Origin of the sequence: Pseudoflavonifractor gallinarum, assembly GCF_014982855.1 — a bacterium.
GTDB classification, from domain to species: Bacteria; Bacillota; Clostridia; order Oscillospirales; family Oscillospiraceae; genus Pseudoflavonifractor_A; species Pseudoflavonifractor_A gallinarum.
Genome location: NZ_JADCKF010000002.1, coordinates 172,808 through 229,533, shown reverse-complemented (window position 1 = coordinate 229,533; position 56,726 = coordinate 172,808). Strand labels below are relative to the sequence as shown.

Sequence of the window (56,726 nt, the reverse complement as noted above, 5' to 3'; positions counted from 1 at the left end):
GAGGCGCCCAGGGCGAAGGTAGCCAGGATGGAGCCAACGTAGGACTCATAGAGGTCGGCGCCCATGCCGGCCACGTCGCCCACGTTGTCGCCCACGTTGTCGGCGATGGTGGCGGGGTTGCGGGGGTCATCCTCGGGGATGCCGGCCTCTACCTTGCCCACCAGGTCGGCGCCCACGTCGGCGGCCTTGGTGAAGATGCCGCCGCCCACACGGGCGAACAGAGCCATGAAGGAGGCGCCCATGCCGAACATAACCATGGTCTGGGCGATCTTGGTGGCGTCATAGCCGGCCACATACTTCAGGATGTGGAACCAGACGGACACGTCCAGCAGGCCCAGGCCCACCACGGTGAAGCCCATGACCGCGCCGGAGGAGAAGGCCACGTTCAAGCCGCGGTTGAGGCTCTCGTGCGCGGCGTGGGCGGTGCGGGCATTGGAAGAGGTGGCGATCTTCATGCCGATGAAGCCGGCCAGGGCGGAGTAGATGCCGCCGGTCAGGAAAGCAAAGGGAATAAACCAGTTGTCCAGCTGATTGGTGGCCACCAGGATCAGCAGGATCACGAAGACCACGGCAAAGATCCTTGCCACGGTGGAATACTGGCGCTTCAGATACGCGTTGGCACCCTGACGGATGGAAGAGGCGATCTTCTGCATCAGTTCGGTGCCCTCGGAGAACTTGAGCACCTTGCGGCTCTGGACCACGGCGAAGAGCAGCGCGATCACCGCGCCCACCAGCCCGATCCAGAAGAGGTTCTGTGCGTTCATTTTCCCAACTCCTTTAATCATGTGGAAACCACGCTAAGGGGCGGCTTCCTTCTCTCTTTGATGCCTTAATCTTAGCGCAAATCCACTGCATTTTGCAAGCTCTTCCTGTTCCATAATTGTACTGACAATATCATTTTTACTCTTTACACAATTTATATGATTTTATCCTTTTCTTTTCATCCATTATTACCAAATCAAACCCATTAAAAAGCGCCCTCTGTCCGCAGACAGAGAGCGCTTTTACCGCCGGCTTAAATGACCCACTCGCTGTGGATCAGCCCCACCAGATACCACTGCTCCTCATAGGCGGAAAACACCAGCTTAAGGGAGCACCAGTCGAACTGCTCCTTCTCCGGCCGCAGGCCGGGAAAGTAGCACTCCACAAAGCGGTCCTCCGGGAAGATCTCCCGGACATTCTCCAGGGCGTTGCCACTGGCCAGCACCTGGTCCACCGCCTGCTCGGGGGCATAGAGATAGTCGGCATTGTACACATAGGTACAGATATACTCCGGTATGGTCAGACTGATCTGGTCGCCCACACCGTCCCGGAATCCCCAGAGATACCGGGTCTTGTCCTCCGCGGCATCGGCGATCTGGTCGGGCAGGAAGCACAGATCGCTCTCCGGGTCCACGGTGGAGTAGGGGGTGAAGGTCACACCCTTGACCGGATGGACCATTTGACTCAATGCGGCATAGTCTTCCTCTGACAGGCTCGTCAGCACTTCCTTGGCCCGCTCCAGCAGGAGGGCGTCGTCCCCTGTGTCCAGGGGAGGGCGCGCCGTCTCGCGGGACGGGGCGGCACCGCGGCTGGGCAGTGCGGCGGAGGAGGCGGTGCGCATCGTATTGCGCACGGGCAGTTCTCTCCCAAAGAAAAAACTGCTGGTGCACAGACTTCCGATCGCAACGCAGCAGCACAGGACGAGCACGCACAGGGAAACGGCCTTTTTCATAGGACACCTCGCTTCCATGGGATACGGCTTCCCTATTGTACTGTAATATGATCAAAAAAACAACAACAAATGGTTACAAAACCGGCGCAGATGTCAAATGTTCTTGCGACTTTGTTCGATCTGTTCTATAATAAAGCTGTTCCAAACCGCACATAGAGCGCGGTTTCGCCCCGCTGCGCGCCGCGCTCTCCTTCTGAACGGATTCTGATTTGGAAACATGAGGTGATTTTGTATGCATGAGCATGAACTGCAATTCCATATCCAGTGTGGGCAGGGCGACGTGGGCCGCTACTGCATCCTGCCCGGCGATCCCGGCCGCTGCGAGAAGATCGCCGCCTACTTCGACAACCCGGTCAAGGTCCAGTCCAACCGGGAGTACACCACCTACACCGGCACCCTGCTGGGGGAAAAGGTGAGCGTGTGCTCCACCGGCATCGGCGGCCCCTCCGCCGTCATCGCCATGGAGGAGCTGCACAAGATCGGCGCCGACACCTTTATCCGGGTGGGCACCTGCGGCGGCATCAACCTGAAGGTCAAGAGCGACGACGTGGTCATCGCCACCGGCGCCATCCGCCACGAGGGGGCCAGCCGGGAGTATGCCCCCATCGAGTTCCCCGCCGTGTCCGACTACGAGGTCCAGGAGGCCCTGGTGGCCGCCGCCAAGGACCTGGGCAAGCCCTGGCACGCCGGCGTGGTCCAGTGCAAGGACTCCTTCTACGGGCAGCACGACCCCAGCCGCATGCCCGTGTCCTACGAGCTGCTCCACAAGTGGGAGGCCTGGAAGCGCCTGGGCGTGCTGGCCTCCGAGATGGAATCGGCCGCCCTTTTCTGCTGCGCCGCCGCCCTGGGCGTGCGCTGCGGCTCCTGCTTCCACGTGATCTGGAACCAGGAGCGGGAGCTGGCCGGCCTCGATCAGGCCGAGAGCCACGATCTCTCCGCCGCCATCGAGGTGGGCATTGAGGCCCTGAAAAAACTCATCCTGGCCGACCGGGCCAGACAGGCGTGATCCCACGCCCCCTTGGAACGCTGCCGCGCCGGACCGAACTGCCGGCGCGGCAGCCGATTTTGATTCTCAAATGTAAGGAGGTCCTTTCCAATGGAAGAAACCACCGTGGTGCGGCTGGAGGCCTGGCACCTGCTGGATGAGGAGCGGGGGGCGCCCTATCTCTGCCGCGCCCTGTCCCTGCCCGAGGGGGACGATGTCCTCTCCTGCCTGTCGGACACCCTCAGCGACGGGGAAACCTCCCTGGGTCTGGTACTCATCGGGGCCGACCTGATGCGGGAGAGCAGCTGGGGAAAGCAGCTGCTGGGCGTCCTGACCCAGGCCGCCAACACCAACCGGAAGCTGCACCTGGTTTTCCGCGACTAAAAAACATGCAGGCATTTTTAAGAGGGGGAGAGCGCCCTAGGGCGCTCTCCCCCTCTTTTCTTATGCTCACACAAGACCCAACAGGCGGGCCAGGGCGGCCGTCAGGATGCACAGCCCCATCCCCACCGCCGTGGGCAGAAGCCAGGCCAGCGCCGTCCACTTCCAGCTGCCGCTCTCCTTCCGCACCGTGAGACAGGTGGTGGAGCAGGGCCAGTGGAAGAGGGAGAAGAGGATCATGCACACCGCGGTCAGTCCGGTCCAGCCCTGCTCCACCAACAAAGCCCGCATCTCCTCCAGCTCCCCCAGCTCCAGCAGGCTCCCGGAGGAGAGATAGGTCATCAGGATCAGGGGCAGGACGATCTCGTTGGCCGGAAAGCCCAGGAGAAAGGCCATCAGGATCACTCCGTCCAGCCCCATCAGCCGCCCCAGGGGGTCCAGAAAGGCGGTGCAGTGCTGGAGGATGCTCCCCCCCTGCACCTCCACATTGGCGCACAGCCAGATCACCAGCCCCGCCGGAGCGGCCACCGCCGCCGCCCGGGCCAGCACGAAGAGGGTGCGGTCCAGCACCGAACGCACGATCACCTGCCCCACCCGGGGCCGGCGGTAGGGGGGCAATTCCAGCGTAAAGGAGGAGGGGGCCCCCTTCAGCACGGTGGCCGAGAGGAGCCGGGAGGCCCAGAAGGTCAGGACCACCCCCAGCACGATGAGCCCCGTCAGGAGGACCGCCGCCCCCAGGCTCTCCCCCCATCCCCCGGCGGTCCCCACGAAGAACATGGAGATCAGGGCGATCAGGGTGGGAAAGCGGCCGTTGCAGGGCACAAAGCTGTTGGTCAGCATGGCGATGAGCCGCTCCCGGGGGGAGTCGATGATGCGGCACCCGGTCACCCCCGCCGCGTTGCACCCGAAGCCCATGGCCATGGTGAGGGCCTGCTTGCCGCAGGCGTGGGCCTTCTGGAAGGCGTGGTCCAGCACAAAGGCCACCCGGGGCAGGTATCCGAAGTCCTCCAGCAGGGTAAAGAGGGGGAAGAAGATGGCCATGGGGGGCAGCATGACTCCCACCACCCAGGCCAGGGTCCGGTACACCCCCAGCACCAGCATGTCGTGGAGCCACTGGGGCGCGCCCAGGTAAGTAAAGAGCCCGCTCAGCCGGTCCTGGAGCCAGAACAGCCCCTGGGAGAGGAGCTGAGAGGGGTAGTTGGCCCCCGCCAGGGTCAGCCAGAACACCCCGGCCAGCAGCAGGAGCATCACCGGGATCCCGGTCAGACGGCTGGTGAAGATCCGGTCCAGCCGCCGGTCCCGGCGATGGCTGTCCGCCTGAACCGAGGAGACCACCGCGTGGGCCATGTCCTCGGCCCGCCAGATGAGGCAGGAGACCAGCCGCTCCCGGAGCAGCTCCCCCTCCAGGCCCACCCTGGCCAGCTCGGCGCGCACCTCGGTGAGACAGCGGGCGATGCCCGGCTCCTCCCGCAGGTCCCGGCCCAGGGCCTGTGTGATGGACGCCAGCGCGGAGCTCTCCCCGTCCAGCAGGCGCAGGGCCGTCCACCGGGGCGGAAGGGCCCCGCACCGCCCGGACACCTGGGTGGTCAGCACCTCCAGCGCCCGCTCGATGGGCGGGAGATACCGGGGGAGTTTTGCCTGGGGCGGATGGGCGATCACGTCCTCCACCGCCGCCAGGAGCTCCTCCAGCCCCTCCCCCCGGCCGGCCGCCGTCCCCACCACCGGGACCCCCAGCCGCCGGGAGAGCTCTGCCAGGTCCACCGAGATCCCCTTCCGCTCCGCCTCGTCCAGGAGATTGACGCACACCACCGTGCGGCTGTGGAGCTCCAGGGTCTGGAGGACCAGGTTCAGGTTGCGCTCCAGCCCGGTGGCGTCGCACACCACCACCGCCGCGTCCGCCCCGCCGAAGCAGAGAAAATCCCGGGCCGCCTCCTCCTCCGCCGAGCGGGCCAGGAGGGAGTAGGTCCCCGGAAGATCCACCAGCAGATAGCCCCGCCCTTTGTGTTCACACCGCCCCTGGGCGGCCGCCACCGTCTTTCCCGGCCAGTTGCCGGTGTGCTGCCGCAGATGGGTCAGGGCGTTGAAGAGGGTGGATTTCCCCACGTTTGGGTTCCCCGCCAGGGCGATGACCCGGTCCTCCGGGTGTTCCCGGCGCAGGACCCACTTCCCCTCCACCGCGCCCGTACCGGTGGAGGCCGCGGTCAGTCCCATGCGCCCACCGCCTCCTCTTCCAGGGGGAGCTCCGCCCCCGCAAAGAGACAGACCTCCTCCGCGTCCGCCCGGCGCAGGGCGATGACCGCTCCCCGGAAGGCATAGGCCGCCGGGTCCCCCGCCGGACTCTTGCCCACACAGGTCACCCGGGTGCCGGGGACCAACCCCAGATCCATCAGCCGCCGCCTCAGGGCCGAGGCGGCCTCCACCCGGCACACCCGTGCCTCCTCGCCCACACCCAGGGCGCTCAGTCGTGGTTGTTCTCTCATATATGAAACCCTCCGGACATATGGATGATGTTGGCAGTCTCTGCCAGGAGGAAAGGGAGTTTCCTCCTCCTATCCTATGGTGTTCGCGCCCCCGGCGTGCCCCCGAAAGGAGTCTGAGAGGATGCCCCGTCCGGCTGTCCGTCCCGCCCGGCCCACCGGAGCCGCCGCCATCCCCCTGTGCTGGGGTGCGGTCCTCCTGTGCCTGTGCCTGGCCCTGCTCTTCCCCCTCCGCTCCCCCGGGCGGGAGACCCCTTCCGCCCCCGCCATGGTCCCCGAGGCCCGCGCCGCCCTGGAGGCCCTGCCCGCCTCCCTCTCCCCCCAGCGCAGGGCCCTCCTGGAGCACGCCTGCACCCTGGTGGGCCACGTGCCCTACTTCTGGGGCGGAAAGTCCGCCGCCCCCGGCTGGGACCCGGCCTGGGGGGAGCTCCGGCAGGTCACCGCCCCCGGCTGCGCCGACTCGGGCAAGCGCCTCCCCTACGGTCTGGACTGCTCCGGCCTGGTCTCCTGGGCCGCGGCCAACACCCTGGAGGACTCCGACGCCCTTGCCCTGGTGGGGGACGGGGTGCGGGCCCAGTATGCCGCCAGCACCCCCATCGACTGGTCCGACCTCCTGCCCGGGGACCTTCTCTGCTTCCCCGACCTCTCCCACATCGGGCTGGCCCTGACGCCCGCCCCCGACGGCACGGTGCCGGTGCTCCACTGCTCCCGCAGTCTGGGGGGCGTGGTCATCACCGCCGACGCCGCGGGGGCCGGGTTTGCCCTGGCCGCCCGGCCCGGCTGGCTCCCCGCCTCCTAGCCGCTCCTTTTTTGGCATGCTGAGGTTCCCTTTTGTGCAAAGGGAGCCCCCCTCTCCCTGGGTTCTGCTGCTTTTTCGTTTTTTCTAACAAATTTCGCGCTTCATAGTTGACGTTTCCTCCAAATCTCGGTAGAATAGGATTTGTAAATCCGTTCTACTCTGGCCGCAGCCTCGTGCTGCGGCTCCAATTTTGCTGGAGGTGCGTCTATGACCGAAAATAAAATGGGCGTTATGCCGGTGGGCAAGCTCATTTTTACCATGTCCCTGCCCATGATCCTGTCCATGCTGATCCAGGCCCTCTACAATGTGGTGGACAGCGTGTTCGTCTCCTGGATCAATGAGGAGTCCCTCACCGCCGTCTCCATGGCCTTCCCCATTCAGAACCTGATGATCGCCGTGGCGGTGGGCACCGGCGTGGGCGTCAACGCCCTGCTCTCCCGCAGCCTGGGCGAGAAAAACTACGACATCGCCAACCGGGCCGCCGAGAACGCGGTCTTTCTGGCCGTCATCAGCTGCCTGGTCTTCACCGTCCTGGGCACCCTGACCGCCCGGGTCTTCTTCGCCTTGCAGAGCACCGATCCCCAGATCGTGGAGTACGGCACCCTCTACCTGCGCATCTGCTCCCTGGGCTGTGTGGGCATCTTCATTGAGATCACCATGGAGCGGCTCCTGCAGGCCACCGGGCGCACCTTCTATACCATGATCACCCAGGGCGTGGGCGCGGTCATCAACATCGTGCTCGACCCCATCCTGATCTTCGGCCTTGGACCCTTCCCCCAGACGGGCATTGCCGGCGCGGCCATCGCCACCGTGACCGGACAGATCGTGGCGGGCATCCTGGCGGTCTTCTTCAACGCCGCCTGCAACCATGATATTCACCTCTCCCTGCGGGGCTTCCGCCCGGACGGCCACATCATCCTGCGGATCTACTCGGTGGGCATCCCCTCCATCGTGATGAACTCCATCGGCTCGGTGATGACCTTCGGCCTCAACCAGATCGTGGGCGCCTTTACGGCCACGGCCACGGCGGTGCTGGGCATCTACTTCAAGTTCCAGAGCTTCGTGTTCATGCCCATCTTCGGCCTGAACAACGGCATGGTCCCCATCGTGGCCTACAACTACGGCGCCCGGAAGAAGGAGCGCATGGTGCAGGCCATCCGGCTGTGCATCATCGCGGCCGTGCTCATCATGCTGGCCGGCCTCCTGGTGATCCAGTTCTTCAGCGCCCAGATCCTGATGCTCTTCAAGGCCTCCGAGAACATGCTGGCCATCGGCGTGCCCGCCCTGAAGATCATCTGCATCAGCTTCCTGTTCGCCGGGTTCAACGTGATCGTGTCCTCCACCCTTCAGGCCCTGGGCCACGGCTTCCTCAGCATGGTCATCTCCATCATCCGTCAGCTGGTGGTCCTCCTGCCGGCGGCCTACCTCCTCTCCCTGAGCGGAAACCTGACCCTGATCTGGTGGTCCTTCCCCATTGCGGAGCTGGTGGCCTTCCTGCTGTGTATCTTCTATCTGCGGCATCTCTACCAGCGGGTCATCCAGCCCCTGGAGGCCGAGAATTGATGTACTCCGTCCCTCCCCTGCCTCCGGGCGCGGGAGGGACCTTTTGTTTCCCATCCCGCTTTTTTCAAAATTTTCAAAAAAAGTAGTTGACATTTGGACAGACCCATGCTATTATAACTGAGCTGACATCGCTAAGGCGTCCGCAAGCCCATGCGGGTGTAGTTCAATGGTAGAATCCCAGCCTTCCAAGCTGGTCGCGTGGGTTCGATTCCCATCACCCGCTCCATATGCGCCTGTAGCTCAGGTGGATAGAGCAACTGCCTTCTAAGCAGTGGGTCAGGGGTTCGAGTCCCTTCAGGCGTGCCATTACCACACGGCGTGGTGGTGTCCAGCGGTTGTACATATGGTGGGTGTAGCTCAGTTGGTTAGAGCATCGGATTGTGGTTCCGAGGGTCGTGGGTTCGAGTCCCATTACCCACCCCATAACAACTCAAGGCGGAAGGGCCGGAGCGTCCGCTCCGGCCCTTCCCTTTTGGGCTTGCGTAATGTAGGGGTGTAGCCAAGTGGTAAGGCACGGGACTTTGACTCCCGCATTCGCTGGTTCGAACCCAGCCATCCCTGCCATTTTATCTGAATATGACTCGTTAGCTCAGTCGGCAGAGCAACTGCCTTTTAAGCAGTGGGTCCGGGGTTCGAATCCCCGACGGGTCACCATTAAAAAGTCCTAGAGCCGCAACGGTTCTAGGACTTTTTGTTTTCTTAACTTCTGTAAATTTAAGGTAAATAACGCTTCAAAATACCCATCTTTATCGCTTTTAAAAGATACAAAAACAGATACAAGGAATCCTATGTTTTCTTCCTGCTACTGGAGGCAATCCCTGTGGGCATTCTTCACTTTGTATCCTCTTGTGCTCCTGCCCCGTCGTCCACCTTTTCCCGCAGGGACTCAATGGCCTTCGTAAGCCAGGGTGGGATATCCGCCCCCAGCGCTCCGGCGTTCTCGATGATACTCCCCGTTTCTGTGAGGATGTACCACACGATCACCAGCGGGCAGAAAAAGATCTCATATGTAAACGGAAGGCTTATGCCAGGCATATGCTCCAGGATCATGCTGATCACCATGTCCAAGATACCAGCCACGATGACCGCCACCACCGCCCCCAGCTTGTGCCAGATGCCATCTCTGGCGGCCTGGCTGGACCACTTCCCCGCCCGCAGCGCCGCGCAGGACCCCGTGGCATAGTCGATGGCCATGCAGGCGATCCAGGCAATGACCAGCCAGCCAAACCAGCCCCACAGTGCGGTGAGGGCAGCGCAGAAGGCCGACAGCGCGACCTTGAGCGTATTCACATGCTCCATATCAATCTTTCCCCTTTCTAATATGCTCCGCCATGGCGTGGATCAAACACACCACATTGGCGTCTGCGTAGCCGCCGCCGGTCTTCCAGTAGTCCGGGCTCTTCACGATCCCGGCCCGGGCCAGCACCTCCACATCGGTGTCCAAGTCGGACACATTGGGGGCCTCCCCTTCGCAAAGCTTCAGGAACTCCTCCCAGCTGCCGGGGGTGTGCCGGATGGTATGAGGGCAGTCCTTGCCGTTCCAGTGGTGGTGCTGCACCACCCGCTCCAGGGGGATGCCGTGCTCCGCCCTCAGGAGGCGCACCAGGGCGGCGGCGTTCTGTCTGGCCTTTTCCCAGTCCCCGCCCGCGTCCACACAGAGCTCCATGCCGATGCTCTGGGCATTGCCGGGGCCCTTGGCCCCGTCCCCGGCGTGATAGGCCGTCTCGGTATCCGGCAGGTGCTGGACAATGGCGTGGTCATCCACCGTGTAGTGCCAGCTCACCAGGGCGTTGGCCGCACTGTCCCCCTTCAGGTAGGAGGCGTGGGCCGCGGCGTCCGCCCCCCGGGCGGCGTTCCCAGTCTCGTGGATGGTGAGGTAGCGGCATGGGTTTGCTCCGCCGGGGCGGTTCTTCCGGCCCTTGGGGATATAGTCGATCTGGATGGCAATGCCGTTGTCAGTGGTCCGCTGAGGGGCCTTTACCGGTTCCAGGTAGTCCAGGGAGACCCAGCCCTTGTCTGTTCTCCCCCAGCCGTTCCGTTCCTCCCGGACGGTGACCACGGCGCCCCGGGGATAGGCCCCCGTCTTTCCGTAGCCCGTGCCCGGACCGCTGCGGATGTTCACGCCCACGGCGGGCGTGACCGTGTACTGTCTGCTCATGGTGTCCTCCTTGTCTCCCTCCCGGGTCGGCCCGCCAGCCCGCGGCGGTCTCTGCTCCGGGGATTTTCCACTCGTTTGCCTCTCAAGCCTGCTCCGCTTCGCGCAGGATGGCCTCCGCCGCCTCCCGGCTCAGGCGGCCCGCCGCCACCAGCGCCTCGATGCGCCGCTCGTCCCAGAGGCGGGGATAGTATTTCCGGGCCAGCTCCTCCACATTCATAGTTCCACCCCCTGCATGATGGCCAGAAAATCCACGTCCGCCCGGAGCTGCTCCAGCGCGGTGGGCGCGGGCGGGACCAGCGCCGCCCGGTCGGCCTCGATCTCCTCCGCTGTGCGCTCCACCGGCTTGCCGCCCGCCAGCTTCCACAGGGATATGCCGTCGCCGTCCAGCGGCCGGCCCGGGAGATAGTGCCGATATGCGTGCCGAAACCGGTCTCCGGTTCCGGCGTCGATGGCCGTCCATCCGCGGGTGTCGCCCAGAAACGCGGAGCTGTTGATGTCTGTGATCCTGTCGCCGTCCAACCGGACGTACACGGTGCTCTTCTCTTCGTAAAGCATAGCCCCTCCTTTACAGTTCCGCCGAATTCGTGTAATAAGTGACCTCCCCGATCCGGACCGTTCCGGGGGTGGGGTCGATCCGCATGACCGGGCGGCAGTCGACCGCTCGCTCAGGCCGCTGGTCCGCCGAGGAATAGAGCTGGAAATACCGCTGGCAGGCGGCCAGCGCCTTCCCGTATTCCGGCCCGGCAAAGAGCTGCGGCCTGCCAGACGCATCTCTCCAGCTCAGCGTCTGGACCTCCCCCTCCTCCAGCTTTGCGGCGTACAGCCGGATCTTGCACCCCTTGCCGCACACAAACACAAATTTCAGGGCGGCGGTCAGCGTCCCGGCGGTATCCGTCAGGGCGCAGACCCCCTTTTCGTCCGGAATGGCCGCATCTTTTTTATAGGTGTCAAAGATGTTCGTGATATAGCAGTACTCCGTCCCGCTGACCCGCTCGGCCAGCGCGGACAGCGTGAGGGTCCTGCCGCTGTATTGGGCGGGCGCTTCCACGGCGCACTCCAGCGTAACCAGGGCTTCCGCCGGGGCCTCCACCTCGACGCAGTCCTCCTTTATGGCCAGCGTGCCCCCGCTCAGCTTCCAGCCGTCCATGGTGTAGCCCCCCGTATAGAGGACCGCCCCCCGCTGATTGATGGGGAGGGCTCCCTCCCCCTTCTGGCTGCCCCCGCCGGTAAAGCAGCCGTTGCACAGCAGGTTCCTGCGCACCTCCGCCCCCAGGTTGGCAAGGGCCTCCTGGGCCGTGTCCAAATTGGACAATTTCAGGTCGGCCCGCGTCGTTCGGTTCTCGTGCATGGCCGCGTCGATGGCGTCGGCGTTGTAATTCAGGTCCGCAATGTCCACGGGATCCTGTTTCTCCGGCTTTCGCAGCCCATAGTTGGTCGTATTGGTCATCCTGTCCTCTCCTCCGAACTCTTCTCATTCTCCGCCGGGGTATGCTCCTTCCTCCCCACCCCCTCCGCCGCGCAGGCCCTCTGCCAGGCCCGCCGGGGATCGTTGCTCACCGGGTGGAGCTTGCTCAGGGCCAGGCAGGCCGCCATCTCGCACGTCCCCGTCCCGCCGTGGCGGTTCTTGGCCACGATGATCTCCAGCGGGGAGGGGGCAAAGCCGCCGGGCCTGTGCCGGTCGTAGTAGTCCGCCCGGTAGAGGAAGAGCACCCCGTCGGCGTCCTGCTCGATGGCCCCGGTGTCCCGCAGGTGGGAGAGCTGGGGCACCCGGTCCCGCTGGCCCTCGGTCTGGCGGTTGAGCTGGCAGAGCACCAGGGCCGGGATGCGCAGGGTCCGGGCCAGGGTCTTGAGGGCCCCCGAGATCTCGGTCATGTACTCGATGCGGTCCTTCCGCCGCCCCTCCCGGCCGGGGGAGATCTTTCCGATGTAGTCCACCACCAGGAGCCGGAGGTCCTTCACCTGCCGGGCCAGGAGGGCGATGTCGTCCACCGTGACCGAGGGGCTGCGGTTGATGTGCAGGGGCAGGCGGCTGAGCTTGGCGCTGGCCTGGGCCAGCTTCTGATACTCCTCCTCGGTGAGCTGGTCCATCAGCAGGCGGCTGCCCGGAATGCCGGCCAGGCGGCTCAGGCGCTTGGCCGTGAGCTGCTCCTCGTCCATCTCCAGGGACACGAAGAGGACCGGCCCGCTCCGCTCGGCCACCCGGTCGGCGATGTTGAGGGCCACCGTGGTCTTGCCCATGCCCGGCCGGGCCGCCAGGATGTACATGCCCCCCGCCAGCATCCCGCCCCCCAGCAGCAGGTCGATGTCCCGGAAGCCGGTGGGCACGAAGCGGCAGGCCGTCCCGGCGTCCACCTTCCCCCGGTGGTCGAAGAAGGCCAGGAGGGACTCCTCCGGGGCCAGCAGGTCCCCGCCCACGCCCCCGGTCTGGAGCTCCTCCACCCGCCGCCCGGCCTGGGCCAGGATGGCGGCGGTCTCGTCGTGCCCGTCCACCCGCCGCTGGAGCTCCTCCCCCAGGCTCCGGATGGCCCGGCGGACCGACTGCTCCCGCACCTGCCGGGCGTAGAGCTCCACATTGGCGGCGGTGGGGGTGATCTCCATGAGCTGCATCAGGTATTCCCGGCTCACGTCGGCGTGCCGGGTCCGGGCCTCCTCCAGGATGGTCAGGGGGTCCACCGGCCGGTTGGCCCGGGCCAGGGCCACCGCCGTGCGGTAGATGGCCCGGTCGGCCTCCAGCACGAAGTCCTCCGGCCGGAGCAGCCCCTCCACCACCGGCAGGCACTGCCCGTCCAGCAGGATGGAACCCACCACCGCCTGTTCGGCCTCCAGGCCGTCAGTCATCATAGACCACTACCTCCTCCCCGTCGATCAATTCCAGGTGATACCTGCGCGCCCCCCGCGTCTTCCGCCTCCCGCTCCTGTGGAACACACCGTCCCCCTCCTGGGGGACTTTAGGGGGAATATTCTCTTTTCTTGACTTACTCTCTCCGCCATTTTTGTCGGGAGGGGTCCCGTCAATTTTGTCAGGAGGGGTCCCGTCATTTCTGTCGGGAGGGGGTACCCGCTCCTCCCCCGCCCGGCCGGGGAAGATCCGCCGCTCCAACACCTGCCGGTCCGGCCCCCGGCGCACCTCCAGGCGCAGGTATCCCTCCCGGGTCAGCTCGGCCAGCAGCCGGGTGACGGTCCGGTCGCTCATCCCCAGGCGGGCGCAGAAATAGCCGTTGTGGGCGTGGCAGTACCCCGTCCGGCAGGCGAGGGCCTCGATCTCCCCGTACAGCAGCTTGGCCTTGGCGGACAGCCGCCGGTCATACCGGAGGGCGGCCGGGATCCGGACCCAGTCCGATGCACTCTGTCTCCTCTGTTCCATGGCATATCCTCGTACTAATGTTCTATAATCTCCTTAGAGGATATCATACACCCGTTCTAGTATCTTGTCAAGATATTTTTGAAAGACTGGTTTCCGTAAAAAAAGACCGGCGCTCCTATCCGGAGCGCCGGTCGGCAGTCTGGCGATGCGGTGCATTTCTGCGCTTTGTGCTGCAAGGGCCTCGCAGAGTTCCGTCGTCCGCAGACGACGGAAGGGGGTCAAATCGTGTTTTCCGGCGGCGTGTACGTCGGAAAACACTCTGCTCAGCCCACAAGCGTGCGCGCTTTGCGCGTGCGACGCAGGGGGCTGCATCCCCTCGAAAAAATGCCTGCATTTTTGAGAAGCGTGTCGAAAGATTTCGACACGCTGAGGCCGGCGGGCGCTCCAATTCGGAGCGCCCGTCGGCCTGCAAAGGGTAGAAAGGTGGAGAGAGGAACGTGCGGTTTATTTCGCCGTGTTCTCCGCGAAGTTCATGAGGATCTGGGCCACCTCCGCCCGGGTGGCGGTGCCGGTGGGATCCAGGATGGTGGCGGTCTTGCCGTTCAGGAGACCGTCGCCCACCGCCCAGGACATGGCGTGCTCGGCCCAGCCGGAGATCTTGTCCCGGTCGGCAAAGGCGCTCAGGTCGGCGGTGGCGGTGACGTCGTAGTCCTTGTACTGGGCGTAGCGGTAGAGGATGGCGGCCATCTGCTCCCGGGTGACCGGGTCCTCGGGGCCGAACTTGCCGCTGCCGTAGCCGTCCACGATGCCGGCGGAGGCCGCCCAGTTGACCGCCTTGGCATACCAGGCGTCGGCGGGGACATCCACGAAGGAGGTGCCGGCCGCGGCGGGCTTCTCCTCCAGGTTGTAGAGGACCTGGGCGATCATGCCGCGGGTGAGGTTGGCGGCGGGGGCAAACTGGGTGTCGCTGGTGCCCGTCATCATGTGGTGCTCATAGGTGTAGCACACGGCCTCATAGTACCAGTCGCCCTCCTTCACGTCGGTGAAGGGCAGGGTCACCGCGCCCTCCTCCACAAAGGTGGCCTCCACGGTGACGGAGGTGTCGGGCATGGTGAAGGTGTACTTGTTCTCGCTCTTCTCGGTGAGCTTGCGCTCCTCCCCGTCCCGGTCGGTGACGGTGAGGGTGTCCAGCACATAGCCCTCGTCGGGCTGGACGGTCAGGGTCACCGTGGCGCCCTGGGAGGCCCAGGTGCTGCTGCTGGTCACCTTGCCGTGGTCACTCTCCTCCACTTTGATGGCGTAGGTGCTGGAGGAGCCGCCCGAGCTGGGATTGCGGACCTCGATGGTCTTCTCCCCGGCGCCGATGACCTTGCCGGAGTCCAGATCCACCAGCTGGAAGGTGGCCTTGTAGGTGCCCTTCTGGTCAAAGACCAGCTTCAGGTCGGTCTTGGCGCTGTAATTGGCGCTCACCGGGAAGCCGCCGTCGGGGCCCCACTGGCCCACCTCGGCCAGGTTGTACTCCTTGCCGGTCTCGTCGGTGGCCAGGATCTGGGGCTTGGCCCCCTCGGGGGCCTCCACCGCGATCTGGATGAGGGCGTGGGCATAGGCGGGGGCGTTGGGGTCGCCCTTCAGGGTGGCGCTGCCCTGGCCGCTCTGGTTGGGCCGCAGGGTGTCGGGGGCCTCGATGTCGAAGGTGTAGGCGTGGCCCACCGTGATCTGGAAGGACCCGCCGCCCAGCACCGCGCGGTCCTGGTCCAGGTCCACCAGCTGGAAGGTGGCCTTGTAGGTGCCCGGCTGATCAAAGACCAGCTTCAGGGGGGTGTCGGCCCGGTAGCCGGCCTCCACATGGAAGCCGCCGTCGGGGCCCCACTGGCCCACCTCGGCCAGGTTGTGCTCCTGACCGGTGGTGTCGGTGGCCAGGATCTGGGGCTTGGCCCCCTCGGGACCCTCCACCGTGATCTGGATGAGGGCGTGGTCATAGGCAGACGCGCTCTCCAGGCCCACCAGGGCGGCGGAGGCGGAGGCGTTCTGGCCCACCACCATGGTCTTGGGGGCGGTGATGGAGAAGTAGTAGTCGGACTCGGTGATGACGAAGTCCTTCTCCGCCGTGCCGGTGAAGTTGCCCTGACCGGTGACGGTCACGGTGCCCACGCCCACGGCGGTGTTGTTGGTGTAGCTTACGGTGTAATCGCCCTGGCCCAGGGTGAGGCCGTCCACGGTCACGGAGGTGACCTCAGGCTCCACGGGGCTGCCGGTGTAGACGAAGCCGTCCTGGGGCAGGGTCACGGCGGCGCCCGCGATGTCCTTGGGATCGATCACAAAGTCCACGGTGATGGTGCCGGTGTAGTTGCCCATACCGGTGATCTCCACGGGGTAGGTGCCCGCGGCGGTGCGCTCGGTGAGGGCGGCGGTGTAGTCCCGATCCTGCACCAGGGTGCTGCCGCCGTCCTCCACGAGGAGGGCGGGGGTGTGGCCCTGGCCGTCATAGGTCACCCGGGAGACCGACGCCATCTCGGCGCTCAGGGCCTTGGGGGTGATGGTCAGGGCGGCGGTGGCGGTACCCAGGTAGTCGTCATTCTCGGCGGTGATGGTGACGGTGTAGGTACCCACGTCGGTGGGAGGCGTCATGCTGTCATAGCCCTGGCCCTGATACTGGTAGGTGAAGGTGAACGCCCCGCCGGTATACTCACCGGTGACGCTGGCCGGGCCCACGCCCTGGCTCTCACCGCTGTAGGGGACGCTCACGTCGCCGCACAGGATGGCCCCCTCGGGGAGCACGTCCTTGTTGGCCGAGCGGATGGTCACCACGGCGTTGATCTCCTCGTAGGTGTCGGAGGCGATCTTCAGGTCGATGGAGGCCGTCTTGTCCACCTCATAGACCGGGTTGTAGGTCACGGTCATGGTGGAGCCGGAGATCGTGGGCTCCCCGCTCAGGATGCCGTCGGTGTCGGTCATGCCCACATAGGTATAGCTGGGGTTGAGGGCGTCGGGCACCAGGCGGTTCAGGTTCACGTCCACCGAGCCGCCGGTCTCGCCCACCCGGATGTTCTGGGTCAGCTGGGCGGTGCCGGAGTAGATGCCCTTGCCCACGCTGGCGGTGGGGTCGGAGGTCACGGTGCCGGTGCAGTTGGAGGCCTGCACCGCCACGCGGATGGTGTGGCCCACGTCCTGAGCGGTGAGCTGGTAGGAGGCGCCCACCGCGCCGGAGATGGCAGAGCCGGAGCGCATCCACTGGTAGGAGAGGGCGCCCATCTCGGCCTCATCCGGGGTCACCGTGAGGCCGGTGGTCACGGCGGTGAGGGTGTCGCCCATCCGGGGCGCGGGGTTGTCGATGGTGACGGTGCCGCCCAGCTCGCCCCGCACGGCGCCGCCGGTGTAGCCCAGAGTCTCGTTCTGGAAGAAGAGCTGGGGATAGGGGCAATCGCTCACGGACTGCCAATCATCGCTGGTCCAGCCCTCGGCGGCGTAGGTGCTCCACTGGCTGGCCTGGGCGCGGGTGATCTTGCCGCCCTTGGCGTTGTCCTCGGCGTTGCCGCTGATGTCGTCCACGGCCAGGGCAGTGTTCTTGGTGACGGTGTCCTTGGTGCCCTCCTGCCAGATGTTGCCGAAGCCGTTGTCCACCCACTTGCCGGGCTCGGCGTCGGTGGTGTAGACCAGGGCGGCCTTGCTCACGTCGGCGCGGCCGTAGACCGCCACCGAGTCGGACAGGACGAAGCTGTCGGTGAAGTAGGCGCCGCTGCGCAGGTTGTAGTCCTCCCGAATGGCGTTGATGAGGCCGGCCAGACCGCCCGCCCGGGCGGCGCCGTAGTTGCCCTCGGCGCTGACCTCACCGGCGTTGTAGCTCTGCTCCACGCCGGTCTGGTAGTTGCCCTGGCCCACCAGGCCGCCGGCGACCACGTCGCAGTCGTTGGTGGAGTCGGTATTCTCGGCCGTCACGTCGCCGTAGTTGTAGGAGCCGTGGATGAGCACGGCATTGCCGTTGTCACCCACCAGGCCGCCGGCCAGGAAGGAGGAGCGGTACATGCCGCCCATCCCCTGTCCGCCGGTGGCGAAGATGTTGCCGGCGTTGTAGCAGACATGGATGGAGCTGCTGGAATAGTTGCTGCCCACCAGGCCGCCGGCCGTGGTGTAGGCGGTGGAGGCATAGGCGGTCACGGCGCCGGTGTTGAAGCAGTACTGCATCCCCAGGCGGCCGTACTCGTCCTTGGAGTGGGCATAGCCCACCAGGCCGCCGGCGTCCACGGCGCAGCTGTATCCGCTGCCCGTCACCTTGGCCCGGTTGTAGGAGGCCGACACCATCACGCTGCTGCCGTAGGTGCTGCTGTAACGGTTGGTCTCGGCCCGGCCCACCAGGCCGCCCACGTAGCCGGCCGACTCGCCGGAGGAATTGAAGGAGACCGTGCCGGTCACATAGCAGTTCATGAGGACCGTGGCCCCTCCGGCGGTGCTGGTGGCATAGCCCACCAGGCCGCCCACGTTGGAGGCGGTGGTGCTGCCCTGGGAGTCGCTGTTCACCTTGATGTTCACGTTCTCCAGGCCCAGGTCAAAGATCTGGGCATTTCTGGCCGCGCCGAACAGACCGAAGTCGTTCCGTCCGTTCCGCCCGGTGATGGTCAGATTGCGGATCACATACCCGCAGCCGTCCAGCGTGCCGGTAAAGGGCTTGCTCTGGCTGCCGAGGGGGACCCACTCCTCCCCGGAGAGATCGATGTCCCCGGTCAGGTAGTAGGCGCCGCTCAGATCGCTGCTGATGTTCTTCAGGTCCTCCGCTGTGGACACGGCGGTCCAGCCGCTGTGGTCCATCTTCTGGAAGTCCGTGATAAAGTTGTCCCGGTTGGCCGTATTGGCCGCCAGCGCCGAGACCGGCAGAAGCATCAGCACCATGCAGCACGCCACCAGCGAGGACAGCAGGCGCTTGATTCTGGTCATGATCTTGTATCACTCCTTCTTCTGATTTTGGGTATCCGCGCAATGAAAAACAGGGTCAAATACCACTCCTCTCCTGTGTTTCCCGAACGAAAGTCAAATTAAGGAAACCTTTCTGGGATAACTCTATCCCATTTTGTCACAAGATACAATATCCTGGCTGCATAGTGTTTTGCGCTTTGTCATTTCGGTCAACCCCCCTGCTCCGCGCCAAAACGGGGCCCCCCGCCCTGTGTGCGGAGAGCCCCGTGAGAGGGAGATCCTATTCGCTTTTGATGGCCTCCAGCGCCGGGATCTGCACCGCCTTGTTGGCGGGATAGTACCCGGAGGCCAGGCCGATGAGCACCGAGAAGAAGATGCCGAACACCGGCAGCCACAGGGGGATCACCGACAGCCGCCGCACCCCCTCGCCCCCCAGCAGGGCGGGGAGCAGGTTCTCCACCGACGGCCCCAGGGAGACCAGGTTCACGATCAGGGAGATGATCCCGCTGCTCACGCAGCCCACCACCCCGCCGATCAGGCCGATGGCCCCCGCCTCGGCCAGGAACATCACCCGGATGTCGGTGACATAGCAGCCCAGGGACTTCATGATGCCGATCTCCCGGGTGCGCTCGGAGATAGACATGATCATGGTGTTGGTGATGCCCAGGGCGGCCACGAAGAGGGAGATGGCCCCCAGGCCGCCCAGCATCATCTGCTTCTGCCGGGCCTCCTGCTCCATGGGCTTGCGGATGCTCTCCATGGACTCGGTGTTGTAGCCCATGGCCTTGATCTCCTGCTCCACCGGCTCCACCTGGTCGATGCCCGTGACCTTCACCAGCACCGAGGTGTAGGGGAGGGCCTTCTTCTTCCCCCGCTGGATCTTGTCCCAGATGCCCCGCAGGTCGGACAGGCTCATCATCAGCCCGTCGGAGGTCTCGCTCCCCTTGGCGTAGTCCTCCTTGGTCACCCCGGCCACCGTGATGGGGAAGGTGTACCTGCCCCCGTCGTGCTCGATCTCCAGGGTCATCTTCCCCTTCATGGGGTCCAGGTAGGGGGGCGGAAACTCCGTGAGCTGTCCGTTCTCGTCCAGCTCCCCGCCCCAGCGGTCCACCATGTTCCGCCCCTCGGGGCGCAGGGTGTCCTTGAAGTTATAGGCCAGGTACTCCCCCGCCATGACCTCCCCGCTCCGGTGGGCGGCCTCCCCCTGGGTGAGGCGGAAGCCCAAAGGCTCCAGGGTGTCCATGTCCACCCCGGCCACGGTGGTCCACTCGGCGATGTACCGGTTGCCCGTGCCCGCCAGAAGGCGGATGCGGTCGGCCTCCAGGCTCTGCTTGGGGGTGACGGCCTCCACGCCCCCCAGACTGCGCAGGCGCTTGACCAGGGCCTCGTCCAGCTTGGTCTTGCCCTTGCCCCCCTGGGGGGCGTTGACCGTGATGATGGTCAGGTCCCCCATCTGGGCCAGCAGGCTCTCCTGGGCCTCCTTCATGCCGATGCCCAGGGAGACCATGATGACGATGGAGCAGCAGCCGATGAACACCCCCAGCACCGTCAGAAGGGTGCGGGATTTCCGCCGCAGCAGGTTTTGCAGGCACATGCGCATCAGGTCCTTGCGTCTCAAGGCTCACTCTCCTCCTCCCAGGAGGTCCAGTCCCCGCCCTCCTCGGTCTGGGGCTTGGCGCGGCCCTTCTTCCACCGGAGGAGGGCCAGGAGGAGCACCAGTCCGCCGCCGCTGCCGCCCAGGACCAGGGGCCAGGGGAAGGGCTGTCCCTCCTCCTCCCCCGCTCCGGGGGCCGGGTCCTCGGCGGGGACGAACTCCTCCACCTGGAGCTCCACGGGGAATTCCCGGGTCTGGAGCTGCTGGTCGGCGTTCTCATAGGTGACCCGGAGGACCAGGGAGAGGGGCCCGGCCTTCTCGGGGGTGACGGCGAAGCCGATGGCCCCGCTGCTCCCGGCGCTGAGGTTGCCCAGGTACTGGGTCCGGGCGGGGGTGGTCACCCCCTCGCCCACCACGGTGGCCTCCACGTTGGCGATGTCGTCCTTGCCCTTGTTCACATAGGCCAGGGTGAGCTCCAGCTCCTCCCCCTCGGTGGCGGTCTCGGGCAGGGTGGGGGCGTTGATCTGGAGGCGGTCGGGCTGGTAGAGGGGGATGGAGACCTTGATGTCCGAGGTGGCCTGGGCGCGCTTGGCCCCGTCCACATACTCGTACTTGAAGCCGATGGAGACGCTCTGGGCGCCGCTCTTGCCGGTGGGGACGGCCCGCATGGGGACCTCCCGGGTCTGGCTCTCCCCGGCGCCCAGGGCGGGGTAGTAGAAGGTGTTGGTGCTGCCGTTCATGGCGAAGCTCTCCCCGCCCTCTACGGTGATCACCAGGTTTTCGATCCCCAGCCGCCCGGTGTTCTCAAAGGTGAAGGAGAGGGGGAAGGAGCTCCCCGAGGCCACCGACCCCTCCCCGTAGGAGAAGGAGCGGATGACCACGTTGGGCTGGGGGCTGTCCCCCTTCCCGGTGGGGACGGCGGTGAGGTTGATGCGGTCGGAGGCGGTGGCCTGGGCCATGGTCTCCCCGTTGTGGTAGCTGTATTTCAGCTCGGTGCTCAGGGACTGGTTGGCCGAGCTGATCTCGGCCGCCCCCTGGATGCGCAGGGTGAGGGAGGCGCTCTTCCCCGGCTCCAGGTCGGGCAGGAGGAAGGAGGAGGCGTCGTTCAAAAGCAGGATGGCGTCCGAGGGGGTCACCGTCACCATGGGGGAGACCACCTTGGTGGTCCCCGCGTTGCGGAAGGAGAGCTCCACGCTGCGGCTCTCCCCGGCGGCCAGGGGCTTGGGGGCGGCCGAGCGGGTGAGGATCACCAGGGGCTGGGCCACGCTCTCCCGGGGCACGGCGGGGATGCCCACCTTGTCGGAGGCGGTGGCCTGGGTGAGCATGCCGCCGTTGTCGTAGCCGAACTTGAGCTCGGTGCTCAGGGACTGGTTGGCCGAGTTCATGTCCCGGGCGGCCTGGAAGCGGACGGTGATGCTCCCGGTCTTGCCCGGCGCGATGTCCCCCAGGAGGAAGGTGGTGGTGTCGTTGAGGAGCATCAGGGACTCGCTGGCCGTGACCGATGCCACCGCCCCCACCAGCTTGGTGGTGCCGCTGTTCTGGAAGGAGATGGTCACCTCCCTCGTCTCCCCGGGGGCCACGGGCTTTTCCAGGGGGGAGCGGGTGACCAGCACCGGGGGCTGGGGCACGCTCTCCCGGCCCAGGGCGGGAATGCTGATCTTGTCGGTGATGCTCCCCTGGACCAGGGAGATGTTGTTGTGGTAGTTGAAGCGCAGCTCCACCCCCAGGGACTGGGCGGGGCTCTGGATGACGCTGGCCGCCTTGATCCGGAGCTTGACGGTGGCGCTCTTCTTCCCGGCGATCTCGTCCAGGGGGAAGGAGTTGCTCCCCCCCAGGATCTCCAGGCCCTCGGTGGGGGTGAAGACGGCCACGGGGGATTTCAGCCGGGCGTTGCTCAGGTTGCGGAAGGTGATGGTGAGCTCCGCCTCCTGCCCGGCCTGGATGGGCTGCTTCAGCTCATTGCGGGAGACCGTCACCAGGGGGACGGGGGCGGCGTCCGGGGTGGAGGGGATGTCGGGGACCCGCTCGGGGGCCTCGTAGACCACGGCCTCGGTGACGGTCACCTCCATGGTCTGGTAGGAGTCGGCCTGTCCGGCGGTGCCCACCTGGAGGCGCAGGCTCTGCCCCACGCCCTTGTAGGTGACGCCGCTCAGGAGGATCTCGTAGCGCAGGGGGGCTCCGTCCTCGGAGACCCGGCGGACATTGACGCTCCCGCCGGTGAAGCTGTCCTCCAGCTTGGTGATGTCCAGGGCGGCGGGGTCGCCGGCGCCGGTGCCGTCCCCGGTGTCCTTGACGGTGACGGCGATGTTGACGGTGTCGCCCTTGGTGACCCGGGCGGCGGTGCGCCCGGCGGAGTCCTGGACGGTGTAGCCTGTCACATAGAGGGTGCCCCCCTCGGCGGCGGCCGCGGCGGGCAGCACGCCCAGCAGCAGCGCCAGGAGGAGCAGGAGGGCCCCGCCCCGGCGGAATGGATTACGCTTCATATTGACTCTTCTCCTTCTGGTTGACTTGGTTGCCCACGATCTCCCCGTCGATGAGGGTGACGATGCGGTCGGCGTAGGCGGCCATCTCCGGGTCGTGGGTGACCAGGATGATGGTCTGGTGGTAGCGGCGGGCAAAGGCGCAGATCATCTCCATGATCTCGGCGGTGGTCTTGGAGTCCAGGTTTCCGGTGGGCTCGTCGGCAAAGACCACGTCGGGCCGGGCGATGAAGGCCCGGGCGATGCCCGCCCGCTGCTGCTGGCCGCCCGACATCTGCCCCGGGAAGTGGTCCAGCCGGTGGGAGAGCCCCACCCGGCACAGCAGCTTCCGGGCCGCCGCCTCCCGCTCGGCCCGGGGGACTCCCCGGAACATGAGCGGCATGGCCACGTTCTCGGTGGCGGTCAGGTTGGGCAGCAGGTTGTAGGACTGGAACACGAAGCCCAGGTGCTGCTGCCGGAAGGAGGCCAGCTGCCGCTCGCTCAGGCGGGAGATGGGCACGCCGCCGATGCGCACCTCTCCCCGGGTGGGCTTCTCCATTCCGGCCAGCTGGTTGAGCAGAGTGCTCTTCCCCGAGCCGGAGGTGCCGAAGATGCAGCAGATCTCCCCCCGCATGACGTGCAGGTTGATGCGTTTCAGGGCCACTACCGTCTCATCGCCGATGGGATACTCCTTGCGGAGGTCCTTCACCTCGATGACGGGGCGGCCGCGCAGGTCAGGTCCGTTCACAGGACGCTCCCCCCTTTCCGAGAGGTATTTTACCGTCCCCGTCTTTACACACCCTTTGCCCAGGTTTAAGATTTGGAAAGATTCCGCGTGTCGAACTGCTTCGACACGCGTCTCAAAAATGCAAGCATTTTTTCGAGAGGGATGCAGGCCGCCGTCTGCGGACGGCGGAACTCTGCGAGGCTCTTACCGGCAAACCCGCAGCCGCACATGCAAAAAGGCCCCCCGGGAATTGCTCCCGGGGGGCCTTGTAATGGTTTGGCAAAGGGTCAAATTTCGGTTATTCGGCGTCTTCGATCAGGCCGTAGCCGCCGTCGTTGCGCTTATACACCACGGAGAAGGCGCCGTCGTTGTCCACGTCCTTGAAGGCGAAGAAGGTGTGGTCCACCAGGTTCATCTGGAGCACCGCCTCTTCCACCGTCATGGGCTTGATGGGGAACTTCTTGGTGCGGACGATGCGGAACTCATCCTCCTCCACCTCGGGCACGAAGGAGGAGATCTCCTCCTCCACCGAGCGGACAAAGGCGTCCTGGCGCAGGCGCTTTTCCAGGCGGGCCTTGTTCTTGCGCAGCTGCCGCTCCACCGAGGCCACCGCGGCGTCGATGGTGGCGAACATATCGGACGTACTCTCCGCCACGCGGATGATGGTGCCGCCGGAGCGGACCGTCAGTTCCACGTTGTTGCGGTCTTTTTCAACACTAAAGACAATGGAAGCCTCCGCGTCCGCCTTGAAATAGCGGTCCAGCTTGCCCACTTTCTTCTCGGCATAGGCATGCACCTTGTTGGGGAGGTTAACCTTCTTGTCAGTAAACACGAACTTCATAGTGTCAGCTCCTTCCGCCCTCTGGATGAGAGGGCTTTTGTCGTTGCCCACGGGTCATGGGACCCGTATGGAGAAACCGCCCAGCGATTTCCTTGTCACAATTATACCACATCCGCAAAAAATTTCCACCCTGTTTTCAGGATTTTTTACAAGACGGCGCTGGCGTGACGGGTGACATGGCACCCGATGTTCACCGCGCAGGGCAGACCGGCGATGTGGGTTCCGTAGTGGAGGATGCACACCGACAGCGCGGTGGTGGTGCCGCCCAGACCCTGGGGACCGATGCCCAGGGCGTTGATGCGGGCCAGGGCCTTGGCCTCCAGATCGGCGTAGAAGGGGTCCTCGTTGTGCTGGTCCACCGGGCGCAGGAGGGCCCGCTTGGCCAGCAGGGTGGCCATCTCGGAGGTGCCGCCCACGCCCACGCCCACCACGATGGGGGGACATGGATTGCTCCCGGCGTTGGACACGGCCTCCACGATGAAGTCCACCACCGCCTCCGGGCCCACCGAGGGCTTGAGCATCCGCAGGGCGGTCATGTTCTCGCTGCCGAAGCCCTTGGGGGCCACGGTGATGGAGAGCCGGTCCCCCTCCACCAGCGTCAGGTGGATTATGGCGGGGGTATTGTTGTTGGTGTTCACCCGGCGCAGGGGGTCCCCCACCACCGAGCAGCGCAGGTGTCCCTCCACATAGCCCTGGGCCACCCCCGCGTTCACCGCGTCGGAGAGGAGGCCCCCGGTGATGTGGACCTCCTGCCCCAGCTCCACAAAGACCACGGCCATGCCGGTGTCCTGGCAGATGGGCAGCTCCCGCGCGTCGGCGAAGCGGAAGTTCTCCTCCAGGTCGCCCAGGATGGCCTTCCCTACCGGGGAGCGCTCGCTCCCCTCCGCCTTCACGATGGCCTCCTGCACGTCCACGGGCAGGTGGCAGTTGGCCTGGATGCACAGATCCCGCACGGTGCGGGTGATCTCCTCACAGCTGATGTCTCTCATAACGGCTCTCCCCTTTTTGTCTCTTGTTCTTATTTCACGGGCACGCCCTGGATGAACACGTGCTCCACCCGGCTCTTCCAGTCCAGCGGATGGGCGCTGGTGACCACCACGTCGGCGTCCTTGCCGGGGGTGAGGGTGCCCACCCGGTCCCCCACGCCCCCCAGCTCGGCGGCGTTGCGGGTGATGCAGGCCAGGGCCTCCTCCTCCGCCATGCCCGCCCGCACCGCCATGGCGGCGCACAGGGGCAGGTACTGCACCGGGGTCTCCGGGTGGTCGGTGCAGATGGCCACCTTGACCCCCGCCTTGGCCAGCAGCACCGGGTTCTCCAGGGTGTGGCCGGCCAGCTCCGGCTTGCAGCGGTCCCCCAGGCAGGGGCCGGTGATGACCCCCACCCCGGCCTCGGCCAGCAGATCGGCCACCTGATAGCCCTCGGTGCCGTGGACGATCACAAAGCGCAGGCCGAACTCCCGGGCGATGCGCACGGCGGTGGCGATGTCGTCGGCCCGATGGGCGTGGAAGTGGGCGGGCAGGGTCCCGGTGACCACGGCCCCCAGGGCCTCCAGCTTCACGTCCAGGTCGGGCCCGTCCAGATCGGGATCCAGGGCGGCCTTCTCCTGCTTGTCCCGGTACTCCAGGGCCTTGGAGAGGTTTTCCCGGATGATGGCGGCGGTGGCCATGCGGGTGACCGGGGTCTCCTTGCGCTCATTGTACACCGTCTTGGGGTTTTCGCCCAGAGCGAATTTCATGGCGGCCGGGGCCAGGACCACCGCCTCGTCCACCCAGCGTCCATTGGTCTTGATGGCGGCGAACTGCCCGGCGATGGGGTTGGCGCTGCCCGGGCCGGTGAGCACGGTGGTCACGCCCCCCGCACGGGCCTCCTCAAAGCAGCGGTCCAGCACATTGATGGCGTCGATGGCCCGCAGATGGGGGGTGCAGGGGTCGGTGGACTCGTTCCCGTCGTCGGCCTCAAAGCCCACGGCGTTGCCGAAGAGCCCCAGGTGGCAGTGGGCGTCCACAAAGCCGGGGATAATGTGTCCCCCCGCGGCGTCCAGGTCTCCCTGCTCCACGGCGGGACAGACCTCCATGGGGCCCACCTCCTGAAGGATACCCCCCTCCATGCGCACATAACCGTGGGGAATGACCGGTCCGTCCATGGGATGGACCACTCCGTTATAGATCAGCATTGGTGTTCGACCTCTTTCTACAAATGTTCCATTTGACATTTTCAGGAAATTGAGTTATCTTATACTTGCAGCTCGGCCAATTGGTCCGATCCCGCGTCTGGGCTTATCACGAGGGATAAGCTCACATTCCATTCTCTCTTATGTATGCTTTGGGCGCTCTCCGCAGGGAGAGCGCCCCCTTTTTTGCTCACGGCTGGAGGGTATACTGCTCCACCAGCGCCACGGTTATGGTACGGTACTCCCCGTCCCGGTAGAACTCCAGCTCCAGGGTGTCCCCCACGCCCAGCTCCTCCTTGACGGCGTTGAGGGCCTCGATGGTGGGGGTGGGCTGTCCGTTGGTCTTGAGGATGATGTCCCCCGCCCGCAGGCCCTTGGCCCAGGCGTCGGAGCGGGGCTCCACGCTCACCACATACAGGCCCTCCGGCCCGTCATACCCCTCCTCCACGTAGTAGTAGGAGGGGCCCGCCGTGATGCCGATGGTGGGGCGTCCCCCCACATGGCCCTGGGCGATGAGCTCGTCGGCGATGGCCTTGACGGTGGCCGAGGGGATGGCGAAGCCCAGGCCCTCGATGGTGTCGAAGTCGGACATCATCTTGAGGGTGGTCACCCCGATGACCTGTCCGTACCGGTTGACCAGGGCCCCGCCGGAGTTGCCCGAGTTGAGGGCGGCGTCGGTCTGGATGAGCTCCATCTCATACCCGTCCACCGACATGGAGCGGTCCAGGAAGGAGATGATCCCCTCGGTCATGGTGCCCGGGAGCTGGGCCCCCAGGGGGTTGCCGATGGCATAGGCCCGCTCCCCCACCCGGAGGGTGTCGGAGACGCCGAACTCCGCGGGGGTGAAGTCGGTCGGGCCCTCCACCTTGAGGACGGCCAGGTCGGTCTGGCTGTCGCTCCCCACCAGGAGGGCGTTGTAGTGGCTGGAGCCCTCCAGCGGGCTCACCGTCACCACGGAGGCCCCGGCGATCACATGGTGGTTGGTGAGGATGTACCCGTCTTGGGAAAAGACGATCCCCGTCCCCTGGGAGACCCCGTCGGGGCGGGTGCTCTCAATGCTGACGATGGAGGGGGAATTTTTCGCATAGATCTCCTCGGCGCTCAGCTCGGCCCCGCCGGGGGCGGCGTGGAGGGTGAGGACGGTCCCGTCCCCCAGAGGGGCCCGCTCCACCGTGGTGGGGTACTCCGGCTCCTCCTCGGGCAGGGAATAGACGTAATCGGGGGGATCGGCCGTGCCGCTCCAGGGGAGCAGGCCGTTCATCCCCAGGGCCAGGAGCGCCCCGCTCCCCCCCAGCAGCACCACCAGAAAGAGGCACAGCACCCATACGGCCCGCCGCCGGATCCGGTTGGGGCGCCGGGGGTATTTGGGTGGCCTGCGGGGCGGGAGGGGCGGCATCTCCCCATCCGCCGGGCGAAAGCGGTAGCCCTCCTCCCCTCCGGCGGGGAGGGGAAGCTCCTCCCCGGCCAGGTCGGGCCGGTCAAAATAATAGTTGTGCATGCAACTCCTCCTGCACGGGGGTAAGAACCCCCTACGCCAGCGTCAGCGTGAAGGTGAACTCGGTCACGCCGTTCTCGCTGGTGACGGTGATATTTTCCTTGTGGTTGCCCAGAATGGTCTTGACGATGTACAGTCCCAGCCCCACGCCGTCCCGGTCCTCGCTGCGGGAGCGGTCGGTCTTGTGGAAGCGGTCGAAGAGCAGGGCCAGCTCCTCGGGGGGGATGGTCTCGCCGGTGTTGCGCACCGACACATAGGCCTTTCCGCCCTTGGCGGTCACGCTGATGCCCATGGTGGTGCCCTCGGTGGAAAACTTGATGGCGTTGTCCAGCAGGTTATAGCACACCTGGGTGATGGCGTCCGGGTCTCCCCAGACGGTGACCGGCCCGTCGGGGATGGCGGTGTCCACGTCCAGGTGGCGGGCGTTGATCTTGGTCTCCAGGCTCACCAGCACCCGCAGCATGACCTCGGAGACGTCGAACTGCTCCTGGGCGGTCACGTTCTCTTTGGACTGGAGGCGGGAGAGGTCCAGCATCCGCCGCACCAGCCGGGAGAGCCGCCGGGTCTCGGAGGAGATGGTCTTGAGGTACTCCTTCTCCCGCTCGGGGGGGATGGTGCCGTCCAGAATGCCGTCGGCGAACCCGGCGATGGTGGTCATGGGGGTCTTGAGCTCGTGGGAGACGTTGGCGATGAACTCGCTGCGCTTGGCCTCGGCCTTGGAGAGGGACTCGGCCATGGCGTTGAAGGCCTCGGCCAGCTCGCCCACCTCGTCCTTGCGGTTCTCATAGCCGGTGACCCGGGCGTCGAACTCGCCGTGGCCGAACTTCCGGGCCGCGTCGGCGATCTCCTTCATGGGCCGGGTCTGGTGGAGGGAGGTGACCGAGCTGCTGATGAAGGCGATGCACAGCACGCCCACCGAGGTGAAGAGGAAGATGGTGGCCACCGCCCGCCACAGCTCGGTGAGGCTGGAGGTGTTGGCCGCCACAAAGACCAGGTTGGTCTCATGGGTCTGCCCCAGGAAGTCGCTCTGGACCACCGCCCGGCCGGAGACATACCGCCGCTCGGGGAAGAGGCCGCCCATGGCGGTCATCCCCTGATAGCTGCCGTTCTGGGCGATCTCGCCGCACACGGAGGCGGGCACCGTGGGGGCGGCCAGGCCGCTGCGGATGGCCCCGTCGGAGTAGAGGAGCACCCGCCCGTCGGTGCGGCAGATGAGCACGTAGGCGTCCGAGATGCTGGCGATGGAGCCCACATAGGCCTTGTAGGACGCGTCGTACAGGCTGGCTCCGTTGGACTTCATGGCGCTGGTGAAGTCGGCGATGAAGTCCACGTTGCGCTCCAGGGCCTCCTGCTTCTCCCGCAGGGTATACTGGTACGTCAGGGTGATGAAGGCCGACCCCAGCAGGGTGAAGGAGATGAGGATGATGGCGGCCATCATGGAGAACTGGCGTCCGTAGATGCTCTTCATCCCGCGCTCACGACCTCAAACTTGTAGCCCACGCCCCACACGGTCTTGAGGCACCACTGGTCGCTGACCCCCTCCAGCTTTTCCCGCAGGCGCTTGATGTGCACGTCCACCGTGCGGGAGTCGCCGAAGTAGTCAAAGCCCCACACCTCGTCCAGCAGCTGGTTGCGGGTAAAGACACGGTTGGGGGCCGAGGCCAGGTGGTAGAGCAGCTCCAGCTCCTTGGGCGGGGTGTCCACCCGCTTGCCGTCCACCAGCAGCTCGTAGGAGTCCAGGTTGATGGTGAGCTTGTCGAAGGAGAGCTTCTTCTCCTCGCTGTTCTCCTCGGCGCCGAAGCGGCGCAGGACCGCGTGGATGCGGGCCAGGACCTCCTTCATCTCAAAGGGCTTGACGATGTAATCGTCGGCCCCCATCTCCAGGCCGCTCACCTTGTCGTCGGTCTCGCCCTTGGCGGTGAGCATGATGACGGGGGTCTTGTCGCTCTCCCGGATCTTCTTGAGCACCGACCAGCCGTCCATGACGGGCAGCATGATGTCCAGCAGGACCAGCTCGGGATGGAAGGAGCGGAAGAGCTCCACCGCCTTCCCGCCGTCCCCCGCCACTGCGGTCTCAAACCCCTCTTTTTCCAGGTAGAGATGCAAAAGCTCGGCGATGTTGGTTTCGTCCTCTACGATCAGGACCTTTGTGGCCATATGGCATTCCTTCCTTTCCTGGGAGCCCTCCGCCCCGGACAGGGGGCCGCTCCGGGAGATATTCCTTGGTCTCTATTGTACGCGCTTTTTCCACCGGATTGGGTGAATATTCTGTAAAACCTACTCCACGCAGGCCGACACGCGCCCTACTCCACGTAGGCGTGGTCCACCTGGATGACGGCGTAGCAGTGGGGATCGTGGGCCTGGATGCGCTGCTGGATGGCGGCGGCCAGGGCCTCGTCCTCCATAGAGAAATTGTGGGGGGCCACCACGTCGAAGATCAGGTTGGTGTGGTGGGGGCCCGCCGTCATGCGGAAGTCGTGGATGGTCAGGCGCTCGTCCAGCTCCTTCACCTGCTGGGCCACCCACAGCCGGGTGCGGTTGACCCCCTCGTCCTCGGTGGCGATGGGGTCCATGTGGGCCGAGGTCTCGATGCCGAACTTCTCCTTGAGCTCCCGCTCGATGTGGTCGATCACGTCGTGGGCCTCCATGATGTCGGCGTTCATGGGCACCTCCGCGTGGAAGGACATCATGGACCGCCCGGGGCCGTAGTCGTGGATGATGAGGTCGTGGATGCCCACCACCTCCGGGTGGGCCAGGATGGTCTGTTCGATCTCCCGCACCAGGTCCCGGTCGGGGGTCTGGCCCAGGAGGGGGTCGATGGTGTCCTTGGCGGCCTCCCACCCGGCCCGGAGGATGAAGAGGGCCACCAGCACGCCCACCCAGCCGTCGATGGACACGCCGGTCAGGGCGCCCACCACCGCGCCCAGAAGCACGGCGCTGGTGGCCACCACGTCGGAGAGGGAGTCCATGGCCGTGGCCGCCATGGCCGCCGAGCCGATGCGCCGGGAGAGGTTGCGGTTAAAGAAGCACATCCAGAGCTTCACGGCGATGGAGCACAGCAGGATGCCCGCCGACACGGCGGAGAAGACCACTGGCTCGGGGTGGAGGATCTTCTCGATGGAGGACTTGCCCAGCTCCACGCCCACCAGCAGAATGAGCATGGACACCAGCAGACCCGCCAGATACTCGATCCGGCCGTGGCCGAAGGGGTGGTCGTCGTCGGCCTTCTGCCCCGCCAGGCGGAAGCCCACCAGGGTCACCACCGAGGAGCCCGCGTCCGAGAGGTTGTTGAAGGCGTCGGCCGTGATGGAGATGGACCCGGTCAGCACCCCCGCGAAAAACTTTCCCGCCGAGAGCAGCAGGTTGAGAAAGATCCCAACGCCCCCTGAGAGCATCCCGTACCGCTCCCGCACCTGCGCATCCTGTACCTTCTCATAATCCCGGACAAACCGCCGGAGCAACTGTTCTGTCATGCCATTTCCACTCCAAGTCGTTCTTTATGTCAGCGTGTCGAAATGTTTCGACACGCTTCTCAAAAATGCACGCATTTTTTCGAGGGGGAAGCAGGCCGCTGCATGCACTCGCTGACGCTCGCACACTTGCGGCCTGAGCAGAGTGTTTTCCGGCGTACACGCCGCCGGAAAACACGATTTGATCCTCTTCCGCCGTCTGCGGGACGGCGGAACTCTGCGAGGCTCTTGCAGCGCAAAGCACAGAAATACACGTTATCGTCAGCCTGTTTGTGTTTCTTCTGCTTGCTTAATGTATCATTATAGCACAGAGGATGCGTTCCCGTCCATGTTTTCCCATCCGGCCGGGCAGAAAAAGGCCGCGGACACCGTAGTGCCTGCGGCCTTCGTGGTAGATTACTCGCCGGTATCCAGGGTATAGAAGTCCTCCGGACGGCTCCCCTTGTCAAAGATGTTGCAGTACTCCAGGATGCGGTACTCGGCCAGGCTCTCCCGGGCGTAGTCGGGCAGCTCCTCCCAGTGCTCCTCGGCCGTCCAGTCGCCGTCCCGGTCCAGGTAGCCCACCGGGTTGATGACGGGCAGGTCCTCCCACAGGGAGAGGAGGAAGTCCTGATACCCGGTGGTGGGCAGGCCCGCCGTCTCCATCAGCAGGGCCGAGAGGTAGTTGAGGGAGAGGGTCACGTCCTGCCCCTCCGGGATGTCGTAATTGGCCCAGATCACAAAGGGGACGATCTGCTTTTTCTCCGCCGTGTCGGTGTCCAGGGCCTCCACCTCACCGCCCAGGGCCTCGGTGTAGAAGTTGGTGGCCACCTGGGGCTGGTGGTCGCCGAACATACAGATCATGGTGGGCTCCTCCACCTGGGAGAAGTAGTCGATCAGGTATTCAAAGGCCTGGTCGCTCTGATAGACCAGGTTGAGGTACTGGTCCACCGTGCGGAAGCGGCCCTCATATGCTCCGGTGAGGTGGACCTCCTCCGGGAGGTTGGTCCACTCGCCGGTGTAGGCGCTGTGGTTCTGCATGGTCACGTTGAAGAGGAAGAGGGACTGTCCCTCCTCCTTGGCCTCATAGCGGGCGATGAGGTTTTCGTAATTGGCCCGGTCGGAGAGGTATTCCCGGATGATGTCGCTCTCGTCGTAGTCGAAGTCCTCCAGGAAATACTGCTCGTCAAAGCCGTAGTCGTTGTAGACGGCCACCCGGTTCCAGCCGGAGGAGTAGTAGGGGTGCATGGCCACCGTGGCATACCCCAGGGACTCCATCTGCCCGGCCAGGGAGGGATCCCCCTGCCCCACGTACATGTGGTAGGGCACCGTGCCCGCGGGCAGGAAGGTGACGGTGTTGCCGGTGAGGAACTCATACTCCGAGTTGGCGGTGGTCCCGCCGAACACAGAGGAGAAGGCCCAGCCCTTCACCGTGTTCTCCTCCAGGCTGTGGAGGAAGGGCATGGGGTCCTGATTGGTCTCCACCCCCGGGATGACGCTCAGATCGGAGAGGGACTCGTTCATCACCACGATCAGGTTCACCGGGCGGGTAATCCCGTCGGTCGAGGCGCTCACGGCGGCTTCCTCCGAGGGGTGCTCCTCTGCCAGAGTGGTGAGGGCGTCCCTGCCGTACCCGTCGGGGGCCTTCACCCGGCTGTACCGGAGGCACAGGCTGAAATTCAGGGCCAGCCCATTGCCCCGGGTGGTCCACATGGAGGGGGAGATCCCCGCGTCCGAGACCGCGTTGGTGCAGAAAAAGAAGTAGAGGAAGGCCCCGGACCCGGCCAGCGTGGGCAGGAAGAGCTTCCAGGAGAACCGCTGCCGCTCCGCCGGGGCGGGCAGCAGGGAGAGCACGCCGATGAAGAGGGCCACGCACAGTCCGGTCAGCACCATCATGAGGTCCGGGGTGTAGTTGTAGTTGCCCGCCACATTCAGCGCCGTGCGGATGGTGACGATGTCCCCCGGGAAGAGGGTGCGCCCCCGGAAGGCGATGGCATAGCGGTTGACGATCCCGATGGCCCAGGCCACGAGCATGGCCACCTTGGTGGCCCGGTCCCGGCGGCCCAGGACAAAGTAGAAAAAGAAGGCCCCCAGATAGTACCACACCAGGTTGAGGGCCACCTGAAGGGGGGTAAAGCTCCCCCAGGGCTGATTATAGTTGAGAACCTCCACCAGGCTGTACGAGACAAGAGGTCCCACCGCAAAGGCCAGCCGGGAGAGCCAGGCCGCCCGGGACGGCTCCAGGGCCAGCTTCGGCCAGCGGGGGCGCGCCTTCCGGCCGGTATGACGTTTCGGTTTTGTGGGCATGTTCATCCGTTCTTCCACTCGGCTCCTCTCGAATTTGATTTTTTCTGTATCATACTCCCTCAAAAGCGGGATGTGCAAGGGGATTTTGCACAGATCGGCCATCCTTCATAAAATCTTCACAATTCCCGGAGGCGCAGGGGCGGCCCCTCCAGATGGACCACGCGGTCGGCCAGGGCCAGGACCCCCTCCTCGTGGCTGGAGAGGAGCACCGGCTTCCCCAGGGCCCGGATGCGCTCCAGGATGCGCCCGGCGCGCTCCTTGTCCACGCCGGTGAATGGCTCGTCCAGCAGGTACACCCCGCCCTCGCAGGCCAGGGCCCGGGCCAGGGCCAGCCGCCGCCGCATCCCGCCCGAGAGTATCTGGATGGGCCGGTCCTCCTCCCCCTCCAGCTCCACCAGGGAGAGGAACTTCCCCACCTCCTGCCGCCGCGCCCGGGGGAGCACGTCGGCGATCTGCTCGCCGGTCCTGCGCCAGGGAAAGAGCCGGTCCTCCTGGAAGAGGAGCACCGCCTCCCCCGGCAGGGTGAAGGTCCCCCCGGCGGGCCGCTCCAGGCCGGCCAGGGTGCGCAGCAGGGTGGTCTTGCCGCAGCCCGACGGCCCGGCCAGGGCGGTGATGCCCTCCCCGGGGAGGGTGAGGGAGAAGGAATCCAGCACCCGCTTCTCCCCAAAGGACACGGTGAGCTCATGAATCCGCAGCACGGCTCCCCCTCCTCTCCAGGCGGCCCAGGAGGGCCCCCAGCACGCCCTCCAGGGCGAAGCTCAGGGCCAGCACCACCGCCGTCCACGCAAAGAGGGCGGGGGTCTCCAGATAGATCTTGGAATAGTACACCTGGGTGCCGATGGCCAGCCGGGGCACGCACAGCACCTCGGCGGCCACCCCGGACTTCCAGGCCAGTCCCAGGGCGGTGTGGCAGCCGCTGGCAAAGTAGGGCAGCACCGAGGGAATGTAGACCAGGCGCACCCGCTTCCACCGGCCAAAGCGGTAGGCCCGGGCGGCCTCCAGCAGCAGGGGGTCGGTCTGGGCGATGCCCTGGCACACGTTCCCCCACACCACCGGCAGCACCATCAGGGCGGACACCACCACCGGCACCTGCCCGGTGGGGGCCCACAGGATGACCAGCAGGATAAAGGAGGCCACCGGCGTGGCCCGGATGACCCGCACCGCCGGGGCCAGGAGGAGCTCCGCCCAGCCCCAGGCGCTGGTGCACACGGCCAGGAGGGTCCCCAGGCACACCCCCGCCAGCAGTCCCCCAAAGATCCGCCCCAGACTGGCGAGGGCGGTCTGCCAGAAGACCTGCGTGCCCATCAGCTCCAGCAGGGTGCGCCCCACCAGGAGGGGGGAGGGCAGGAAGAGGGCGGTGCTCTCCAGCTCCTCGGCCCACAGGAGATACCACACGGCCCCCTGCCAGAGCAGCAGCCAGAACAGCGCCGGCAGGAGCACCCGCCTGGCCAGACGGCGCAGCTTCATCCCTCTCCCTCCCTTCTTCACCGTACAAACAAGAGATAGTATACCGACCCCCCGGGGGAAAGGCAAGCATTTATTGCTCTCAAAAATGCAGGCATTTTTTCGAAGGAGATGCAGTCCGCTGCGTCGCACGCCCCTTTGGGGCGCACGCTTGCGGCCTGAGGGGAGTGTTTTTCGACGTACACGCCGCCGAAAAACACGCTTTGACCTGCTTCCGCCGTCTGCGGACGGCGGAACTCTGCGAGGCTTGCTCCGCCTAGGTCCCCACCTTCCGCAGCAGACGAAGCGGCGCCCCGGGGACCGCCTGGTCCGCCGGGACGCCGCTGTTCCTTAGGGGATATAGAAGAATCCGTCGTCCGGGATACCGCCGCCGATGGAGGCGGGGTCGGCCTGGAAGAGCACCTCATAGTAGGAGTTGATGTCCAGCATGTCCGACCCGGTGATGCACACCAGGTTGGCCTGGGGGATGGCTGCCTTGGCAATGGGGAGCTTGGGCACGATGCCCGCGTCCACCACCATCTGGGCCGCCTCGTCGCTCCCCTCGGCAATGAAGGCGATGGACTCGGCATACTCGGTCAGGAAATCCTCCACCGCCTGGGGATGCTCCTCGATGAAGTCCTTCCGGGCCACCACGCAGCCCATGGTGAAGGTGCCGCCCGCGCCGCTCTCCTCCCAGGCGTCATTGAAGTCCAGCGCCAGACGCACGTCGGGATTCTGCATGGTCACCGCCGTGGCCGCCGGGACGGGGAGCATGGCCAGCTCTGCCTCGCCGGAGGCCATCAGGGTCTGCACTTCCTCGGAGGTTTTCCACACGATGTTCACATCGCTCTCTCCGTCCAGGCCGTTCTGCTCCAGGAGATAGCGCAGCACGTACTCCGGGTTGGCCCCCTGTCCGGTGGCGTAGAGGGTCTTCCCCGCCAGGTCGGCCATGGAGTGCACCGTATCCCCGTTCTCCAGAATGTAGAGCACGCCCAGGGTGTTGAGGGCCAGCATCTGGATGTTCCCCGTCTTCTGGTAGAGGTTGGCCGCCACATTGGTGGGCAGGGCGGCGATGTCCACCTCGCCCTTCCCCAGCTTGGCGGTCAGGTCGGTGGGCTGGGAGGCCACCTCCACCTGGTAGTCATTGCGGGTCTCCCCCGCCAGATGATCCGAAATCAGCTTGGCCGCGCCCATGCCGGTGGGGCCGTTGAGCATGGCCAGTCTTACCTCCGTGCGCTCGCTCTCCTGGGTGGGCGCCGGGGTGGCGCTGCTCTCAGGCGCGGGCGTGGCGGTGGGAGCGGGCTCTCCCCCGCCGCATCCCGCCAGCAGGGTCATGCTCAGGGCCAGGCTCAGGGCCAGGGCCGTCCATCGCTTGCTCTTCATGGTATCATCACGTTCCTTTCCAGTTCCTCGCCCTTCCCGCGGAAGGGCTCTTTGCACTCTACTCCCTTTTTCTCCCGCTGTCAAGCCGCTTTGCCCCCGTTCCGGGACGGGAGGGGCCTCCATGGCATACCATGGTATAGGCTCACAGAAAGGAGGCTATCCTAATGGTCAGACCCCCCGTTCCCGAAGTGGAAGCCGCCCCCTCCGGCGGCGCGCCCCCCGCGCCCGACCCGGTGGACCTGCGCATCCTGGAGACCCTGCTGGAGGAGAAGCTGCTCCTCCTGGAGCTCCTGGAGGCCGTCCAGGCCCTGACCACCGCCATTTTGTCCCGTTTGACCCGGACCTGATGCCCCGCCGGAGAGAAAACTTTCGCTTTTTCCCAACTTCCGCTTGCCGAATGTGCCGGGATTCGCTATACTATCCTCTGTCGATTGTTGACATAACGATTCACTCCGAGAGAAAGGGGCCGATCGCTCCCATGGGAAAGCGCGTCCAAAAATACCAGCCCTCCCGCCTGTTTCTGCTGGGCAGGCTCTTATACCGTCTCCTGGTGGTCCTCTCCGTCCTGGTGGTCCTGCTCTTCTGCGCCTATCAGCTCCTGCGGCAGAAGCCCGGCCAGGCCTCCGGCCCGGCTCCCAGCGCCGTTCTCCCCTCCGCCCAGCCCAGCGGGGAGCTCACCCCCACCGGCTTAGAGCGGAAAAAGGACACCTGGACCTTCCTGCTGGCCGCCAGCGACCAGGCCAGCGGCAACGCCGACACCATCATGGTGGGCATGTACGACACGGTGAACCAGAAGGCCGGTCTGGTCTCCATCCCCCGGGACACCATCTACCACGGCACCCGGCCCGACGGGGGACACTACTATAAAATCAACTCCACCTACGCCTACTACGGGGCCAAGGGCATGCAGGAGGCGGTCTCCGAGCTGCTGGGCATCCCGGTGGACCACTATGTGACCATCGACCTGGCCGGGTTTGAGGCCATCGTAAACGCCGTGGACGGGGTGGACTTTGAAATCCCGGTGCCCATGAGCTACGACGACCCCACCCAGGACCTGCACATCCACTTCCAGCCGGGCATGACCCACCTGGACGGGCAGGAGGCCATGGAGGTCTGCCGCTTCCGGCACAACAACTTCAACGAGGCCCAGGTGGCCTACACCGATGTGGACCGCACCCGCACCCAGCAGGAGATCCTCACCCTGATCGCAAAAAAGGTCCTCTCCCAGCCCCAGAAGGTGGGCGAGTATGTGGAGATCTTCTCCGAATACATCGACACCGACCTCTCCCTGGGGGAGATGCTCTGGTTTGTGGAGCCCGCCCTGGGCTTTGACCTGGCCAATCTCTCCACCGCCACCCTCCCCGGCGACGGCACCGTCACCTACAAGGGCTGGACCTACTGCTACCAGCTGGAGCAGGAGGAATCCCTCGCCATCATCAACGAGATGATCAACCCCTACACCACCCCCGTCACCCTGGACATGGTGAACATGCCGCAAACATAAGAAATCATACAGAAGGGCTGCCGCACTGTTTGCGGCAGCCCCTTTTTTCTAAATAAGCTACGTTTGACAAAAGCCTCGCAGAGTTCCGCCGCCCGCAGGCGGCGGAAAGAATTGAGATCGTTTTTTCCGGCGGCGTGTACGTCGGAAAAAACTCTTCTCAGGCCGCAAGTGTGCGAGCGAAAGCGAGTGCATGCGGCGGCCTGCATCCCTCTCGAAAAAATGCCTGCATTTTTGAGACTTACTGGAGCAGATCGGGGCCGGGCAGGTCCATCTCCCGCTTCCGGGCGGCGGAGTAGGCCAGCTTTTCGGCCAGCTTCCCGCTGTCCCCGGAGGCCAGGGCCTCCCGGTATGCCCCCAGGTTCTCCATCAGCCGGTCCAGCACCGTGAGGAGGGCGGGCCGGTTCAGGGAGAAGAGCTCGGTCCACAGCCCCACGTCCAGGGCGGCCACCCGGGTGCAGCCCCGGAAGGAGGAGCCCTCAAATCCCCGGCAGGCAAAGAGCATGGGGTCGTCGCACACGCTCACGGCGATGATGTGCATGACCTGGCTGGTGTAGGCGATCATGGCGTCGTGCTCCTCGGGGGTGGTCTTGTACACGTCCCGGCAGCCGATGTACGCCCCCAGGCGCTCCATGAGGGCCACGTGCTCGGGGGTGCTGCTCTCCCGGGGGGTGAGGATGAGGTGGCTCCCCTGGAACATCTCGGCAAAGGCGTGCTCGATGCCCGAGAACTCGGTGCCCGCCATGGGGTGGCAGCCGATGAAGTCCACCCCCTCGGGCAGCACCCCCGCCCCCTCCATGACGGCGCTCTTCACGCCGCACACGTCGGTGACCAGGCACCCCTGCTTGAACCGCGCCCGGTGCTCCTCCAGAAAGCGGAGGATGCCCCGGGGGTGGAGGGCCAGCACCACCACGTCGGCCCCGGGAAGGACGGCGGCGGCGTCCTCGGTCACCCGGTCTCCCACGCCGTGCTCGGCGGCAAAGCGCAGGGTGGGCTGGGACACGTCCACGCCCACGATCTCATAGCCCTCAAAGCCCTTGAGGGCCAGGGCCAGGGAGCCTCCGATGAGGCCCAGGCCCACGACGACGATGCGTTTTCTCTCCCCTTCGGCCATGGCTCACACCTCCCGGCCCACGCAGGGGGCCACGGCGGCCAGCTTCCCCATCACATCGGTGAACTGGTCGGGGGTGAGGGACTGGGCCCCGTCGCACAGGGCGTTCTTGGGGTCGTTGTGGACCTCGATGATGAGTCCGTCGGCTCCGGTGGCCACCGCCGCCATGGCCATGCGCTCCACCATCCAGGCCTTGCCGCAGGCGTGGGAGGGGTCCACCACCACCGGCAGGTGGGACAGGCTCTTCACGGCCAGCACGGCGGAGAGGTCCAGGGTGTTGCGGGTAAAGGTCTCAAAGGTGCGGATGCCCCGCTCGCAGAGGATGACCTTCTGGTTGCCCCCGGCCATGATGTACTCGGCCGACATGAGCCACTCCTCGATGGTGGCCGAGAGGCCCCGCTTGAGGAGGATGGGCTTGGTGGTGCGCTTGCCCAGCTTTTTCAGCAGGTCGAAGTTCTGCATGTTCCGGGCGCCTACCTGGATCACGTCCACGCACTCCTCAAAGAGCTCCACGTACTCGGTGCCCATGATCTCGGTGACGATGGGCAGGCCGGTGGCCTCCTTGGCCTTCTGGAGGAGGTTCAGGCCCTCGCACTCCAGCCCCTGGAAGGAGTAGGGGGAGGTCCGGGGCTTGAAGGCCCCGCCCCGCAGGGCGCAGGCTCCGCTCTCCCGGACGGCCTGGGCCACGGCGGTGATCTGCGCCTCGCTCTCCACCGAGCAGGGCCCGGCGATGACGGCCAGCTTCTTCCCGCCGATCAGCGCCCCGCCGCCCAGGTCGATGACGCTGTCGTCCGGGTGGAACTTGCGGTTGGCCTTCTTGTAGGGCTCGGTGACCCGCATGACCTTCTCCACGCCGGGCAGCTGCTCCAGCAGCTCCTGGTCGATGCCCGCGGCGTTGCCCTCGGCCCCCAGCACGGTGGTCTCGGAGCCCTTGGAGATGTTGACCTGCACGCCCCCTGCCTTCATGGCCTGGATGGCCTCCTGGAGCTGCTCGGGGGTGAAGTTGGGTTTCATGATAACGACCATAAAAACGTCCTTCCTTTCTCTGGATAAAAAAACCGCGGCCGCCCCACTGGGCTGCCGCGGTTTCAAGTTCCTTCTCTCCCCCGCGTTCCGGTGCGGGGGGACGGGACTTCCATGCTGACAGGCCGGTTATGGGCAGGCAAAGGGACCGCTCATAAAATAGCGGTAATAGCCGTATCCATAACCGTACATCCGGCGCATGGCAAGATCCCTCCTGGTTTGATTCTGCTCAAACTTTAGCACTTTTTGCCATTAAAGTCAAGCCCCAATTTTCGATTATTTCCGGGGCTCCTGGAACACGCCGGTGGAGAGGTAGCGCTCCCCGGTGTCGGGCAGGACGACGACGATCTTCTTGCCCTGGTACTCCGGCCGGCGGGAGAGCGCCTGCGCCGCGGCGGCCGCCGCGCCCGAGGAGATGCCCACCAAAAGGCCCTCCTTCCGGGCCAGGGCGCGCACCATGGCCATGGCGTCCTCCCCCTTGACGGTGAGGACCTCGTCCACCACGCCGGTGTCCAGCACGCCGGGGACAAAGCCCGCGCCGATGCCCTGGATCTTGTGGGGGCCGGCCTTGCCGCCCGACAGGACGGGGGACTCGGCGGGCTCCACCGCCACCACCTTCACGGCGGGATTCTGCTCCTTCAGGTAGCGGCCCGCGCCGGTGATGGTGCCGCCGGAGCCCACCCCGGCCACCAGGACCTCCACGGTGCCGTCGGTGTCGGCCCAGATCTCGGGGCCGGTGGTCTCATAGTGGGCCCGGGCGTTGGCCGGGTTGTTGAACTGGTCGGGCATCCAGGCGCCGGGGATCTCCTCCAGCAGCTCCTTGGCCCGGGCGATGGCGCCCCCCATTCCCTTGGCCCCCTCGGTGAGGACCAGCTCGGCTCCCAGGGCGGAGAGCAGGCTGCGCCGCTCCTGGCTCATGGTCTCGGGCATGGTGAGGATCACCCGGTAGCCACGCACCGCGGCCACGTAGCTCAGGCCCACGCCGGTGTTGCCGCTGGTGGGCTCCACAATGACGCCCCCCGGCTGGAGCAGGCCCTTCTCCTCCGCGTCCCGGATCATATACCAGGCCGCCCGGTCCTTGGCGGACGAGAGCGGATTGAAGCACTCCAGCTTGGCCAGGATACCGCAGCCGGGGGCCACGCGCTCCAGGCGCAGCAGCGGGGTTGCGCCGATCAGATCGGTCAGCTGTTGGGCGATGTTCATAAGAAGGACCTCCTCGGTTGAAAGTTGGGTACAGTATACCATCATTTCCCTAGTATTTCAATAGGTATTTCAAGTAATTTTTTCCCAATACAAAAACCCCGGCAGCAGAGCGAATGCTCCGCTGCCGGGGTCGAGGGTCCATGTACGGTCTGAGCTTTAAAACACGGGCACCACAGCGCCGCCGTAGGTCTCCTCCATGAAGGTCTTGACCTCGTCGCTGCACAGGGCCTGGGCCAGCGCCTGGATGGCGGGAGAGTTCTCGTTGCCCTCCTTGACGGCCAGCACGTTCACATAGGCGGTGGCCGCCTCGCCGTCGGCGGCCTCCACGGCCAGGGCGTCGGCCACCTTCAGGCCCGCGTCAATGGCGTAGTTGCCGTTGATGACGGCCAGGTCCACGTCGGCCAGACGGCTGGGCAGCTGGCTGGCCTCCAGCTCCACGATCTCCAGGTTCTTGGGGTTCTCGGCGATGTCGGCCTTGGTGGCGGTGAGGCCGGCGTCCTCCTTCAGGGTGATGAGCCCCTCCTGCTCCAGCAGCAGCAGGGCGCGGCCCTCGTTGGTGGCGTCGTTGGGCACGGCGATCTGGGCTCCGTCGGCCAGGGCGTCCAGAGAGTCGGTCTTGCCGGCGTACAGGCCGAAGGGCTCATAGTGGACCTCGGCCGCGCTCACCAGATGGGTGCCGTCGCTCTCGTTGAAGTCGTTCATGTAGGTGATGTGCTGGAAGTAGTTGGCGTCCAGCTCCCCGCTCTCCACGGCGGTGTTGGGGACAATGTAGTCGTTGAACTCCACGATCTCCAGGGTGACGCCCTGCTCGGCCAGGATGTCCTTCACCACCTCCAGGATCTCAGCGTGGGGGGCGGGAGAGGCGCCCACCTTGATGGTGGTGCCCTCCAGGGAGGAGGAGGCAGCGGGGGCGGGATCTCCGGAGGGGGCGGCAGAGCCGGCGGGCTGGGAGGAAGTGCCGGAGCAGCCGGCGAGCAGGCCCAGGGTGAGGGCACCGGCCAGGAACACAGAGGCAGTCTTTTTCATGGTTTCATTCTCCTTTTCTGATATGGAATGTGAGCTGCAACCCAAATCAGGGCACAAAAAAACGCCCTTGAATCCAATTCAAGGACGAGAGCTTTCCGCTTCGTGGTACCACCTTGCTTCACCTCTGCCTCACGGCAGAAGCCTTATGGAGTACAGTCATACTCCTGCGCGCTGACGGGCGCACCCGTCGCAGCCTGTGCACCGTCCGGTACAGTCAGCTGCGCCGCTCCGAGACCATCTTCACCAAAGCCTTCCGTACCCGTTCCCACCATGCCGGACTCTCTGTGCCGTATCTCTCTGGCTACTCTTCTCTTCCTCGCGTTTGAGGGGCGTTATTCAGTTCCGCTTGGGTTGCACTTAGTATAGACCCTTGCCCCCACGCCGTCAAGCCGCCATTTTAGACAAAAAAGAGAGACGGGCAAGCCGTTTTTTTGCCCGTCTCTCGATCTGGTTACATGGCGCCGGGGATACGGCGCTCCTTCTGGACCTTCTTTTTCTGCTCCTTCCGGGACTTCTTCCGGTCCTGGCCGCGCACCCGCTTGTCCATACGCACGGCGGCCCGGGTACCCACCGACTGGAAGATCTGCACCAGGATGACCAGCACCACCACGGAGACCCACAGGATGATGGTCATGCGGCGCTGATAGCCCAGGTTGAGGGCCATGGCGCCCAGTCCGCCGCCGCCGATGGCGCCCGCCATGGCGCCGTAGCTGAGGATGGTGATGAAGGCGGTGGTAAAGCCGGAGATGAGGGAGGGCCGGCTCTCGGGCAGGATCACCTTGGTGATGATCTGGAAGGGCGAGCAGCCCATGGACTCGGCCGCCTCAATGACGCCGCCGTCCACCTCCCGCAGGGAGGACTCCACCAGCCGGGCCACAAAGGGGAAGGCGGCCACGACCAGGGGCACGATGGTGGCCACGGTGCCGATGGAGGTGCCCAGGATGAGCCGGGACAGGGGGATGACCACCACCATCAGGATGAGGAAGGGCACCGAGCGCAGGATGTTGATGACAAAGTTGAGCACCGTCATCACGGGTCTGGGCAGGGGACGCACGCCCCCCGGCTCCCCCACCACGGCGATGACGCCCAGGGGCAGGCCGATGAGGTAGGCGAAGAAGGTGGAGATCACGGTCAGATACATGGTCTCCCAGATGGCGAAGAGGAGCCCGTCCTTGCTCAGCTCCAGCAGGCGGACCACCTCGGGATTTTGCAGCAGATCAGCCATGGTAATCACGCACCTCCTCCATGGTCACATAGGGCTGGCCCTTGATGTAGGCGATGGCCTTGGCGGCCTCGGCCTCGTTCTCGGGCAGGCCGATGAGCATGGTGCCGAAGGCCTGTCCGTTGATGTTCTTGGTGTCGGCGCCCAGGATGTTGACCTTCACGCCGCAGTCGATGGCCAGGGAGGCGATGAGGGGCTCGTAGGAGGAGCCGCCGTTGAAAGCGATGCGCACCACCCGGGCGGTCTTGACCGGGTCCAGAATGACCCCGTCGGGGTAGACCAGCTTCCGGCCGGCCTCGGTCTTGGGGTTGGAGAAGACCTCCTCCACCGTGCCGGTCTCCATGACCTTTCCGTGGTCCAGGATGGCCACGTGGGAGCAGATCTCCTCCACCACCGCCATCTCATGGGTGATGACGATGACCGTGATGCCCAGGCGCTTGTTGATGTCCTGGATCAGGCGCAGGATGCTCCGGGTGGTGGTGGGGTCCAGGGCGGAGGTGGCCTCGTCGCACAGGAGCACCTTGGGGTCGCTGGCCAGGGCACGGGCGATGGCGATGCGCTGCTTCTGTCCGCCGGAGAGCTGCACCGGGTAGGCGTCGGCCTTGTCGGGCAGGCCCACCAGCTCCAGAAGCTCCATGGCCCGCTTCTTGGCCTGGGCGGCGGGCACCCCCGCGATCTCCATGGGGAAGCAGATGTTGCTCAGGCAGGTGCGCTGCATGAGCAGGTTGAACTGCTGAAAAATCATGCTGATGCTCCGCCGCTTCTGCCGCAGGGCCTTGGGGGAAAGGGCGGTCATGTCCTCCCCGTCGATGAGCACATTGCCCTCGGTGGGGCGCTCCAGCAGGTTGATGCACCGCACCAGGGTGGACTTGCCCGCGCCGCTCATGCCGATGATGCCGTAGATGGCCCCGTCGCGGATGGTGATATCCACGTGGTCCAGCGCGGTGAAGGTCCCCTCCTCGGTGGGAAAGATCTTGGTCAGTCCTTTTAATTCGATCACGCTGTGATTCTCCTTTGTAAACCGTCTCAAAGGGATCGCTGGACCGGTCCAACGACCGGTCATACGGAGTTTATTGTATGACAGATCCCCCTCCCTGTCAAGGCGCGGGGGCTATCCCCCAAAACACACCCGCACCGCCCAGGCCGCGGCGGTAAATCCGGCCAGGTCGGCGCACAGAGCGGCCGGGACGGCGTACCGGGTCTTGACGATCCCCGCCGCGCCGAAATACACCGCGATGGTATAGAAGGTGGTCTCAGTGGACCCCAGCATGACGGCGGCGGTGCGCCCGATGGTGGAGTCCGGCCCGTAGGTGGAGATGAGCTCCGCCCCCACTCCCAGGGCGGCCGAGCCGCTCACCGGGCGGATGAGGAGCAGTCCCACCGTCTCGGGCGGAATGCCCAGCCAGCCCAGCACCGGGGCCAGGGCCTGGGCGGCCAGCTCCAGCGCACCCGAGGCCCGCAGCATATAGACCGCCGTCAGAAGGGCCACCAGCGCCGGGACGATCTTGATGAGCACGCCCAGTCCCTCGGCCGCGCCGGTGATCAGGGCGTCGTAGACGTCCACCTTCCGCACCAGGCCCCACAGGGCCACCCCCAGCAGGAGGAAGGGCACCAGCATGGTCAGCGCCAGTTCCATCCGACTCGCCTCCTTTGGAGCCGTCCGGCCCCCTCCTCTGCCGGCCAGAGCCGCCCCATCACCTTGGCCGCCAGGATGCCCACCGTCACCGAGAGGGCCGAAGCCAGCCACACGGCGGGCAGGATGTCAAAGGGGGCGGCACACCCGGCCGCGGCGCGCACGCTGGCCACCGTGGTGGGGATGAGCTGGATGGAGGCCGTGTTGCACACCACCAGCATGCACAGGGAGTCGGAGGCCACCCCGGGGGTGCGCCGGCTCATCCGGCGGGCGGCCTGGATGCCCAGGGGGGTGGCCGCGTTGCCCAGTCCCAGCAGATTGGCCGAGACATTGGCCGAGATGCTGTCCATCACCTCCCGGTCCCGGGCAAAGTCCGGATAGAGCCGCTTGAGGAGCGGACGCAGCAGCCGGGAGAGCCCCTGCGACAGCCCCGAACGGCGCATGACCTCCATCACGCCCATCCACAGGCAGAGTACGCCCGCCATGGATAGACATAATTCGACCGCCGCCGCCGCGCCCTCCATGGCGGCCGCCGCCACCTGGGGCCCCCGCCCGGTGAGAAGCCCGCAAAAAACCGCGCATCCGACCATCCCCGACCAGATAACCGACATTCCCATATATTCCTCTTCTTTCCATTTAAAAATATTTGTACTACTATATGCGGGGAAAGCCGAAAAATATGCCTTATTTTTTAAACGTTTGGTTCAAAATATGGACTTTTTTATACTACATTTTTTAAAATACAATTTATTCCAATTTTGCGACATTAGTCGAAACTTTACGATTGAAATTTCCAAAATGGAATTGACATAGCAATACAAAGTGTTATAATAATGTCAGTTTCTAGATAAAGATAGGAAAACATGGAAGCCGCAAGAAAGGACGTATCGCTATGAAATCTACCGGCATTGTCAGAAAGGTCGATGAACTCGGCCGAATCGTACTTCCCATCGAGCTCCGTCGTACTCTGGATATCGCCGAAAAGGACTCTTTGGAGATCTATGTAGATGGAGCCTCCATCGTCCTGAAAAAGTACCAGCCCGCCTGTATTTTCTGCGATGATGCCAAGGATGTCATCAACTTCCGCGGCAAGAACATCTGCCCCAATTGCCTCAAGGAACTCCAGAATAAATAAAGAACCCAACGAAAAACCCCGGCCGTTCCCATAGAACCGCCGGGGCTTTTTGCGCCTCTCCGCCCCGGAGCCGTCCGGTGCGGAGAGGCGTTTATACGTTCTGTATAAATTTGTATGCAATTGGCAGGGTACCTTCACCCCCTGTTTTCCCAGAAAATTACTTTCACAGTTTACTCAGTCAGAAAGAGATTTTCCAGTTTTTCCGACCGCCCGGTCGTAGAGCTCATTGCGGGAAAGGCCCAGCTCCTTGGCCGCCTGCCGCACCGCGTCCCGCAGGGAATGCCCCGCATCCCGCAGGTGTTCCACCCGCTCCAGGCCCTGTTCCAGGGTGGGGATGTCCTCTTCCTGTGCACAGGCTCCCTCCAAAACCAGCACGAACTCCCCCTTGGGCGGGTTGTCCCGGTACCACTCCAGGGCCTCCCCCACGGTGGTGCGCCGGACCTCCTCGTGGAGCTTGGTCAGCTCCCGGCACAGGCTCAGCCGCCGCTCCCCGCCGAAGTAGGTCTGGAAGTCCTCCAGGGTGGAGAGGAGCTTGTGGGGGGCCTCATAGAAGATCATGGTGCGCATTTCCCCCCGCAAGGACTCCAAATGAGCCCGCCGGTTCTTCTTGTTCATGGCCAAAAAGCCCTCGAAGGTAAAGCGTCCGGTGGGCAGGCCGGACACCGACAGGGCGGTCACCAGGGCGCAGGGACCGGGGATGGCCACTACCTCCACCCCGTTGGCGGCGCACAGGGCCACCAGCTCCTCGCCCGGGTCACTCACCGCCGGGGTGCCCGCGTCGGTGACCAGGGCGCAGCTCTCCCCGGCCAGCAGCCGCTGGAGCACCGCCTGGCCCCCGGCCTCGGTGTTGTGGCGGTAATAGCTCACCATGGGCTTGCGGATGCCCAGATGGTTGAGGAGCTTGATGGATACCCGGGTATCCTCGGCGGCGATGAAGTCCACCTCTTCCAGCGTGTCCGCCATGCGCCGGGAGATGTCCCCCAGGTTGCCGATGGGGGTGGGGACTAAGTATAAGATTCCAGCCATATGCACTTCTCCATTCCCATGTATCATTCGCCTCCCCGGTGCAGCAGGCGCGCCGGGAGGATCTCCAGCCCTGTTTTCGCCCCCTTGACCCCCTCGGCCAGCACCGCGGAGGGCGGGTGGGCGGCGTCGTGCTGGATGAGGCGCAGGCGCTTGGGCTCCAGCCCCGCCCGGCGCAGCTCGGTGAGCACCTCCACCAGGCGCTCGGGCCGGTGGACCAGGGCGAACCGGCCCCGGGGGCGCAGGAGCGCCGCCGCCGCGCGGCACAGCTCCGGGAGGGTGCAGTGCTCCTCCATCCGCGCCCCTCCCCCGCTCTTCCCGCTTCCCAGGGCAAAGTAGGGGGGATTGGAGATCACCAGGTCCCAGCTCCCCGTGGGGAAGCCGCTCTCCCGCAGGTCCCCGGCGCGGATCTCCCCCGCCAGGCCGTTGCGCGCCAGATTGGCCCGGGCGGCCCGGGCGGCCGCCTCCTCCAACTCCACCCCGGCCAGGGTCAGCCCATCGGCCCGGGCGGAGAGCAGCAGCAGGAGCACCCCGCCCCCGCAGCCCAGATCGCACACCCGCCACCCGGGCTTCACCGTGGCAAACTCCCCCAGCTCCAGGCTGTCCCGGCCCAGGGGAAAACACGCGGGGTCCCGGTCATAGCGGTAGGGCCCCAGCTGCTCCATGCGCTCACGCTCTTCCACGCAGCACCTCCGCGAGATGCTTCATCACCCGGCCGGTGATGCCCCAGATGGCCCGGCCCTCCCAGGTGTAGATGGGCACCTCCACCCGGGCACCCTTCCAGTCATAGCCCTGGGGAAAGCCGATCTGTGCATAGGGGAAGTCCTCCCCCACCTGGGGCACCAGGGGGTAGGAGGGGCACAGGGGCTCCTCCTCCAGAAAATAGGAGAGCGGCACCAGAAAGGTCTCGGCCACCTCGGCCGCCTGGGACCGCAGGCGGGCCAGCCAGGCGGGGTCGATCCGGCCCAGAATCGGGTGCATCAGAAAACCGCTCTGGTGGAGGACCTTGTCCAGGGGGGCCAGGACCTCGATCCCCTCCACAGGGATGCCCAGCTCCTCCCAGGTCTCCCGCAGGGCGCAGGTCTCGGGCTCCTCCCCCGGCTCCATCCGCCCGCCCGGGAAACAGACCTCCCCCGGCTGGCGGCGCAGGGTGGCCGCCCGTACCTCAAAGAGGACCTGGAGTCCCTCCGGAGTCTCCACCAGCGGGACCAGCACCGCATACTCCCCGGTCACGTCCTGAAACCCGGCGCGCCGGAGGGCCATCCGGGATCGGATCTCTTCCAGGGTCATGGCTCCTCCGCCAGGGCGGCGATGCGCCGGTTGAGGGCCTCGTAGAACCTCCCCACGTGGATGCCGTCCACCATCCGGTGGTTCAGGTCCAGGGCCAGGGAGAGGCGCAGCCGCCCGTCGTGCTGCTTCTCATACCGGCCCCAGGCCACCCGGGGGATGCAGTCGCTGGGGTCGAACCGGCGGTCGTGGGTGACCGAGGTCATGGGGAGCCAGGGCTCACTGCTGAATTCGATGCGCTGGTCGCTGTCCCAGGGTCCCTCATGGTCCACAAAGGAGGTCTGGGCGTAGCTTTTCTCCCGGGCGGCCTGGCAGAAGGCGGCCATGTCATCTCCGGCCTCCAGGTCGGTGATGTGGAAGAGCTCCTCCCCCGGACGCATGTCGGTGAAGCTGGGGACCTGGTGGTCGTGGAGGATGATGGTGCCGTTGCGATCCCGGTAGCGGAAGTTCTCCACCTCATCCATGGACTTGGTCACCAGGAAGATGAGGGAGTAGTAAAAGGACAGGCCGTGCCGCTTGGTGTAGGCCTTCAGCTCGGTGACGTCCACCGGGAAGCTCATGGCGTAGAAGGGCCACTCCTCGCCCTGATAGTGCTCATAAATCTCCCGCCGGGGCCAGTGTTCCAGATCAATGATCTTCATGCTTGGTTTCCTCCTTCGTGGGTCTGACTCTCATAGAGGCGCAGCCAGCCGCCCTTCAGGGCGTACTGGGGGATGCCGTGTTCCAGGCGCAGGGTGCCGGGGGGCGCTTCCGCCCCGCCGTGGATGACCTCTCCCCGCACCACGGTCAGGGTCTCCTCCCCCAGGCGCAGGAAGCTCCCGTACCCGGCGAAGGCCCGGACGATGCGGTCCACCCGCTCCAGGCTGTCCCAGGGGGTGAAGGTCATCTCCTCCTCCGTAGGCTCCTTCCAGTACTCTCCCTCTCCCTGGGGCACAGCCTTCTCCCACAGCTGGTCAAAGGACTGTACCGCCTGGGCGGCCAGCCGGGGAGCCAGGGCGCGGATGGTCTCGGTCATGGTCTCCAGGGTGTCCTGCCCGGTGACGGGAAAGGGCTCCTGGAGCAGGATGTCCCCGGTGTCCAGCCCGGCGGCCACCTTGTGGATGGTCACGCCGCTCTCGCTCAGCCCCCGCAGGATGGTGCAGGGCATGGGCCAGGGGCCCCGCCCCAGGGGGAGCAGGGCCGGGTGGACATTGGCGCAGCGCAGGGGTGTGTCCACCGGGATGCGGTAGATATACCCGGCGGAGAAGAGGGCCTCACAGCCTGCCTCCCAGAGGGCGTTCAGGTCGGCGGAGGTCACCCGGGCGTCGGTCCAGGGGATGCCCCGGGCCTCGGCAAAGCCGGTGACCTGGCGGTTGAATTCGTAGACGTTGTCGGTGGGGTAGGTGAACACCCGCATGACCTCACACCCGGCCGCCTCCAGGGCTTCCAGGCAGGGATAGAGCAGGTCAAACCCCGCATAGGCAATTTTCATGGGTTCCTCCCGTTTCGGATACAAGAAACCGCGTCCATTCGGACGCGGCCAGCGTGTCGAACACGTTCGACACGCTTCTCAAAAATACAGGCATTTTTTCGAGGGGATGCAGGCCGCTGCGCGCACTTCGTCGGGTCAAAGTCCGCACCGTTCGCCCCGGCCTGACGGCCAGGGTTCACTCCGCTCCCTTGCCCCTCCTCTCCCAAACAAACCCACTTCACTGGGCTTTGTTTGGGTTCCCGGTTCGCACACTTGCAGCCTGAGAGGTGTGTTTTCCGACGTACACGCCGCCGGAAAACACTCTTTGACTTGATTCTGCCGTCTGCGGACGGCAGAACTCTGCGAGGCTCTTACCGCATAAGCCGCAGGAATACACGTTATCAACAGACTGACCGCGCCCAAATGGACGCGGTCTCTCTGTGAATGGTCTTTACAGGATCACCAGACCGTATTTTTTCCGCATCTGCTCCAAAAATGCATCCTCCAGCTCCTCGGTGCCGTCCCAGAAGGCCCGGCCCTGGAAGGCCCGCAGGGCCCCCTCCAGCAGCTCCGGCACGTCGGTGGTGATGCACAGGGCGTCCTTGACCACATACTGGTTCTCGGCAAAGAGGGCCACGTCGTCCTCCTCCAGGATCTCGATCTTCAGCGCGCCCTGGGGGCAGTTCTCCTCGGCCTCCACGATGTCCTCCATCAGGTCGCTGGTGCACTCGATGGTCTCCCCCACGTCCACGTCGGGGGTGATAAAGCGGGCCTCGGTCTCGCTGGCGCAGGGGATCACGTCGGGGTCGTGCTCCACCGCGGGCAGGGCGGCAAAGTCCACCGCCGCCACGGCCGCCTTCAGCGCGGCGATGTGCTTCGGCGTGGTGCCGCAGCAGCCGCCGAAGATGCGCACCCCCGCCTCGGCCATGGCCTTGGCGTAGGAGGCAAACTCCTCCGGCGGGCAGTCGTAGACCGTGCGGCCATCCTCCATATGGGGCAGGCCCGCGTTGGGCTTGGCGATCAGGGGCACCTGGGCGTAGGGGGTGAGGCGGCGCAGCTGCTCCAGCATCCCGTCCGGGCCGGAGGAGCAGTTCAGGCCGAAGGCGCTCACGCCCATGCCCTGCATCACGATGAGGGCGGCCAGCACGTCGGTGCCCGACAGGGTGCGCCCATTCTCGTCACAGGTGAAGGTGACGAACACCGGCTTATCCGACACGCTCCGGATGGCCAGGACGGCCGCCCGGGCCTCGGGCATGGTCATGGTGGTCTCCACCACGAAGAGGTCCACCCCGGCCAGCTCCAGGGCCAGGGCCTGCTCGGTGTAGACGGCCACCAGCATCTCAAAGGTGTAGTCCCCAAAGGGCTCGATGAATTTTCCGGTGGGGGCCATGTCGCCGCCCACCAGGGCCTTTCCGCCGGCGGCCTGCCGGGAGAGGGCCACCAGGCGGCGGTTGTACTCGTCCACCTTGCCGCTCAGTCCGTGCTCCTCCAGCTTGACGGAGTTTGCCCCGAAGGTGGGCGCCAGGATCACGTTGGACCCCGCCGCCACATACTCCCGCTGGAGCTCCACCAGTACCTCGGGGTGCTCCAGTACCCACTGCTCCGTACAGGCGCCGGCGGGCATCCCGCGCTTCAACAGCTCGCTGCCCGTTGCGCCGTCCAACAAAAGGGGCAGGGATAAGGGAATGTTGTCCATGAAATAAATTCCTCCTCACAGATAGGCGTCTTCCCGCGCCGGGGCGGGAAGGCGATAGGCTGCTTTGATTCGCAGATAAGTATATACAAATCCCCGCTCAAAATCAAGCGCAACCTCTTGGGGGAAGGGTGTCGAAGTGTTTCGACACTCTTCTCAAAAATGCAAGCATTTTTGAGAGGGGGATGCAGGCCGCTGCGTCGCACGCCCCTTTGGGGCGCACGCTTGCGGCCTGAGCAGAGTGTTTTCCGACGTACATGCCGCCGGAAAACACGATTTGACCCTCTTCCGCCGTCTGCGGACGGCGGAACTCTGCGAGGCTCTTGCAGCAAACACCGCAGAAATACACTTTATGGACAGACTAAGGCCGGAGTCCATGAAGGACTCCGGCCGATGAGCGTTATTCCTGGGCGCGCAGGCTGCCCTTGGCGCCGTGATAGATGGGTTTCCACTCCACCCGGCGGACCAGCGCGGCCACCGAGATGGGCACATAAGTAAACATGAAGATGGGGAAGGTGAACAGATAGAGCACCTTCTGGGCGGGTGCCACCTGGATCTTCTTCCACTCCGTGGCCGTGGTCACCACGCCGAAGAGGAACAGGCCCAGATAGAAGTTGACCACCGCCATACCCAGGAAGCCCATCGTCTCGTCGATGACCAGCTTGGCCATATAGGTGGTCTCATTCAGGCAGGCCACCAGAACGATGGCGTTGAAGACGATGCCCAGCAGGGTCAGCAGCATGCCGGGGGCCACCGTCATGAGCATGTCATAGCAGGAGAAGCCCCGGCGTCCGCCCTTGAAGCAGTTCTTCAGCAGGCCCAGGCCGTACTTGAAGTCCACCTGGTAAAATCCCTTGGACCAGCGCAGACGCTGATCCCAGGACTGCTTGAAGGTGACGGGCTGCTCGTCATAGATGACGGCGTCCTCACAGTAGCCGATGCGCTTGCCCTGGATGGCGCAGTTGACCGAGAACTCGATGTCCTCCGTCAGCAGGTGGAAGGGCCAGCCGCCGTTCTCCTCCACCAGCCGGGCAGAGACCAGGAAGCCGGTGCCCGACACGTGGCAGTTGGTGCCCAGCGCCATACGGGGACCGCTGAGGAAGCGGGCCTCCCGCAGGAACCACAGGCCGTAGCCCGCGGAGATCCAGTTGTCCCCGAAATTCTTGGAGTTGCGGTAGCTGGTCAGGGCGTCGTACTTGCCCGAGTCAAAGGTCCGGTTCATGGCGGGGACGAAATTGGGGTCCACGTGGTTGTCGGCGTCAAAGACGAAGAAGCCCTCGTACCCGGTGCGCCCCTCCGCCTTCAGGCGGTGGAACAGGTAGTCCATGGCGTAGCCCTTGCCCACCTGGACCTTGTTGAAGCGCTCGTAGACGATGGCGCCCGCCTTCCGGGAGACGGCGGCGGTGTCGTCGGTGCAGTTGTCGGCTACCACGTACACGTCCAGCAGCTCGGCCGGGTAGTTCTGTCTCTTGAGATCTTGAATCAGATCTGCTATGACATTGGACTCGTTGCGGGCACAGATGACCGCCGCGTACCGGTGCTGCCGCACCTCCTGCTCCAGCGCGCGCCGCTTGCGGCGGGTCAGGCCGATCACCAGGTACACCAGCTGATAGAAATAGGCCAGCGTCAGAATCACCGCCAGCAGCAAATTGAAATCTCTGACAAATGAAAGCATATCCATTCCTCATATCCGTGGGATCGGAGATCCCGTTTCCTACAATCACTTCTTCGGGGTGTTATAATAGCACCTTCTGAAAATATTACAAGTGTTTTACACACTAATTAATAAATTGTTAAGAAACTTTTTTTATTTCATTCATACAAAAGGCCCGAATTGCATTTTAATTTCTTCGGTTTTCGTTACTTTCTACCCAGTTTTCCCGCCGAAAAAATGCACCCTCTTTTGTAAAAAAGAGGGTGCATTTCACACTTTTGTAACATTTTCCCGGGGGGATTACATCTTCTCGGGGGCGCTGACGCCGATCAGGTTCAGGCAGTTGGCGATGACCAGGCGCACCGTGTCGGCCAGCTTGAGCCGGGCGGAGAGCACCTTGGGGGCCTCGCCGCGGATGTAGCAGGCGTTGTAGAACCGGTGGAAGTCGCCGGCCAGGGAGAGCAGATAGCGGTTGATGCGGCTGGGATCGTAGTCCCGCACCGCCAGGTGGATCTCCTCGGGCAGCTGGGCCAGGTTCTTGATGAGGGCCTTCTCCTCGGCAGTGGCGAAGACGGCGGCGTCCACCGCGGCGGCGGCGGGCACGCAGGAGCCCTCCTCGGCCAGGCGCCCCACCAGGGAGCAGATGCGGGCATGGGCGTACTGGACATAGTACACCGGGTTCTCGCTGTCCTCCCGGACGGCCAGGTCCAGGTCGAAGTCCACCGGGCTGGTGGAGGAGCGGGAGTTGAAGAAGTAGCGGGCGGCATCCACGCTCACCTCGTCCAGCAGGTCGTGCAGGGCGATGGCCTTGCCCGAGCGCTTGGACATCCGGACGGGCTTGCCGTCCTGAAGGAGGTTGACCAGCTGCATGAGCACCACCACCAGGCGGTGGGAGCCGTCCAGGCCCAGGCCGTCCAGGGCGGCCTGGAGGCGGGCCACATGGCCGTGGTGGTCAGCGCCCCAGATGTTCACCGCCACGTCGAACTTGCGCTCCTCCAGCTTGTTGCGGTGGTAGGCGATGTCGGCGGCGAAGTAGGTGTAGAAGCCGTTGGCCCGGCGGAGCACGTCGTCCTTCAGGTCCAGCTTGTCCACCTGCTCCTGGGTCTTGCCCTCGGCCAGGAACTTCTTCTTGAGCAGCTCCGTGGTGTTGAGCCAGAGGGCCCCGTCCTTCTCATAGGTCCAGCCGTTGTCGGCCAGCATCTGCACGGTCTGGGCCACATAGCCGCTGTTGTGGAGAGTGGACTCAAAGAACCACTCGTCGTACTCGATCTGATAGCGGGACAGGTCGCTCTTCATCTTGGGGATGTTGACCGACAGGCCGTACTGGCTCATGGGCTCCAGCCACTGGGCCTCGTCGGCGTCCTTGAAGGCGTCCCCGTGCTGCTCATAGAAGCCCTGGGCCAGCTCCTTGATGTCGTCCCCGTGATAGCCGTTCTCGGGGAAGGGGAAGCCCTCCTCCCCCAGGAGGATCTGCATGTAGCGGGCGTGGATGGACTCGGCGAACTTGTGGATCTGGTTGCCCGCGTCGTTCACATAGAACTCCTTCCAGGTGTCAAAGCCCGCGCGCTGGAGGACGTTGGCCAGGGAGTCACCCAGCACGCCGCCCCGGGCGTTGCCCATGTGCATGGGACCGGTGGGGTTGGCGGAGACGAACTCCACCATGACCTTCTTGCCCCGGCCCTCGTCGCTCTTGCCGTACTCCATGCCCTCGGCCTCGATGTCGGAGAGCACGTCGCCGTACCACTTGGAGCCCATGAAGAAGTTCAGGAAGCCGGGGCCGGCGATCTCGGCCCGCTCAAAATAGCTCCCCTCCAGGTCCAGATGGTCCACGATGGCCTGGGCGATGGCCCGGGGGGCCATGTGCATGGCCTTGGCCCCCGCCATGGCGAAGGAGGAGGCGTAGTCGCCGTTCTTCACATCCTTGGGGATCTCCACGGTGGCCTTTACTTCCACCCCGGCGGGCAGGATACCCTGGGCGGCGGCCTTCTCATAGGCCGCCTGGGTCAGTGCGGACACCTGTTCCCGGGCCGCTTGAATCATATTGGACATAGCTTATTCCCTCTCATCTGTATCAAATTCAATGGATCGACGGTGATCCCCACCGCCCGGCCTCACCGCCGGGCCTGGCGGATCTGGATATCAAAGGTATTGCGCCCGGCCAGGGCGTGGTCCAGCTCGATGTCATAGACGATGCGGATCTGGCCCCCCTGCTCGTCCAGGGCGGCGGAGAGCTCCCGGGTGTTGACCCCCATGGCCAGCGCGCCGTACGGGGTGTCATACATGGACAGATGCCGCCGTCCCAGCTCAAAGACCATCTCGGAGTTCACGCCCCCCAGGCGCATCAGGGTGATGCGCTCGGGCTCGATCTGGAAGGTGGTCAGGGTCCCCTCCAGCCCGGTGACCTCGCTCTCCTGGTAGCTGAGGGTAAAATGTCCCTCGTCCTCCCGCTCCAGCCGGCCCTCGGTCACCAGCTCGATGACGTCGTCCTCCTGCTGCTCGTAGGACTGGGTTCCCTTGATGGAAATGATCACGTTGTTCTCGCTCATGGTCGGCCCTTCTCTTCTCAAAATGATCCGGGGCGGCTGCCCACGGCATGTCGCACTATTATACTATGGATAAAACCGACCTGTAAAGCCCCGAACCGGGTCAAAACTGCCCAATATCCACCTGTGCTACCTCTCCGGTCACATCCTGACGGAGAAAAATGGAGGCCAGCCGGGCGAAGTCCTCCACGCTGTCGCTGACAAAATAGCGGCTGCTCCCCTGCTCCCGCTGGGCCAGGGCGTCCTGGGCCTCCAGCTTGCGGGCCACCTCCCGGGCCCCCTCGGCCCCGGCGTTGATGAGGGTCACGTCCGGCCCCATATAGGCGGAGATGACCTCCTCCAGCAGGGGGTAGTGGGTGCAGCCCAGCACCAGGGTATCCACCCCGGCCTCCTTCATGGGGGACAGGTACTCCTCCACCACGGTCTCGATGACGATATCCCCCCGGTGGAAGCGCCCGTTTTCCACCAACGGCACAAAGAGGGGGCATGCCTTGGACAGGATGCGCGCCCCCGGGTGGAGGGCGGAGATGTACCGCTCATAGGCCCCGCTGCGGATGGTGGCCTGGGTGCCGATGAGTCCGATGGCATCGCTCCGGGTGGCCCGGGCGGCGGCCCGGGCGGCGGGCTCCACCACGCCCATGACGGGGATGGGATTCTCGGCGGCCAGCAGGTCCAGCGCGGTGGTGGACACGGTGCCGCAGGCGATGACGATGGCCTTGAGGTCAAAGGTGCGCAGGAAGGCCACATCCTGCCGCGCATATTTGCGAATGGTCTCCTTGGAGCGGCTGCCGTAGGGCACCCGCCCGGTGTCTCCGAAATAGACGATATCCTCCCCGGGCAGCAGGCGCATCAGCTCCCGCACCGTGGTCAGGCCGCCCAGGCCCGAATCGAATACCCCAATGGGCTTCTGGTCCAAAACAGATCCCTCCCGGCCGCACACGGCCAACGGTATTTCGCCGGCCCGCCAGATGCGGCGGACCGGCGAGGTCATACTTTTTCTCTAATATCATATGCGAAAGGACCGGCCCTGACAAGTCTTTTTTTCATTTGTGTGAATTCCTGTCC

51 protein-coding genes and 5 tRNA genes (1 of these 56 cut by a window edge) are annotated in these 56,726 nt (G+C 65.0%); 12 read left to right on the top strand and 44 right to left on the bottom strand.

Features of this window, described 5'->3' with window-relative positions; translation table 11 throughout:
• A protein-coding gene (locus INF37_RS03110) for a sodium-translocating pyrophosphatase (protein WP_235964170.1) crosses the window boundary here: on the bottom strand, positions 1-764 show its start. It extends 1,360 nt beyond the left edge of the window; only the first 764 of its 2,124 coding nucleotides appear in the window; it begins with the start codon at positions 762-764; its stop codon lies beyond the left edge, outside the window.
• Positions 765-1,015: 251 nt separating this feature from the next.
• Positions 1,016-1,714, bottom strand: a complete 699-nt coding sequence (locus INF37_RS03105) for a hypothetical protein (protein ID WP_186962864.1) — start codon at positions 1,712-1,714, stop codon at positions 1,016-1,018.
• 232 nt (positions 1,715-1,946) lie between these two features.
• Between INF37_RS03105 and udp the strand changes: the two genes are divergently transcribed.
• Together udp and INF37_RS03095 are read left to right on the top strand one after the other, a co-directional pair.
• A complete protein-coding gene (udp, locus tag INF37_RS03100; RefSeq protein ID WP_193536343.1) occupies positions 1,947-2,720 on the top strand; it encodes a uridine phosphorylase in 774 nt (257 codons plus the stop codon).
• A gap of 90 nt (positions 2,721-2,810) precedes the next feature.
• Positions 2,811-3,083, top strand: coding sequence for a hypothetical protein (locus INF37_RS03095; protein ID WP_101693632.1), 273 nt, complete (start codon positions 2,811-2,813; stop codon positions 3,081-3,083).
• Positions 3,084-3,149: 66 nt separating this feature from the next.
• Here INF37_RS03095 and feoB read toward each other — a convergent pair whose 3' ends face one another.
• Both feoB and INF37_RS03085 read right to left on the bottom strand, forming a co-directional pair.
• Positions 3,150-5,291 (bottom strand): ferrous iron transport protein B, encoded by a 2,142-nt coding sequence (gene feoB / locus INF37_RS03090; protein WP_193536341.1) that lies wholly within the window; start codon positions 5,289-5,291, stop codon positions 3,150-3,152.
• Positions 5,282-5,560 (bottom strand): FeoA family protein, encoded by a 279-nt coding sequence (locus tag INF37_RS03085; protein ID WP_101693633.1) that lies wholly within the window; start codon positions 5,558-5,560, stop codon positions 5,282-5,284. The genes feoB and INF37_RS03085 overlap by 10 nt, the downstream gene beginning before the upstream one ends.
• 121 nt (positions 5,561-5,681) lie before the next feature.
• On the opposite strand from INF37_RS03085, the gene INF37_RS03080 reads away from it, so the two are divergent.
• The 7 genes from INF37_RS03080 (at position 5,682) to INF37_RS03050 (ending at position 8,573) form a co-directional block, all read left to right on the top strand.
• Positions 5,682-6,356: a C40 family peptidase gene (locus INF37_RS03080; RefSeq protein ID WP_193536339.1), complete on the top strand. Its 675-nt coding sequence runs from the start codon at positions 5,682-5,684 to the stop codon at positions 6,354-6,356.
• A gap of 207 nt (positions 6,357-6,563) precedes the next feature.
• The gene (locus INF37_RS03075) at positions 6,564-7,919 is read left to right on the top strand and encodes an MATE family efflux transporter (RefSeq protein WP_193536336.1); all 1,356 of its coding nucleotides are present in this window, start codon (positions 6,564-6,566) and stop codon (positions 7,917-7,919) included.
• Positions 7,920-8,071: 152 nt separating this feature from the next.
• A tRNA-Gly gene (locus tag INF37_RS03070) sits at positions 8,072-8,145 on the top strand.
• Positions 8,146-8,148: 3 nt separating this feature from the next.
• A tRNA-Arg gene (locus tag INF37_RS03065) sits at positions 8,149-8,225 on the top strand.
• A gap of 40 nt (positions 8,226-8,265) precedes the next feature.
• Positions 8,266-8,342: transfer RNA gene (locus tag INF37_RS03060), tRNA-His, on the top strand.
• Positions 8,343-8,408: 66 nt separating this feature from the next.
• Positions 8,409-8,483: transfer RNA gene (locus INF37_RS03055), tRNA-Gln, on the top strand.
• A gap of 14 nt (positions 8,484-8,497) precedes the next feature.
• A tRNA-Lys gene (locus tag INF37_RS03050) sits at positions 8,498-8,573 on the top strand.
• 177 nt (positions 8,574-8,750) lie between these two features.
• Here the strand turns inward: INF37_RS03050 and INF37_RS03045 are convergent.
• The 22 genes from INF37_RS03045 to INF37_RS02940 form a co-directional block, all read right to left on the bottom strand.
• Complete coding sequence (locus INF37_RS03045; RefSeq protein ID WP_193536335.1) at positions 8,751-9,218, bottom strand: phage holin family protein; 468 nt, start codon at positions 9,216-9,218, stop codon at positions 8,751-8,753.
• 1 nt (position 9,219) lies between these two features.
• A complete protein-coding gene (locus INF37_RS03040; RefSeq protein ID WP_193536332.1) occupies positions 9,220-10,077 on the bottom strand; it encodes an N-acetylmuramoyl-L-alanine amidase in 858 nt (285 codons plus the stop codon).
• 82 nt (positions 10,078-10,159) lie between these two features.
• Positions 10,160-10,294, bottom strand: coding sequence for an XkdX family protein (locus INF37_RS03035; RefSeq protein ID WP_193536330.1), 135 nt, complete (start codon positions 10,292-10,294; stop codon positions 10,160-10,162).
• Positions 10,291-10,632 (bottom strand): hypothetical protein, encoded by a 342-nt coding sequence (locus tag INF37_RS03030; RefSeq protein ID WP_193536328.1) that lies wholly within the window; start codon positions 10,630-10,632, stop codon positions 10,291-10,293. Before INF37_RS03030 ends, INF37_RS03035 begins: the two co-directional genes overlap by 4 nt.
• Before the next feature lie 10 nt (positions 10,633-10,642).
• Entirely contained in the window at positions 10,643-11,524 is an 882-nt protein-coding gene (locus INF37_RS03025; RefSeq protein WP_193536326.1) for a hypothetical protein, read from the bottom strand.
• Complete coding sequence (locus tag INF37_RS03020) at positions 11,521-12,918, bottom strand: replicative DNA helicase (protein ID WP_193536324.1); 1,398 nt, start codon at positions 12,916-12,918, stop codon at positions 11,521-11,523. The genes INF37_RS03025 and INF37_RS03020 overlap by 4 nt, the downstream gene beginning before the upstream one ends.
• The gene (locus tag INF37_RS03015) at positions 12,908-13,441 is read right to left on the bottom strand and encodes a helix-turn-helix domain-containing protein (protein ID WP_193536322.1); all 534 of its coding nucleotides are present in this window, start codon (positions 13,439-13,441) and stop codon (positions 12,908-12,910) included. Before INF37_RS03015 ends, INF37_RS03020 begins: the two co-directional genes overlap by 11 nt.
• Positions 13,442-13,885: 444 nt before the next feature.
• Positions 13,886-18,310: an S-layer homology domain-containing protein gene (locus INF37_RS15635; protein WP_235964168.1), complete on the bottom strand. Its 4,425-nt coding sequence runs from the start codon at positions 18,308-18,310 to the stop codon at positions 13,886-13,888.
• A gap of 259 nt (positions 18,311-18,569) precedes the next feature.
• Positions 18,570-19,907 carry an ABC transporter permease gene (locus INF37_RS03005; RefSeq protein WP_193536320.1) on the bottom strand — a complete coding sequence of 446 codons (1,338 nt, stop codon included), beginning with the start codon at positions 19,905-19,907 and terminating at the stop codon, positions 18,570-18,572.
• Positions 19,904-22,366, bottom strand: coding sequence for a COG1361 S-layer family protein (locus INF37_RS03000; protein WP_193536318.1), 2,463 nt, complete (start codon positions 22,364-22,366; stop codon positions 19,904-19,906). The genes INF37_RS03005 and INF37_RS03000 overlap by 4 nt, the downstream gene beginning before the upstream one ends.
• Entirely contained in the window at positions 22,356-23,090 is a 735-nt protein-coding gene (locus INF37_RS02995) for an ABC transporter ATP-binding protein (protein WP_328821014.1), read from the bottom strand. Before INF37_RS02995 ends, INF37_RS03000 begins: the two co-directional genes overlap by 11 nt.
• 277 nt (positions 23,091-23,367) lie before the next feature.
• Positions 23,368-23,910, bottom strand: a complete 543-nt coding sequence (hpf, locus tag INF37_RS02990) for a ribosome hibernation-promoting factor, HPF/YfiA family (RefSeq protein ID WP_101693647.1) — start codon at positions 23,908-23,910, stop codon at positions 23,368-23,370.
• A 146-nt stretch (positions 23,911-24,056) separates the two neighbouring features.
• Positions 24,057-24,899, bottom strand: a complete 843-nt coding sequence (locus INF37_RS02985; RefSeq protein WP_101693648.1) for a fumarate hydratase — start codon at positions 24,897-24,899, stop codon at positions 24,057-24,059.
• A 29-nt stretch (positions 24,900-24,928) separates the two neighbouring features.
• Positions 24,929-26,083 carry an amidohydrolase gene (locus INF37_RS02980; RefSeq protein ID WP_193536316.1) on the bottom strand — a complete coding sequence of 385 codons (1,155 nt, stop codon included), beginning with the start codon at positions 26,081-26,083 and terminating at the stop codon, positions 24,929-24,931.
• Positions 26,084-26,270: 187 nt separating this feature from the next.
• On the bottom strand, positions 26,271-27,578 hold the full coding sequence (locus tag INF37_RS02975) for a S1C family serine protease (RefSeq protein ID WP_186962877.1): 1,308 nt from the start codon (positions 27,576-27,578) through the stop codon (positions 26,271-26,273).
• Between the two features lie 31 nt (positions 27,579-27,609).
• On the bottom strand, positions 27,610-29,043 hold the full coding sequence (locus INF37_RS02970; protein WP_193536314.1) for a sensor histidine kinase: 1,434 nt from the start codon (positions 29,041-29,043) through the stop codon (positions 27,610-27,612).
• Positions 29,040-29,732, bottom strand: coding sequence for a response regulator transcription factor (locus tag INF37_RS02965; protein ID WP_193536312.1), 693 nt, complete (start codon positions 29,730-29,732; stop codon positions 29,040-29,042). Before INF37_RS02965 ends, INF37_RS02970 begins: the two co-directional genes overlap by 4 nt.
• 146 nt (positions 29,733-29,878) lie before the next feature.
• Positions 29,879-31,048, bottom strand: coding sequence for a cation diffusion facilitator family transporter (locus INF37_RS02960; protein WP_186962878.1), 1,170 nt, complete (start codon positions 31,046-31,048; stop codon positions 29,879-29,881).
• A gap of 393 nt (positions 31,049-31,441) precedes the next feature.
• The gene (locus tag INF37_RS02955; RefSeq protein WP_328821013.1) at positions 31,442-33,349 is read right to left on the bottom strand and encodes an LTA synthase family protein; all 1,908 of its coding nucleotides are present in this window, start codon (positions 33,347-33,349) and stop codon (positions 31,442-31,444) included.
• A gap of 98 nt (positions 33,350-33,447) precedes the next feature.
• Entirely contained in the window at positions 33,448-34,029 is a 582-nt protein-coding gene (locus INF37_RS02950; protein WP_193536310.1) for an ATP-binding cassette domain-containing protein, read from the bottom strand.
• Complete coding sequence (locus INF37_RS02945) at positions 34,013-34,798, bottom strand: ABC transporter permease (RefSeq protein ID WP_101693655.1); 786 nt, start codon at positions 34,796-34,798, stop codon at positions 34,013-34,015. The genes INF37_RS02950 and INF37_RS02945 overlap by 17 nt, the downstream gene beginning before the upstream one ends.
• A 327-nt stretch (positions 34,799-35,125) precedes the next feature.
• A complete protein-coding gene (locus INF37_RS02940) occupies positions 35,126-36,157 on the bottom strand; it encodes an ABC transporter substrate-binding protein (protein WP_193536308.1) in 1,032 nt (343 codons plus the stop codon).
• 164 nt (positions 36,158-36,321) lie between these two features.
• Between INF37_RS02940 and INF37_RS02935 the strand changes: the two genes are divergently transcribed.
• Both INF37_RS02935 and INF37_RS02930 read left to right on the top strand, forming a co-directional pair.
• The gene (locus INF37_RS02935; protein ID WP_186962880.1) at positions 36,322-36,504 is read left to right on the top strand and encodes a hypothetical protein; all 183 of its coding nucleotides are present in this window, start codon (positions 36,322-36,324) and stop codon (positions 36,502-36,504) included.
• A gap of 131 nt (positions 36,505-36,635) precedes the next feature.
• Complete coding sequence (locus INF37_RS02930; RefSeq protein ID WP_193536306.1) at positions 36,636-37,661, top strand: LCP family protein; 1,026 nt, start codon at positions 36,636-36,638, stop codon at positions 37,659-37,661.
• Between the two features lie 238 nt (positions 37,662-37,899).
• Here the strand turns inward: INF37_RS02930 and INF37_RS02925 are convergent, their stop codons facing one another.
• The 8 genes from INF37_RS02925 to INF37_RS02890 all read right to left on the bottom strand — a co-directional run bounded on the left by INF37_RS02925 (position 37,900) and on the right by INF37_RS02890 (position 45,487).
• Positions 37,900-38,772, bottom strand: a complete 873-nt coding sequence (locus INF37_RS02925; protein WP_101693658.1) for a prephenate dehydrogenase — start codon at positions 38,770-38,772, stop codon at positions 37,900-37,902.
• Positions 38,773-38,775: 3 nt separating this feature from the next.
• Positions 38,776-39,795, bottom strand: a complete 1,020-nt coding sequence (gene aroF, locus INF37_RS02920) for a 3-deoxy-7-phosphoheptulonate synthase (RefSeq protein ID WP_186962882.1) — start codon at positions 39,793-39,795, stop codon at positions 38,776-38,778.
• A gap of 273 nt (positions 39,796-40,068) precedes the next feature.
• Positions 40,069-40,995 (bottom strand): cysteine synthase A, encoded by a 927-nt coding sequence (cysK, locus tag INF37_RS02915; RefSeq protein ID WP_193536304.1) that lies wholly within the window; start codon positions 40,993-40,995, stop codon positions 40,069-40,071.
• Positions 40,996-41,151: 156 nt separating this feature from the next.
• The gene (locus tag INF37_RS02910; RefSeq protein WP_101693661.1) at positions 41,152-42,021 is read right to left on the bottom strand and encodes a MetQ/NlpA family ABC transporter substrate-binding protein; all 870 of its coding nucleotides are present in this window, start codon (positions 42,019-42,021) and stop codon (positions 41,152-41,154) included.
• Between the two features lie 451 nt (positions 42,022-42,472).
• Complete coding sequence (locus INF37_RS02905) at positions 42,473-43,162, bottom strand: methionine ABC transporter permease (protein ID WP_408004142.1); 690 nt, start codon at positions 43,160-43,162, stop codon at positions 42,473-42,475.
• A 76-nt stretch (positions 43,163-43,238) separates the two neighbouring features.
• Positions 43,239-44,243, bottom strand: coding sequence for an ATP-binding cassette domain-containing protein (locus INF37_RS02900; RefSeq protein WP_101693663.1), 1,005 nt, complete (start codon positions 44,241-44,243; stop codon positions 43,239-43,241).
• 111 nt (positions 44,244-44,354) lie between these two features.
• Positions 44,355-44,879 carry a spore maturation protein gene (locus tag INF37_RS02895; protein WP_101693664.1) on the bottom strand — a complete coding sequence of 175 codons (525 nt, stop codon included), beginning with the start codon at positions 44,877-44,879 and terminating at the stop codon, positions 44,355-44,357.
• A complete protein-coding gene (locus INF37_RS02890) occupies positions 44,864-45,487 on the bottom strand; it encodes a spore maturation protein A (protein WP_328821012.1) in 624 nt (207 codons plus the stop codon). Before INF37_RS02890 ends, INF37_RS02895 begins: the two co-directional genes overlap by 16 nt.
• A 281-nt stretch (positions 45,488-45,768) precedes the next feature.
• Here INF37_RS02890 and INF37_RS02885 point away from each other — a divergent pair, with 281 nt between their 5' ends.
• Entirely contained in the window at positions 45,769-46,011 is a 243-nt protein-coding gene (locus tag INF37_RS02885; protein ID WP_101693666.1) for an AbrB/MazE/SpoVT family DNA-binding domain-containing protein, read from the top strand.
• A 174-nt stretch (positions 46,012-46,185) separates the two neighbouring features.
• Here the strand turns inward: INF37_RS02885 and rsmI are convergent, their stop codons facing one another.
• The 10 genes from rsmI to murI all read right to left on the bottom strand — a co-directional run bounded on the left by rsmI (position 46,186) and on the right by murI (position 56,577).
• Positions 46,186-47,037 (bottom strand): 16S rRNA (cytidine(1402)-2'-O)-methyltransferase, encoded by an 852-nt coding sequence (rsmI, locus tag INF37_RS02880; protein ID WP_193536302.1) that lies wholly within the window; start codon positions 47,035-47,037, stop codon positions 46,186-46,188.
• Positions 47,038-47,060: 23 nt separating this feature from the next.
• Complete coding sequence (locus INF37_RS02875; RefSeq protein WP_328821011.1) at positions 47,061-47,717, bottom strand: methyltransferase; 657 nt, start codon at positions 47,715-47,717, stop codon at positions 47,061-47,063.
• A complete protein-coding gene (locus tag INF37_RS02870) occupies positions 47,704-48,324 on the bottom strand; it encodes an NUDIX hydrolase (protein WP_193536300.1) in 621 nt (206 codons plus the stop codon). The genes INF37_RS02875 and INF37_RS02870 overlap by 14 nt, the downstream gene beginning before the upstream one ends.
• Positions 48,321-48,962 (bottom strand): CatA-like O-acetyltransferase, encoded by a 642-nt coding sequence (locus tag INF37_RS02865; protein WP_101693669.1) that lies wholly within the window; start codon positions 48,960-48,962, stop codon positions 48,321-48,323. The genes INF37_RS02870 and INF37_RS02865 overlap by 4 nt, the downstream gene beginning before the upstream one ends.
• Positions 48,959-49,792 (bottom strand): methionyl-tRNA formyltransferase, encoded by an 834-nt coding sequence (locus tag INF37_RS02860; RefSeq protein WP_193536298.1) that lies wholly within the window; start codon positions 49,790-49,792, stop codon positions 48,959-48,961. Before INF37_RS02860 ends, INF37_RS02865 begins: the two co-directional genes overlap by 4 nt.
• Before the next feature lie 430 nt (positions 49,793-50,222).
• Positions 50,223-51,467 carry a homocysteine S-methyltransferase family protein gene (locus tag INF37_RS02855; RefSeq protein WP_193536296.1) on the bottom strand — a complete coding sequence of 415 codons (1,245 nt, stop codon included), beginning with the start codon at positions 51,465-51,467 and terminating at the stop codon, positions 50,223-50,225.
• A 397-nt stretch (positions 51,468-51,864) separates the two neighbouring features.
• Entirely contained in the window at positions 51,865-53,139 is a 1,275-nt protein-coding gene (locus tag INF37_RS02850) for a glycosyltransferase family 2 protein (protein ID WP_328821010.1), read from the bottom strand.
• Positions 53,140-53,418: 279 nt separating this feature from the next.
• Positions 53,419-55,167 (bottom strand): arginine--tRNA ligase, encoded by a 1,749-nt coding sequence (gene argS, locus INF37_RS02845; RefSeq protein WP_193536291.1) that lies wholly within the window; start codon positions 55,165-55,167, stop codon positions 53,419-53,421.
• Between the two features lie 62 nt (positions 55,168-55,229).
• On the bottom strand, positions 55,230-55,664 hold the full coding sequence (locus tag INF37_RS02840) for a DUF1934 domain-containing protein (protein WP_101693674.1): 435 nt from the start codon (positions 55,662-55,664) through the stop codon (positions 55,230-55,232).
• Positions 55,665-55,764: 100 nt separating this feature from the next.
• Positions 55,765-56,577: a glutamate racemase gene (gene murI, locus INF37_RS02835; RefSeq protein WP_186962887.1), complete on the bottom strand. Its 813-nt coding sequence runs from the start codon at positions 56,575-56,577 to the stop codon at positions 55,765-55,767.
• Positions 56,578-56,726 lie beyond the last annotated feature (149 nt).

Coding starts and splice junctions, on each gene's coding strand:
- cysK (WP_193536304.1), bottom strand. CDS start 40,995: ATGAACATCGCCCAACAGCTGACCGATCTGATCGGCGCAACCCCGCTG.
- INF37_RS02965 (WP_193536312.1), bottom strand. CDS start 29,732: ATGGCCACAAAGGTCCTGATCGTAGAGGACGAAACCAACATCGCCGAG.
- INF37_RS02905 (WP_408004142.1), bottom strand. CDS start 43,162: ATGTATCTGACCGTGATCTCCACCTTCTTCGCCTACCTCATCGGCCTG.
- INF37_RS02840 (WP_101693674.1), bottom strand. CDS start 55,664: ATGAGCGAGAACAACGTGATCATTTCCATCAAGGGAACCCAGTCCTAC.
- INF37_RS03105 (WP_186962864.1), bottom strand. CDS start 1,714: ATGAAAAAGGCCGTTTCCCTGTGCGTGCTCGTCCTGTGCTGCTGCGTT.
- INF37_RS03025 (WP_193536326.1), bottom strand. CDS start 11,524: ATGACCAATACGACCAACTATGGGCTGCGAAAGCCGGAGAAACAGGAT.
- INF37_RS03095 (WP_101693632.1), top strand. CDS start 2,811: ATGGAAGAAACCACCGTGGTGCGGCTGGAGGCCTGGCACCTGCTGGAT.
- INF37_RS02960 (WP_186962878.1), bottom strand. CDS start 31,048: ATGACAGAACAGTTGCTCCGGCGGTTTGTCCGGGATTATGAGAAGGTA.
- INF37_RS02985 (WP_101693648.1), bottom strand. CDS start 24,899: ATGAGAGACATCAGCTGTGAGGAGATCACCCGCACCGTGCGGGATCTG.
- INF37_RS03000 (WP_193536318.1), bottom strand. CDS start 22,366: ATGAAGCGTAATCCATTCCGCCGGGGCGGGGCCCTCCTGCTCCTCCTG.
- INF37_RS02910 (WP_101693661.1), bottom strand. CDS start 42,021: ATGAAAAAGACTGCCTCTGTGTTCCTGGCCGGTGCCCTCACCCTGGGC.
- INF37_RS02890 (WP_328821012.1), bottom strand. CDS start 45,487: ATGTCGGTTATCTGGTCGGGGATGGTCGGATGCGCGGTTTTTTGCGGG.
- INF37_RS02945 (WP_101693655.1), bottom strand. CDS start 34,798: ATGAAGCTGCGCCGTCTGGCCAGGCGGGTGCTCCTGCCGGCGCTGTTC.
- INF37_RS02895 (WP_101693664.1), bottom strand. CDS start 44,879: ATGGAACTGGCGCTGACCATGCTGGTGCCCTTCCTCCTGCTGGGGGTG.
- INF37_RS02885 (WP_101693666.1), top strand. CDS start 45,769: ATGAAATCTACCGGCATTGTCAGAAAGGTCGATGAACTCGGCCGAATC.
- udp (WP_193536343.1), top strand. CDS start 1,947: ATGCATGAGCATGAACTGCAATTCCATATCCAGTGTGGGCAGGGCGAC.
- feoB (WP_193536341.1), bottom strand. CDS start 5,291: ATGGGACTGACCGCGGCCTCCACCGGTACGGGCGCGGTGGAGGGGAAG.
- INF37_RS03030 (WP_193536328.1), bottom strand. CDS start 10,632: ATGCTTTACGAAGAGAAGAGCACCGTGTACGTCCGGTTGGACGGCGAC.
- aroF (WP_186962882.1), bottom strand. CDS start 39,795: ATGGTCGTTATCATGAAACCCAACTTCACCCCCGAGCAGCTCCAGGAG.
- INF37_RS03035 (WP_193536330.1), bottom strand. CDS start 10,294: ATGAATGTGGAGGAGCTGGCCCGGAAATACTATCCCCGCCTCTGGGAC.
- INF37_RS03075 (WP_193536336.1), top strand. CDS start 6,564: ATGACCGAAAATAAAATGGGCGTTATGCCGGTGGGCAAGCTCATTTTT.
- INF37_RS02850 (WP_328821010.1), bottom strand. CDS start 53,139: ATGCTTTCATTTGTCAGAGATTTCAATTTGCTGCTGGCGGTGATTCTG.
- INF37_RS03020 (WP_193536324.1), bottom strand. CDS start 12,918: ATGATGACTGACGGCCTGGAGGCCGAACAGGCGGTGGTGGGTTCCATC.
- rsmI (WP_193536302.1), bottom strand. CDS start 47,037: ATGGCTGGAATCTTATACTTAGTCCCCACCCCCATCGGCAACCTGGGG.
- argS (WP_193536291.1), bottom strand. CDS start 55,167: ATGTCCAATATGATTCAAGCGGCCCGGGAACAGGTGTCCGCACTGACC.
- INF37_RS02980 (WP_193536316.1), bottom strand. CDS start 26,083: ATGCTGATCTATAACGGAGTGGTCCATCCCATGGACGGACCGGTCATT.
- INF37_RS03085 (WP_101693633.1), bottom strand. CDS start 5,560: ATGAGAGAACAACCACGACTGAGCGCCCTGGGTGTGGGCGAGGAGGCA.
- INF37_RS02940 (WP_193536308.1), bottom strand. CDS start 36,157: ATGAAGAGCAAGCGATGGACGGCCCTGGCCCTGAGCCTGGCCCTGAGC.
- INF37_RS15635 (WP_235964168.1), bottom strand. CDS start 18,310: ATGACCAGAATCAAGCGCCTGCTGTCCTCGCTGGTGGCGTGCTGCATG.
- INF37_RS02925 (WP_101693658.1), bottom strand. CDS start 38,772: ATGGCCGAAGGGGAGAGAAAACGCATCGTCGTCGTGGGCCTGGGCCTC.
- INF37_RS02865 (WP_101693669.1), bottom strand. CDS start 48,962: ATGAAGATCATTGATCTGGAACACTGGCCCCGGCGGGAGATTTATGAG.
- INF37_RS02860 (WP_193536298.1), bottom strand. CDS start 49,792: ATGAAAATTGCCTATGCGGGGTTTGACCTGCTCTATCCCTGCCTGGAA.
- INF37_RS03040 (WP_193536332.1), bottom strand. CDS start 10,077: ATGAGCAGACAGTACACGGTCACGCCCGCCGTGGGCGTGAACATCCGC.
- INF37_RS02870 (WP_193536300.1), bottom strand. CDS start 48,324: ATGACCCTGGAAGAGATCCGATCCCGGATGGCCCTCCGGCGCGCCGGG.
- INF37_RS02975 (WP_186962877.1), bottom strand. CDS start 27,578: ATGCACAACTATTATTTTGACCGGCCCGACCTGGCCGGGGAGGAGCTT.
- hpf (WP_101693647.1), bottom strand. CDS start 23,910: ATGAAGTTCGTGTTTACTGACAAGAAGGTTAACCTCCCCAACAAGGTG.
- INF37_RS03080 (WP_193536339.1), top strand. CDS start 5,682: ATGCCCCGTCCGGCTGTCCGTCCCGCCCGGCCCACCGGAGCCGCCGCC.
- INF37_RS03045 (WP_193536335.1), bottom strand. CDS start 9,218: ATGGAGCATGTGAATACGCTCAAGGTCGCGCTGTCGGCCTTCTGCGCT.
- INF37_RS02935 (WP_186962880.1), top strand. CDS start 36,322: ATGGTCAGACCCCCCGTTCCCGAAGTGGAAGCCGCCCCCTCCGGCGGC.
- INF37_RS02930 (WP_193536306.1), top strand. CDS start 36,636: ATGGGAAAGCGCGTCCAAAAATACCAGCCCTCCCGCCTGTTTCTGCTG.
- INF37_RS03015 (WP_193536322.1), bottom strand. CDS start 13,441: ATGGAACAGAGGAGACAGAGTGCATCGGACTGGGTCCGGATCCCGGCC.
- INF37_RS02855 (WP_193536296.1), bottom strand. CDS start 51,467: ATGGACAACATTCCCTTATCCCTGCCCCTTTTGTTGGACGGCGCAACG.
- INF37_RS02970 (WP_193536314.1), bottom strand. CDS start 29,043: ATGAAGAGCATCTACGGACGCCAGTTCTCCATGATGGCCGCCATCATC.